Source organism: Streptomyces sp. BE20 (assembly GCF_036322525.1).
Taxonomy (GTDB): domain Bacteria; phylum Actinomycetota; class Actinomycetes; order Streptomycetales; family Streptomycetaceae; genus Kitasatospora.
Genome location: NZ_JAQYWW010000857.1, coordinates 1 through 44885 on the forward strand (window position 1 = coordinate 1; position 44885 = coordinate 44885).

A 44885-nucleotide genomic window follows, 5' to 3' on the forward strand; every position below is an offset into this window, starting at 1 on the left:
CACGACCCCGTCGCCGCCGCCTACGCCGACCGCGTCGTCTTCCTCGCCGACGGCCGCATCGTCGACGAACTCCACCAGCCCACCGCCGACACCGTCCTGGACCGCATGCGCCGCTTCGACGCCAAGGGCCGCACCAGCTGACACCGCGACAGCCGACCGCCCCCTCACCGACCCCAGGACACCCGGGAAACCCCATGTATCGCACCGCACTGCGCAACGTGCTGGCCCACAAGGGCCGACTGCTGATGACGGCGCTCGCCGTCATGCTCGGCACCGCCTTCGTCGCCGGCACCATGGTCTTCTCCGACACCTTCGGCAAGGCCATGCGGGACAGCAACTCCAAGAGCTACTCGGACGTGGCGGTCCAGGTCGTCGACAACTCCGCCGGAGCCACCGCCAGCGCCCGGGAGAAGAGCGAGAAGAGCCCGGCGACCCTGACCGACGCGACCGTCCAGCAGCTCGCCGCGCTGCCCGGCGCCGCCTCGGCCCGCGGCGTGGTGAGCGGCTTCACCGGCGTCGCCGACAAGGACGGCACCCTGATCGGCCAGGCCTGGTCGGCCAAGGGCGGCAACTTCGCGCCCGGTCCGGACGGCAAGGACACCCGGTACCCGATGGTCGAGGGCCAGGGCCCGAAGACGGCCAAGGAGATCGCCCTCGACCGGAAGACCGCCGACAAGGCCGGCTACAAGGTCGGCGACACCGTCCGGGTCGGCTCCAACGGCCCGGTCGTCGAGGCGAAGCTCACCGGCGTCTTCACCACCGACGACCCGGTGGTCAACACCGGCGGCACGCTCACCCTGTTCGACCGCGCCACCGCCCAGCAGCTGCTGCTGGAGCCCGGCCGCTACAGCGGCATCGTGCTCACCGCGAAGCCCGGCACCACCCAGGACGCCCTGCTCTCCCAGGTCGACGAGAAGCTCAAGCCCGGCCAGCAGATCGAGGTCCGCACCGGCGAGCAGCTCAAGGCCGAGGAGGAGCGGATGATCGCCCGCGGCACGGACAGCATGCGCACGATGCTGCTGGCGTTCGCCGCGATCTCGCTCTTCGTCGGCATCTTCATCATCGCCAACACCTTCACCATGCTGGTCGCCCAGCGCACCAAGGAGCTGGCCCTGCTCCGCGCGATCGGCGCCAGCCGCAAGCAGGTCACCCGGTCCGTCCTGGTCGAGGCCCTGGCGATCGGCACCGTGTCGGCGCTGGCCGGCCTGGTCGCCGGTGTCGGCATCGGCGCCGGGATGCAGTCCCTGATCGCCTCGCTGGACGACGGCATGCCGACCGGTTCGCTGGTCGTCAAGCCGCTGACCGTCGCGGTCACCCTGGTCGTCGGCGTCCTGGTCACGGTGCTCTCCGCCCTGATGCCCGCCATGCGCGCCTCCCGGATCGCCCCGGTCGCCGCGATGAGCAGCGGCGACCAGCCGGCCTCCCAGAAGTCGCTGGTGGTCCGGAACGTGATCGGCTCGCTGCTGGCCGCCGGTGGCATGGCGCTGGTCGCCTTCGGCGCGGCCAAGGGCAACTCCGACGGCCGGATCCCGGTCGCGATCGGCGCCGTGCTCGCCGTCCTCGGCGTCTTCATCCTGCTGCCGCTGCTCTCCCGCCCGGTGATCGCGCTGGTCGGCCCGGTCCTCGGCCGGCTGTTCGGCATGCCGGGCAAGCTGGCCCGGCAGAACGCGGTGCGCAACCCGCGCCGCACCGCGGCCACCGCGGCCGCGCTCACCATCGGCATGACCCTGGTCACCGGGCTGACGGTGATCGGCGCCTCGGTCTCCGACACGCTCGACAGGGCCGTCACCAGCTCGATGAAGGCCGACTTCCTGGTCTCGGCCGCCAACGGCATGAGCCTGTCCGACAAGGTCCCGGGCGAGATCGCCAAGGCCCCGGGCGTGACCGCCTCCTCGCCGCTGACCACCGTCTACTGGGAGCTCAACGGCACCTCCAAGGCGATCACCGGCCTGAACGCGGACACCTTCGACAAGCTGGTGTCCGTCGAGCTGAAGAGCGGCTCCGTCGCGGCCGTCGGCAAGGGACAGCTGCTGGTCGACGAGGACGTCGCGAAGAAGCTCGGCGTCACCACCGGCTCGACGATGAACGTCACCTTCCCCGACGAGACCACCGGCACCCTGACCGTCGGCGGCGTCTACACCAAGGGCGGCCTGCTGGGCCCGGTCATGCTGGCCAACAGCGAGATCGTCAAGCACGAGCCGCAGCCGTACCTGAACAACGTCCTGGTCAAGGGCGCCGACGGGGAGAGCGACAGCCTCAAGCAGTCGCTGAAGAGCGCCACCGGCGCCAACCCGGTGATCGAGGTCAAGTCCAAGCAGGACGTCCGTGACGACTTCAGCCAGATCATCACCTTCGCGCTGAACATGATGTACGGCCTGCTGGCGATGTCCGTGATCGTCGCGATCCTCGGGGTCATCAACACCCTCGCGATGTCGGTCTTCGAGCGGAAGCGCGAGATCGGCATGCTGCGGGCGATCGGCCTGGACCGCGGCGGCATCAAGCGGATGGTCCGCCTGGAGTCCGTGGTGATCTCGGTCTTCGGCGCCGGCATCGGCGTCCTGCTCGGCGCCTTCATGGCCTGGGCGATCAACGGCACGCTGAAGTCCAACCTGCAGGGCCTGACCACGGTCCTCCCGTTCGGCCAGCTGCTGATCTTCCTGGTGCTGGCCGGCCTGGTCGGCCTGGTCGCCGCCTTCTGGCCCGCCCGCCGGGCGTCCAAGCTGGACATCCTCGCCAGCATCAAGACGGACTGACCCCGGGCCGGTTCGGCACCGGACACGGAAAGGCCCCCGCCAGAGGGTTCGGCGGGGGCCTTCTCGTACTTCTCGTACTCCGCCCGACTCGCACAGCCGGCTGAGCACCACGGAGGTCGTGGTCCGGCAACGCTGCCGGGCGGAGGGCCTCCGACTCATACCCCGGTGCTCCCACACCGGGGTCCGCAGTCGCCTACTTGCTGCCGGCGAGCTCCTTGTCGGCAGCAGGCTTGGCAGCCTCGGCGGGCTTGGCGGCCTCGACCGGCTTGGGCGCGGGCGCCGCGGCCTCCTGGAACGCCTCGAACGGCTTCTCCATCTGCGACAGGCCGACGGCCTCGCGCTTCAGGAAGACGGCCAGGGTCCAGTCGGTGAAGACGCGGACCTTGCGGTTCATGGTGGGGACCATGGCGCCGTGGTACAGGCGGTGGAACCACCAGGCCGGACGGCCCTTCAGCTTGTACTTGCCGAAGAGGATCGCCACGCCCTTGTGCAGGCCGAGACCGGCGACCGCACCCAGGTTCTTGTGCTTGTACTCCTGCTGCGGGAACCCACGCATGCCGGAGATGACGTTGTCACCGAGGACGGCGGCCTGGCGGACGGCGTGCTGCGCGTTCGGCGGGCACCAGGCACCCTCGCCGGCGGCGAGGTCCGGCACCTGGGCGTTGTCGCCGGCGGCCCAGACGTAGTCGAAGCCCTGGACCTGCAGGGTCGGCGCGGTGTCGACGTGGCCGCGGGGGCCCAGCGGCAGACCGAACTCGGCCAGCACCGGGTTCGGCTTCACGCCGGCGGTCCACACGATGGTGGAGGCGTCCGCCTCGACGCCGTTCTTCAGCACGACGTGCTGGTCGACGCAGGAGTCCATCGAGGTCTCGATGTAGATCTCGATCTGACGCTCTTCGAGCTTCTCCTTGGTCCACAGACCGAGGTCCGGGCCCATCTCCGGGAGGATGCGGTTGGCCGCCTCCACCAGGATGAAGCGCATGTCGTCGCGGCTGACCGTCTTGTAGATCTTGGCGGCGTCGCGCGCCATGTCCTCGATCTCGGCGATCGTCTCGACGCCGGCGAAGCCGCCGCCGACGACGACGAAGGTCAGCGCCTTGCGGCGGATCGCCTCGTCGGTGGTGGACTCGGCCTTGTCCAGCTGCGCCATGACGTGGTTGCGGAGGCTGATGGCCTCCTCCACGGTCTTCATGCCGATGCCGTGCTCCGCCAGACCCGGGATCGGGAAGGTGCGGGAGACCGAGCCGGTCGCGACGACCAGGTACTCGAAGGGCAGCTCGTACGAGTCGCCGGCCGCGGGCTGGATGGTGGCGACCTTACGGGCGTGGTCCACACCGGTGACCGCACCGGTGAGCACCTCCGCCTGCTTGAGGGCGCTGCGCAGCGGCGCGACGAGGTTGCGGGGCGCGACGTTGCCGCCGGCCGCCTCGGGGAGGAAGGGCAGGTACGTCATGTACGACCGCGGGTCGACGACCGTGACGGTCGCTTCGCCGTAACGCATCTTCTTGAGGATGCGCATCGCGGCATACAGGCCGACGTAACCACCGCCGACAATGAGGATGCGAGGACGCTCCGTGGTGCTCATATCCGAAAGTATCCAGCACCGTTCGGAGCAGCCTTCGTGAGCCCGCTCACAAGCTTCTGGACACCCCGTGCTACACTTCGCGCCCCCAAAATCGCTTCCCGGTCGACTCCTCGCGGCCCGTCCGGCCCCCCCGTGAGCACGTCCGTTCGAACGGCCCCGCTGAGCAGCAACGATCCGTACGGGGCCCGGGTTCCCCCACAGGATTTCGATTTTCAAACCTCTGGCGGGACGGGACCTGCGATCCAGCGGCTGTCATGCCGGGCGGGCCTTCGGTCCCACATATCGGACGGACCGGGCCCGTCCCCGGGGCGAATGACGGGATCTCCATGTGAAGAAATTCACGAACTTTCCCGCACGGCCCCGGGCGCGCCCCGGCCCCGGCACCCGCAACGGGGTGCCGGGGCCGGGAAAACGGCGTGGCAGGGGGGGCGGGGCCCGGTCAGGAAACGATGCTCCAGGCGATCCCGTCCAGGATGTCGTGCTCGCTGACGACCACCTCGGCGGCGCCGGTCCGCTCCATGATCTCCAGCAGTTCCAGCGCTCCGGCGGCGATCACGTCCACCCGGCCCGGATGCATCGACGGGATGGCCGCCCGCTCCGCGTGGGTGGCGTGCAGCAGCCGCTCGGCGATCGCGGCCACCTCGGCGCGGCTCATCCGCGAGTGGTGGATCGCCTCGGAGTCGTACCGGGGGAGGTCCTGGGCGATGGCCGAGAGGGTGGTCACCGTGCCCGCCAGGCCGACCAGGGTGGCCGCACCGGTCAGCGGGACGCTCTCCGCCGCCCGGTCCAGCTCGGCCCGGACGTGCGCCCGCGCCTCCTCGACCTGCTCCGCCGAGGGCAGCTCGGCGCCGCCGAAGTGCCGCTCGGTCAGCCGGACGCAGCCGATGTCCACCGAACGCGCGGCCCGCACGTCCTCGTCCCCGAGCACGAACTCGGTCGAGCCGCCCCCCAGGTCGAAGACCAGGTACGGCGCCGGGAACTGACCGCCGGTGAACTCCTTGGTGGCGCCGACGAACGAGAGGTGCGCCTCCTCCTCGCCGCTGACGACCTCGGGCTCCACGCCCAGGACGGCACGCACACCCTCGATGTACTCGGCGCTGTTCTCGGCGTCCCGGGAGGCGCTGGTCGCCACGAAGCGGATCCGCCCGGGGTCCACCCCGAAGCCGGACACGATCTCCGCGTACTCCCGGCAGGCCGCGAAGGTGCGGGCCAGCGCGTCCGGGTGCAGTCGGCCGGTCCGGTCCACGCCCTGGCCCAGCCGGTTGATCACCATCCGCCGGTCGAGGTCGGTGATCGCGCCGGTCTCCGGGTCGAGGTCGGCGACGAGCAGCCGGATCGAGTTGGTGCCGCAGTCGATCGCGGCGACCCTGGTGACGGTCACGCGCCGTCCTCCCCGGCCTCCTGGGAGGCCCGCTTGGCGGCGCGCTCGGCGGTCTTCTGCTCCTTGGCCGCGATCACGGCCGCGTCGTCCTTCGCCTTGGCCCGGTTGCGGGCCACCCGCTCACCGGCTGCGGTGACCTCGGCGGGGGAGACGCACGGGCCCTTGGCCCACCAGTCCTCCAGCAGGCCGATCGCCTCGTCGCCGAGCGGGTTGACGCCCTCGCCGGCCGCCAGCGAGTGGCCGACCAGGACGTGCAGGCACTTGACCCGGTCCGGCATGCCGCCGGCGCTGGGGAAGCCCTCCAGCACCTCGATGGCGTCGCGCCGGGCGATGTAGTCCTCGTGCGCCTTCCGGTAGGCGGCGGCCAGCTCCGGGTTCTCGGCCAGCCGGGCGCTCTGCTCCTTCATCACGCCGTCCGCCTCCAGGGTGCCGATCAGCGAGGCGGCCTTGGGGCAGGTCAGGTAGTACAGGGTCGGGAACGGCGTGCCGTCCGGCAACCGGGGGGCCGTCTCCACGACGTCCGGGTTGCCGCAGGGACAGCGGTGGGCCACGCCGCGCAGGCCGCGCGGGACCCGGCCGAGCTGCGCGGCGATGGCCGCGACGTCCTCGTCGGAGACGGTGGGGTGGTTCTCAGTGGTCATGGGAGGAGCTGTCTCCAGCGGGGGCGGGGGCGGGTGGTGAGGGAGGGGCGGAGGCGGCGGCCGGGGCGGCGGCAGGGGCTGCGGCGGCGTCCACCGAGTCCCAGATGCCGGCGTACCAGGGCCTGGCCGCCTTGGCCGGCCCGGTGGCCGGGCCCTGTGCGGGCGGCGGCGCGCCGACGGACGACCTGGTCGCCTCCCCGGCGGCCGGGTCCACCGCGATGTACGGGGTCTCCCCCGGCATCGCGTAGTGCAGCCGGGCGCGGGCCTGCACCTTGACGTACTCGGGGTCCTGCCAGCGGGCCTTCTCCCGGCGGAGCTGCTCGACCTGCTGCCGGGCGTGCTCGGCCTTGGCCCGCTGGGAGGAGATCTCGGAACGCTGCGAGATGAACTGCCGCGTCGGGTACGCCAGGATCGCCACCAGCGAGCAGAGCACCAGCACGAGGACGGTCGCCCGGCTCGTGAACCGAGGCCGGGCCGCCAAGCCCGGGATCCTCCAGCCTGCCATCTCCGGTGTCCCCTCCTGGTCGCGACGGTGCCCCGCCGTCCACCCTACGGGGTGAACAGGCGGGGCACCGGCGGGAGCTGTGTGTGTCAGCCCTCGTACTTGAACCGCGGGAAGGCGCCGCGGCCGGCGTACTCGGCGGCGTCGTCGAGGATCTCCTCGATGCGCAGCAGCTGGTTGTACTTGGCGACGCGCTCGGAGCGGGCCGGGGCACCGGTCTTGATCTGGCCGCAGTTGGTCGCGACGGCCAGGTCGGCGATGGTGACGTCCTCGGTCTCGCCGGAGCGGTGCGACATCATGCAGCGGTAGCCGTTGCGCTGGGCCAGCTCGACGGCGTCCAGGGTCTCGGTCAGCGAGCCGATCTGGTTCACCTTCACCAGCAGCGCGTTGGCGGTGCCGGTCTCGATGCCACGGGCCAGGCGGGCCGGGTTGGTGACGAACAGGTCGTCGCCGACGATCTGGACCTTGTCGCCCAGCTTGTCGGTCATGGCCTTCCAGCCGTCCCAGTCCGACTCGTCCAGCGGGTCCTCGATGGAGACCAGCGGGTAGGCGGCGACCAGGCCGGCGTAGTACTCGATGAGCTCGGCGGAGGTGAGCGCCTTGCCCTCGAACTGGTAGGCGCCGTCCTCGTAGAACTCGGAGGAGGCGACGTCCAGCGCCAGCGCGACGTCCTTGCCCGGCACGTAGCCGGCCTTCTGGATCGCCTCGACGATGAGGTCCAGGGCCTCGCGGTTGGAGTCCAGGTTCGGGGCGAAGCCGCCCTCGTCGCCCAGGCCGGTGGAGAGGCCGCGCTCCTTCAGCACACCCTTGAGGGTGTGGTAGACCTCGACGCCCCAGCGGACGGCCTCGGAGAAGGACTCCGCGCCGATCGGAGCGATCATGAACTCCTGGATGTCGACGTTGGAGTCCGCGTGCGAGCCGCCGTTGAGGATGTTCATCATCGGGACCGGCAGGACGTGCGCGTTCGGGCCGCCCAGGTAGCGGAACAGCGGCAGGTCGCTGGCCTCGGAGGCGGCGTGCGCGACGGCCAGCGAGACGCCCAGGATGGCGTTGGCGCCGAGCGAGGACTTGTCCGGGGTGGCGTCCAGGTCGAGCATGGCCTGGTCGATCAGGCGCTGCTCGGTGGCGTCGTAGCCGACGAGCTCCGGGCCGATCTGCTCGATGACGGCCAGGACGGCCTTCTCCACGCCCTTGCCGAAGTAGCGGTTCTTGTCACCGTCGCGGAGCTCCAGCGCCTCGAAGGCGCCGGTGGAGGCACCCGACGGGACAGCGGCGCGGCCGGTGCTGCCGTCGTCGAGGCCCACCTCGACCTCGACCGTGGGGTTGCCACGCGAGTCGAGAATCTCACGGGCTACGACGACATCGATGGACGGCACGAGGCATCTCCTAGCGGAAACAGGTTCGGCTGACGGTGGGTGCTGTCGGCCGGACGATTGCGGAGTCGTTACGACCAGAGCCTAACCGCACGGGCTCTCCGGGCCACGTCGGCCCGGGTCCCGTCTCAGCGTGTGGCACGGCTACCCGCCGGTAGTTCACCTGGTTGCCCCACGGAAGGGGGCCGGATCGGGACGAAGGGGCCGGACCCGGTCGAACCCGGCCCCCCTCGCGATCCACCGGCGAAACGGCATCAGCCGAGGGTGAGCACCTGGCCGGGGACGATCAGGTCGGGGTCGCCGCCGACGGTGCCGCGGTTGCCGTCGTAGAGCGCCTGCCAGCCGCCGGAGACACCCTGGCCGGCGGCGATGCCGGCGAGCGTGTCGCCCGCCCGGACGGTGTAGCCGTGGCCCGCGGCCTGCTGGGCGGCCGGGGCGCTCTGGGCGGCGGCCGGACGGGCGTCCTGGACCGCGGCCTGACCGGCGTACTGCTGGTAGACGCTCTGGTGGCTGGTCCAGTACCAGCCGCCGTTGTTCTCGTACCAGAACACCTTCGCGTCGGCGTCCCAGCCGGACGTGCCGGAGAAGGACGGGGCCTGCCCGTACTGCTGCACCTGCGGCCGGTCCTGCTGGGCCTGCGACGTCGGCGCGGCGTGCTTCGGGGCCTGCTTGGCCGCCTGGGCCGGCTTCTCCTGCTGGGCCGACTTCGGCGCGGCGTGCTTCGGCGCGTTGGTCTGCGGGGCGGTGGTCTGCGGCTCGCTCGGCTGGGTGGCGGCCTGCGGGACGGCCGGCTTGGCGTCCGCCGAGGTGTCGACCGCCGCCGGGGCGCCGCCCTTGCTCAGGCCCGCCTTCTTGGAGCAGACCGGCCAGGCGCCCGGCCCCTGCGAGGCGAGGACCTTCTCGGCCACCGAGATCTGCTGCGCCTTGGAGGCCTGGTTGGCCTGCGGCGCGTACGAGGTGCCGCCGAACGCCTTCCAGGTGCTGGGCGTGAACTGCAGGCCGCCGTAGAAGCCGTTGCCGGTGTTGATGCTCCAGTTGCCGCCGGCCTCGCACTGGGCGACCGCGTCCCAGGTGGAGACCGGGGCGGCGGAGGCACCGGTGGCGCTGAGGATCGGCAGGGCCAGCCCGACACCGGCGACGCCGGCGACGGCGATGGCCTTCTCGGTCTGGGTACGACGACGATGACGGCCGGTTCCGACGAACAGCATGAAGAGGTCCCTCTCCGCACGCCTGCGAGGTGAGCTGTCGGGTTCGGACCGGGAGGTGGCCCGGCCGCGCGAGGCGGCTTCACCCCAAGCCGTGGGGGACGGCAACAAACCTGGTTCCCCCGCCCCTGCCCAGGGTCTGGTCGGTTTCCCGGGGCACGACGGGCAGGACTCGGCGTTCCGTGCTCGGGGCTCGCAGCTGCGAACTCCACGGAGAGTAGACAGATCTGTAGAGCAATCACAAGCTCATATCGTCGGTATCACACGGAAATCACGTCAGGTGATGGATCGCCCACCAACGGGGGCGCTATGTCCGGGTTGGTGACGGTTCAATTCGCCGTCCCGCCTGGTCGGAGACCTTCCGTCAGCGTGTCGCGGGTCGCCTCACCCATCGGACGGAGCACCGGACGACTGCCCGGAAGAGGCCCTTTCGGGCATCTTCTCGGGGGTGAATTCCACGGGAAGTTCACGAAGTCCACGCATGATCAGACCACCGCGCCACCGCAGGTTCTCCGGGCTCTCGGCGAGCCGCAGGTCGGGCAGCCGGGAGAGCAGCGTGGTCAGCGCGGACCGCCCCTCCAACCGGGCCAGCGGGGCGCCGATGCAGTAGTGGATGCCATGCCCGAAGCCCAGGTGCGGGTTGTCCGCGCGGGCCAGGTCGAGGGTGTTCTCGTCGGCGAACCGCGCCGGGTCCCGGTCCGCCGCCGCGAGCACGACCAGCACCGGGTCCCCGGCCGGGATCAGCACCCCGCCGATGGTCAGCGGGCTGGTCGCGAACCGCCACGTCGCCAGCTCCACCGGCCCGTCGTAGCGCAGGAGTTCCTCGATCCCGGTCTCCAACAGACCGCTCTCGCCACGGGCGATCGACTCCTGGAGCAGGGCGCGCTGGCCGGGATTGCGCAGCAGCGCGTACGTGCCATTGCCGATCAGGTTCACGGTCGTCTCGAACCCGGCGAAGAGCAGGATGAAGGCCATCGCCGCGGCCTCGTTCTCGGTGAGGTGCTCGCCGTGGTCACCGGCCCGGATCAGGCCGGAGATCAGGTCGTCCCCGAGGTCCGCCCGCTTGCGGTGGATCAGCTCCGCCAGGTACTCGCGCATCCGCTTCACCGCGCGCCCCACACCGCCGCGCCGGCCACCGCCGTGCCGGATCATCATCCCGGCCCAGTCCCGGAAGTCGTCCTGGTCCTCGGCGGGCACCCCGAGCATGTCGCAGATCGCGTAGATGGGGAGCGGGAAGGCGAACTCGTGGATCAGGTCGGCGCTCCCGCGCTCCGCGAACCCGTCGATCAGCCGGTCGGTCAGCTGCTGCACCCGGGGCTCGAAGGCCGCCACCCGGCGCGGCGTGAACGCCTTCGACACCAGACGGCGGAGCCGGGTGTGGTCCGGCGGATCGATGTTCAGCAGGTGCGTCATCAGGTCGGCCTGGCGCTCGCCCGGGATGCCGACCCGGCCGGTGCGGTGCGCCTGCTCGCTGTGGTTCGCCGGGTTCTTGGAGAGCCGGCCGTCCGCCAGCGCCTGCCGGGCGTCCGCGTACCGCGTCACCAGCCACGCCTCCACGCCGCTCGGCAGGGTGGTGCGGTGCACCGGCTCGTGCTCGCGCAGCCACGCGTACGCCGGGTACGGGTCGGCGGCGAAGTCCCAGGTGAAGAGCGGAGGGCGGGCGGAGGCGGGCTGGACTGGCATGGAACGACGGTATCCCGGGTGCAAGTCGGACACGACAGGCGTGAGTCTGGTCACCTGAGGGGTATTCCCTGTTGCGGAGGGTCAGGACGTGCCTACGATCCTCCGCAAGATGTCCGTGGGCGCCGGTGCGGGGCCGCCCACAGGGAGGAGCAACACCATGCGGGACACCGGTTCGGTCGTCGTGATCGCGGTACTCCACGGCGGGTCGGGGGCCGACCTCGCCCGCAGGTTCACCGCCGCCGGAGCAGCCGGGATCCTCATCGCCGACCAGCAGGTCGGCATCGCCGAGGACCTCGCCACCGAGCTCGACCGGCCGGGCTGCCCGGTCGTCGGCGTCTGCGGCGACATCCGCCGCCCCAGCGACGTCGCCGCCCTCGTCGACACCGCCGAGAAGCACCTCGGCCCGATCGACCTGTTCTGCGTGGCCGGACCGGACGGCGAGCGGATCGTGTCGCTCGCCGACCTGCCCGACCACCTCGACCTGGAGCGGCTCGCCGAACTGGTCGCGCTGGTCGGCGAGGCGATCGGCGAGGTCGTCCCGGCGCAGCGGCGGCCGGCGAAGGACGTCGCGCGGGTCTGACCCGCGGTGGCGGGCCGGGCGCCCCGGTCCGCCGCGCGGGTGGCCCGGGCGGCTCCGACTACTCCGGCTGCTCCGGCTGCTCGGGCTGCTCCGACTGCTCGGGCTTGAGGCCCTCGGCCGCGCGGACCGCGTCCCGGTAGCCGCGTGCCGCCGCCCGCAGCGCGGCGTCCACGTCCACCCCCGCGTCGTGCGCGCGCTGCGCCACCGCGAGCAGCAGTCCGCCCGCCGATTCCGGCGTGAGCTCCGCGGGCAGCTCGTACGGCTCGTCCGACACGCCCGCGAACCCGGACCGGCGCACCCGCGACACCAGCTTCGCCGCGTACGCCAGCGACGGCAGCCCGGCCGGCACGCCGTCCAGCACCGACTCGCGCTCCGACTTCTCGGCGGCCTTCAGCGTCTCCCAGTTCGCCTCCACCTCGGCGGCGCCCGTCGCCTCGGCGTCCCCGAACACGTGCGGGTGCCGGTACATCAGCTTCTCGACGATGTCGCCCGCCACGTCGTCCACCGAGAAGGGGTCGGTGGGGTGCTCCTCGGCGATGCGGGAGTGGAAGAACACCTGGAGCAGGACGTCTCCGAGCTCCTCGCGGAGCGTGTCGCGGTCCCCCTCCTCGATCGCCTCGACCAGCTCGTAGGCCTCCTCGACCAGGTACTTCACCAGGCTGGCGTGGGTCTGCTCGGCGTCCCACGGGCAGCCGCCCGGCGAGCGGAGGCGGTCCATCACGGAGGCCAGGTCCAGCAGGCGGGCGCCCGGCAGGTCGTACGAGCCCGGCAGCACCTCGATCTCCGGCACCTCGCCCGCGTGCTCCACCGCGAGGCGCGCCAGCGCGTCGGTCAGCCCCGGGTCCCCGTCCGGACCACCCAGCCAGACCGTCGGGCCCTCCCCGGCCGGCTGCCCGGTCAGGAGCCTGGCCAGCGACGGCGCGGAGCCGGCCGGCACGACCTCCACCTCGACGCCGGCCTGTCGTACGGGGGCGAGCTGCGGATGCCCGGCGTCCCCCGCCAGCACCCGCCCCGCCGACCGCAGGGCCTCCCACGCGGACCAGGACAGCAGCCCGGGGGCCACCCGGTGGGTGGTGGTGAGGAGGATCAGCTTCGCGCCCGGAGGATTCGTCGTCACATCCCCGAACCTACCCGGCGCCGTCGTCTCCCCGCTCGCGGGTTTCGGCGCCCGGCCGCCCGGGAGTGCCTGCCGCCGTCCGCCGCTCCGCACCCCGCCCGCGCCGCCCGGAGCGGTCAGCGCGCGAGCCAGGGGTGGGCGGCGGGGGCGAGGCCGACGCGGTCCGGGTCCCAGGTGCCGTACCGGGGGTTGACCCGCAGGTGGAGGGCGACGGCGGCGGCGGCCAGGGCCCGGCGGACCGCCCTGTCTCCCGTCGGGGTGCCGGCGTCCTGGCCGGCGGCCGCGGCGAGGCGGTGGATCCCCAGCCGGCGGCGGAGGTGGTCGTCGATCGCCCCGCCCGGCACGCCCAGCCCGGCGAGCGCCCCGGCCAGCGGTTCCGCGCCGCCGTGACGCACCTCCTCCGCCGCGCGGGCCGCCGCCACCTCGGCCGCACCGACCGCCGGCCCCCGGTCGGCCACCGCCCGGGCCACCACCGCGTCGAGCACCAGATCGGTGACGGCCCGCCTGACCAGTCCGTCCGACTCCTGCCGGGCATCGGCCGACGCGCCGCCGGACACGTGCCGCAGTGCGGCCACCCGCGCCTCCACCGCCCCGACCGGGATCCGCCGGCCGTCCAGCACCGCCGCGGTGCCCGCCGTCAGCCCGGCGTTCCCGCACGCGGACAGGCCCGCAACGGCCAGCAGGGCACCGGCGACGGCGGTCCGACGACGGTGCATGGCGATCTCCGGGAGGCTTCCGTGGCTACGGGGGAAGGCGCGCGGCGGGGTCGGGGCTGGGCGGCGAGGGGGCGGCCGGGCGTTCCTCCCGAGCCTAGGCCGGGGCGGGCGGCCAGGCGCGGACCGTGGCCCGAACGGGTCACACGGGGCGGCGCGGGCTTCGGTCCTCGTGTCTCGGGCCTCGGCCTCGGCTTCGGGCGTAAACCCTGACGATCGTCCAGGTCGCCGTCTGCCTTTCGGGTCAGGTCGTGGCCCACCTGCTGCTCCTACCGTCCCGATCATGTCGAAAACGGTCAGGAACAACGCTGCCGGGAGGCGGGCGGCCGAGCGCCGGGCAACCGGGAGCGGTCGGGCATCGGGCGGTCGGGCATCGGGCGGGCGGACGAGGAACGGACGGAGGGCGGGAGCACGGACAGCAGGACGGACGACGGGTCTGCGGGTGACCCTCGCCGTGGCGCTTCCGGCGGCAGGGGCCTGTCTGGTCGGCCTGCTGGCCCCCGCGCACGGGGGTGGGGAAGGACCGGTCCGGGTGGTCGCCGGCGCGTCCGCCACCGGCTACCGGCGGGTGGTGGAGGCCGTCGCCGACGCGCCGCGCCCGGCGGCCGAGCTGGTGGAGCCCGCGACCGAGGCCGGACTGCTGGTGCTGGGCCTGTTGCTGGCGCTCGGCTGGTGGACGGCGCGGGGGCGACGGGACGCCCGCACGGTCGCGGGGGTGGTGCTCACCGGCCTCGGGACGGTGCTCGCATACGGGGCGAGCGAGGTGCTGAAGACCGTGATCGACGAGGAGCGGCCCTGCCGCGCGCTGGTCGGGCTCCCGGCCACCGTGCTCGCGGACTGCCCTCCGCCCGGCGACTGGTCGTTCCCCAGCAACCACGCGACCCTGGCCGTCTCGCTGGCCACCGGCCTCGTGCTGCTGAGCCCGCGCCGGGCCTGGTTGGTCGTCCCGGTCGGCCTCGGGACGGCGGCGCTGCGGGTGGCGGCCGGCGTGCACTACCCGCACGACGTGGTCGCGGGGGCCGCTCTCGGCGGAACGGTCACGGCCGCGCTGGTCGTCGCGCTGCTGCCCTCGGCGACGGCGCTGGTCGAGTCGCAGAACGGCGTCCGGCCGCTCGGGCCGCTGCTGCTGGCCCGGGCCGCGACGCCGGCCGCCGCGCCGGGTCCGGACACGGGCCCGGCGGCGGGGTCAGGCTCCGGAGGCCGCGGTCAGGCCGGCCTCGTGGGCGAGGACGGCCGCGGCCGCCCGGTTGGCCACCCCCAGCCGCGCCAGGACGGAGCTCACGTGGGCCTTCACCGTCCCCTCCACCACACCGATCCGGCGGGCGATCTGGCCGTTCGACAACCCGGCCGCGACCAGCGCCAGGACGTCCCGCTCCCGGGCCGTGAGTCCGGCCACCTGTTCACGGGCGGCGGCACGCCGGTCGGCAGGCCCGCCGGACCCGGCGGCGGCGAGGTGGGCCACGACCCGGGCGGCCACCCGGGGTGAGAGGTAGGCCGCGCCGTCCGCCACCGCCCGGACGCCGGCGATCAGCTCCTCCGGTTCGCCCGACTTGATCAGGAACCCGTTGGCGCCGCTGCCGAGGGCCCGCAGGATGTAGTCGTCCTCGCCGAAGGTCGTCAGCATGACGATCCCGGTCGCGGACCCGGTCCGGGTGGTCACGGCCGTCCGGCGGATCTCGGCGGCGGCGGTGATGCCGTCGGTACCGGGCATCCGGATGTCCAGCACGGCGACGTCCGGCCGGTGCCGCCGCACCAGCTCGACCACCTCCCGGCCGTCCCCGGTCTCGGCGACGATCTCGATCCCCGGGTCGGTCGTGAGCACCGCCCGCACACCGGCCCGCACCATCGGCTCGTCGTCCGCGATCACCACCCGGATCGGCAGACCGGTCGTGGCCGGCTCCGGGCCGCTCATCCGGCGCTCACGAGACGAGGGCGTCCAGGGAGATCAGCACGTCCCCCCGGAAGCAGAGCCGGTACGCGTCCCCGGAGCGGTCGTTGTTGAACGGCTCGGCCGTGATCGCGTAGTACTCGCACGTCACTCCTTCTCCCCGGGGCGGAGGATCGCCCACGGACGGATGGTACGGAACCTGACGGTCCGGCAGAAACCGCTGCACGGTCGCGCGGTCCTGGCCGACCCGGAGCGACGCGTAGTCCGCCGGGTCCAGCACGGCGCGGCCGGTGGAGTGGATCGTCCACGCGCGCAGGCCCGCGGTCAGCACCAGCGCGGTCGCCAGCGGCGCCAGGACGACCGCCGCCATCATCCGGCCCACCCGCCGGCGGGCGTGCCGCAGTTCGCGGGCCGGCGACACGACGACCGGCCCGGGTGGCGGAACGGCCGGGGCACCGGACCGCGGCAGGGAGGCGGACACCTCGAAGCCCCCGCCCCCGCTCCCGCCCCCGGTGCACGGCCCGTGGTCGAAGGTGCCGCCCGCCAGCCGGACCCGCTCGGCCAGGCCGATCAGACCCCGGCCACCGCTCCCGGGCACGGCCCCCGGTGCCGACGACGGACGTGTTGACGACGGCAGGGTCGAGGACCGGAGGGGCGAGGACCGGAGGGGCGACGGCGCGAGGGCCGACGGTGACGGGCCGTTGGCCACCAGGACGCGGGCGCCGTCCGCCGAGTACGCGACCCGCACCTCCACCGGCGCCCCCGGCGCGTGCTTGGCAGCATTGGTCAGCGCCTCCTGGACCACCCGGTAAGCGGCGTGCTCGGCCGCCCGCGACAGGCCGTCCGGCTCGCCGGTCACGGTCAGCCGGACCTCCAGACCGGCCGCCGCCGCCTCGGCCACCAGCTGCGGGACACCCGCGTCGGCGGGACCCCGGGCGTCGTGCTCGTCGGCCTCGTCCCGCAGGATCCCGATCACCTCGCCGAGGCGCTCGACCGCTGCCGCCGCACCCGCCCTGATCTCCTGGGCCGTCTCGCGGTGCGGCCCGGCCAGGTCCGGCGCCAGCTTCAGGGCGCCGGCCCGCAGGGCGATCAGACTCAGGTCGTGGCCGAGGGCGTCGTGCATGTCCTGGGCGATCCGAGCCCGTTCGCGCATCCGGGCCTGCTCGGCCACCAGCCGCTGCTCACGTTCCAGGCGCTCCGCCCGCTCCCAGCCGGCCCGCACCAGCTCCTGCGACTGCCGCCAGAACCGGCCCACCATCCAGGGCGCCATCCCGGCGCAGACCAGCAGCGACACGAACGACGTCCCCGCCACCATCCACGCCGGTACCGCCACCGCGGCCAGCACCCCGGCGGCGACCAGGACGGCCAGCACCACCACCGCCGGGCGCGCCCGGTCCGTCCGCCGGCCGGCCAGGAAGGCCGCCCCGATCGCCGGCACCACCCACCAGAGGGCCACCGGGCTCAGCCCGATCCCGGCCGCCGCCACCGCCAGCAACCCCCGGTCCGCCCATCGCGCGCTCGTCCACATCCGCACGACCCTACGGAAAACGCGGGGGCTGCGAATCTGTCGAAAGTCATGCCCGCACGCAGGAAGTCGGACCGGCGGACGCCCCCGGAGGCGATCAGGGACGGTGCGACGGAGGCCAGGGCGTGGCGCGGGGATCGGTGGTGGTGACGTGGCGGGGCTGCAGCGAGTCGAGGGTCCGGCGGAGCCTGCGCACGGCCGGGTGGTGCGGGCCTTCGCGGCGCTCACGGTCGAAGAGCAGCTGGAGCAGCCACGACCAGGCCGCCTCGGCCTCACCGAGCGCCGCGAGCAGTCCGCCGATCCGCTCGCGCAGGTCCAGCCCCCGCTCCTGGTCGGTGTCCGGCCAGTCGGCGAGCAGCGCCCGGTACTCGGCGAGTGCCTCGGCCCCCCGGCCGAGCTGTTCGAGGCACTCGGCGGCCCGGTACCGGTACTCCACGGCCGCCCGGCCGTGCGGACCGCCCTCGGCGGTGGCGGCGAGCTGCCGGTACTCCGGGAGCGCCTCGCGGTGGCGCCGCTCCTGCAGGAGGGTGCGGGCGTAGATGGCCCGGACGGTGCCGGCCAGCCCGGAGCCGTCGCCGAGCTCGGCCCGGACCCGGGGCAGCAGCCGGGCGGCGAGGTCGATCACCTCGGCACGCCGTCCGGCGTCGACCAGGTCGGAGAGCCGGGCGCAGGCTGCCGCGAGGTCGCCCTCCACCGGGGAGACCGGACCGGGCGGGGCGACCGGGCCGGCCGGCGGCGGGCCCTGCGAGGTGGGCGGCATCGGCACGGCGGCCATCAGGAACGGCGGCGGCTCGGCACGCGGCGGAGCGGGCGGCGCCGCCGGCACCGCCGCCCGACCCGGCTGCGGCGCGGGTTCCACCGCCCGGGGCTGCGGCTGGAGCGGGTGCCGGTAGGGCCGGGACGGGTCGGGCAGCGGTCCGTACCGGGGCTGCGGCACCGGGACGGCGGCGGGAACCAGCGGGAGCAGCCGCCCGTAGACCTCCTGCGCGTCGGCCGGACGCTCCTCGGGCCGCTTGGCGAGCAGGTCGAGGACCAGCCGCTCCAACGGCGCCGGCACCTCGGGGCGCAGCTCACGCAACGGCACCGGCGGGTCGTCGACGTGACGGCGCAGCAGGCCCAGCGCGGTGGGTGCGCGGAACGGCCCCTCGCCGGCGAGCATCTCGTGCAGCAGGCAGCCGAGCGCGTACAGGTCGCTGCGCGGGTCGACGGTCGCGGCCAGGGCCTGCTCGGGAGCCATGTACGACGGGCTGCCGATCGGGACACCGGTGAGGGTGAGGCGGGTGGCCTCGGGGTCGAGTGCGGTGGCGATGCCGAGGTCGAGCAGGACGGTCCGGCCGTCCTCACGGACCATCACGTTGCTGGGTTTCAGGTCGCGGTGGACGACCGGCACCGCGTGGACGGCGGCCAGCGCGGTGCAGAGCTGCGCGGCCACGGCGACCGCACGCTCGACCGGGAACGGCGCGTCCTCGGCGATCAGGTCGGCCAGGCTGACGCCGGTGACCCGCTGCATGACGAGGTACAGCTCGCCGCCGTCCTCGCCGGCGTCGAAGACGGTGACGAGGCCCGGGTGGTCGAGGGCCGCGGTGGTGCGGCACTCGCGGAGGAAGCGGCGGCGGAGGTCGTCGCCGGGCGCGCGGTGGTCCCCGCCGCGCCCGGCGTCGGCCCCCGTGGCGGCGAGGAGCCGGTCGGGGCGGAGCAGTTTGACGGCGACCGGGCGGAAGAGCCGTTCGTCGTGGCCCGCCCAGACCTGGCCCATGCCGCCGTGGCCGATCTTCTCGGTGAGGCGGTAGCGGCCCCCGATCACCCGGGCCACCGTCACGGCCGGCCCTCGCGGGCCTGGCGGCGCAGCAGTTCGCCCAGCTCGCGCAGCTCGTCGGAGGTCGCGGGGCCGGCGTCCGGGGCCGGCGCGGGCGGGTACGGCGCGGCGGCGGCGAACGGCTGGGCCTGGGCAGCGAACGGCTGGGCGGGGGTGCCGAACGGCTGGGCCGGAGTCCCGAACGGCGCCGGAGTGCCGAAGGGCTGGGCGCCGAAGGACTGGGCGCCGAAGGACTGGGCAGGGGCGGTGAAGGGCCGGGCGGCCGTGGGCGCGGCGGGGGCCGGGTAGCCGTACGCCGGCTGGGCCGGGTAGGGGGCGGTGACGGCCTGCGGGGCGTAGTGACCGCCCGGCGCCGCCGGGTGCGGGCGGCCCGCCTCCCAGACCGCACGCCGGTCCATCACCAGGAAGTGCGCCGGCGGGACGAACCACATCAGCACCATCATCACCATGCCGACCGTGTCGGCGGTGGGGGCGCTGCCCTTGGGGCCGTTGCCGGCGACCCCGATCGCGACGATGTAGGCGAGGAAGAGCCCGGCGAAGGCGACCGCACCGACGATGTCGTACGCCCGGCGCCGACGGACCGCCAGCAGCAGGGACGGCACCATGCCGAGCAGGCCGATCGAGAGCAGCGGGGCGAGCACCACCAGCACCCGGCCGAGCACCCCGTACGGGCCGGCGGGCCGCGGGCCGGACGGCACCGGGCCCATGACGGTCGGCGGCCCGGGGTAGGGCACCGCGCCCGGTATGCCCCCGGCGGGCCCACCGCCCGGGAAGGCGCCGCCGGGCGGTGGGCCGAACTGCCCGGGGTACTGCCCTGACATGCGCGCTCCTGAGCGGGTGAGTACGGCGGCCGTCCGGGTCACGGAGCGACCCCGCACACCGTACCGCCCCCACCCGACGGGCCGGGATCCCTCGGACCGCCTCCGCCGCCCGGGCAGTGGACCTCCCACCCGCCCCGGTCTGCCGCGGCCGGTCCGCCGGACGGCACGTCAGGAGGTGTGCGGCGGCGCGGCCGTCCCGGTGGCGAGGGCGTCGGTGAGGGCCTGGGTGAGGACGCGGCCGAGCGCGGCGGCCTGCTGCAGGGTGGTGTCGAACGCGGCGAGGCGGGCGAACGCCTCGCCGAGGCGCCGCTGTTCGGCGATCGGGAGGCGGGGCAGCTCGACGCGCCGGATGTCGAGGCGGGTCGTGGTGGAGGCGTGGCTGGCGGCCCGCCGGGTGGCCGCGGTGGAGCGGAGGTGGCCGGCCAGGAAGTGCGGGTCGAGGGCGTCCGGGTCGGGCCGGAGCAGGTGGAGCTGGCGGCCCAGGGCCGCGCCGGCCGGCGGTCCCGCCGGGCCGACGACCCGGGCGACGGCCCCGCCGAGGGCCGGCACGACGACGTCGCCGGGCCTGGTCAGCGGCGGGCCGTCGGCGGTCGCGGCCGACCGGTCGAGAACGGCACCGGGCGGGGTACCGGCGGCGAGGTCCTGGTCGGTGAGCACGGGCGTGCCGGCCGGGTCGGCGTCGACCGGCCGGCCGGGTGCGCCGCTGCCGGAGGAGTACACCTCCAGGACGCCGGCCCGGACCAGCTCCCCCAGCGTGACGACCGCGCCGGTGCCCACGCCTGCGCCCGCCCCGGAACCGGCCCCGAAACCCGCCTCGGAGCCCGTCCCGAAGCCCGTCCCGAAGCCCGAGCCGGTCGGCTCCGGGAGCAGCGCGCCGGGGTCGCCCAGGGCGTCGAGCATCTCGGTCAGCCGGCCGCTGAGGTGGGACAGTTCGGCCGCGCCGCCGAGCGGGGCGGCGGGCGGGACGTGGCGGGTGGGCGAGAGGTCGGTCTCGTCGTCGAGCAGGTCGATCGCCGCCATGGTCCGGTACGCGCCGGGGCGGTCCGGGGGGAGCGGCAGGCTCTCACGGGCGGCGAGGTCGAAGGCGCGCCAGGCGTCCAGGACGATCCGGTGCAGGTCCGGCCAGCGGACCTTGTCCCGGCCGCCCTCCGCGGTATCGGCCGGGGAGGCCGGGGCGGAGGTCGCGTCCAGCAGAAGTACCTGCCGGAAGTCGTCCCCCGGGCGCGGGGCGCGCAGCACCCAGAGGTGCAGCGGCACGCCGTACGGGGGTGCGGCGCCGGCGGGGAGCGCGACGACGGCGCGCAGGGCGCCGCTGCGCAACAGTTCGGCCCGGACCCGGCGGCCCGCCCGGCGGGTCGCGACGGTCGGGGGGAGGAGGAGGGCGGCGAGGCCGCCCGGGCGGGTGTGGGCGAGACAGTGCAGCACCCAGGCGAGTTCGGACTCGCCGCGCGGCGGCACGAGACCGCCGGGCCACCGGTGGTCGAACTGCAGCTCGTCGTGGCCCCAGTCCCGCTCGTTGTACGGGGGCTGGCAGAGCACCGCGTCGAAGGTGCGGCCGGGGTGGGCGTCGGCGCGCAGGGCGTCGCCGGCACGCAGGTCGAGCGGGAGCGGCCCGGGGTCGGCGGCGGGCGCGTGCAGGGCGAGCCGGAGCCGGGCGAGCGCGGCGGTGACCGGGTCGGCGTCCTGGCCGTACCGTCCGGTGGTCGGGGGCAGCGCGAGCAGCATCGCGCCGAGGCCGGTGGCCGGGTCGAGCACGGTGGCGGGCACACCGGCGACGGCGGCGAGCAGGCCGGCGGCCTCCGGCGGGGTCGGGCTGAGCTGCCGGGTGTTGGCCTCGGCGTAGCGGGTGAGCAGTTGCTCGAAGGCGGCGGGCGGTCCGGCCGCGGCGGAGAGTTCGGCGAGCAGGCGGGCGAGGTCCAGCTGGGTGGAGCCGAGCAGCCCGGGCAGGTGGAGGTCGGCGGCGCCGTGGGGGCCGAGGGCGGTGTCGGCCGCGTCGGCCAGCGCGCGGGGCAGTCCGGTGGCGAGCCGGGCCTCGGACTGGGCGGCGAGTGCGGTCCAGCGACCCGGTTCGCGGTGGTGCAGCAGGAGGACGGCGCCGGCCTGGACCAGCGGGGCGGCGGGGTGGCCGGCGGGGTCGCGGAGGGTCTCGACCAGCCGCCAGACGCGTTCGAGCAGGGGCAGTTCGGCGATCTTGCCCTGGGCGCGGAGCCAGGTCTCGACGTCGGCGAGGGCGAAGGCCGGGCTGCTGTCGGTGCCGCCGACCGGTCGCGGGAAGTCGGGGTGCCGGCGGCGCCAGTTGCTGACGGCGGCCCGGCCCACCCCGGCCAGCCGGGCGATCTCGACCGCGGTCACCTCGGGACGGTCCGGCATGGGGGCTCCTTCGGCGACGGTTACGACTACGGCTACTACGGCCACGGCGGCGCCGGGGCTGCGACGCGCGCGGGGGGCGGGCTGGGCGGGGCACCGGGCCGGCCGGTGTGATCACACAGCATAGCCAGCACCGACCTCCGGGCCGTTCACACGTGAACAGAGGTGTTTCGTGAATCGTCATTGACATCGTTCACAGGCCGTGGTGTGATTTCTCCTGTCACCGCCGCACCGGGCGGCACACCGGAAGACCAGGAGAGCCTCATGTCCACCACCCGTCGCACCGCCGCCCTGCTGCTCGGCGCCGCGCTCGTCACCCTCACCGCGACCGCCTGCGACGCCGGCGGCGCCTCCGTCTCCACCGAGGCCAAGCAGACCGCCGCCGCGACGCCGGCCGCCGAGGGAGGCTCCGCCCCGGCCAAGCCGGCCGACGGTCAGCCCGCCGCCGAGAGCAAGCCGGCCGAGGCCGCCAAGGCGCCCGACGCGGCCAAGGCCCCCGCCAAGATCGGCGACACGATCGGGCTCAAGGGCAGCCTCGACAAGGGCAACACCGCCGACGTCACCGCGGTGAAGGTGGTCGACCCTGCCGAGAGCGCCAACGCGTACCTCAAGGCCGAGGACGGCAAGCACTACGTGGCCGTGCAGTTCCAGATCAAGCCGACCGGCTCGAAGGCCTACAGCGAGGCGCCGTGGAGCAGCGCCAAGGTGGTCGACGCCCAGGGCCAGTCCTACGGCCCGACGCTCGCCGAGACCAAGGCCGGCCAGTCCTTCCAGACCCCGACCAACATCGCCGGCGGCGAGACGGGCAAGGGCTTCGTCGTCTTCGAGGTCCCGAACGGCACCAAGCTGGACAAGGTCCAGTTCTCCCTCGACAACGGCTTCGCCCAGCAGGTCGGCCAGTGGAAGATCGGCTGACGGCCCTGTGCACAGCCCCGCCGCAGCATCGGTCCGGGCCCGGCGGGCACGGCACGAACGCGAACGGCGCAAACGGCGGGCACGACGCGAACGGCGGCCCCGGGCGTCACCGCCCGAGACCGCCGCCCACCGGGGATCCCCGGCTACTGCTTCTTCGCCCCCGCCAGGTCGTCGAACATCGCCGACAGGAACTCCCGGCACCACGCCAGCAGCTCCCGCCCGACCAGCGGCTTGCCGCCGATCCGGCCCGTGGCCGGCCGCGGCACCAGCAGCAGCCGGGTGGACGCCTTCACCTGGCTCCGCGGGTAGAGCCGGTTCAGCCGCAGCTGCTGCGACTCCCTCAGCTCCACCGGACCGAACCGCACGTTGGAGCCCTGCAACGTGATGTCCGAGATCCCGCAACGCCGGGCGTACAGCCGCAGCGCCGCCACCATCAGCAGGTTCTCCACCGCGTCGGGCAGCTTGCCGTACCGGTCGACCAGCTCGTCCCGGACCTGCGTGATGTCCTCCTCCGAGTTGACCGCCGCGATCGAGCGGTACGCCTGGAGCCGCAGGCGCTCGCCGGGCGCGTAGTCGTGCGGCACGTGGGCGTCGACCGGAAGCTCGATCTTCACCTCCAGCGGCTCCTCCTCCGGCTCGCCGCCGTTGGTCAGCGACTCCCGGAACTCGGCCACAGCCTCGCCGACCATCCGCATGTAGAGGTCGAAGCCGACACCCGCGATGTGCCCGGACTGCTCACCGCCGAGCAGGTTGCCCGCCCCGCGGATCTCCAGGTCCTTCATCGCGACGTACATGCCCGCACCCATCTCGGTGTGCTGGGCGATGGTCGCCAACCGCTCGTGGGCGGTCTCGGTCAGCGGCTTCTCCGGCGGGTACAGCATGTACGCGTACCCGCGCTCCCGCCCACGGCCCACCCGGCCGCGCAGCTGGTGCAACTGGGAGAGGCCGAAGGTGTCGCCGCGCTCGACGATCAGGGTGTTGGCGTTGGAGATGTCGATGCCCGACTCCACGATCGTGGTCGACACCAGGACGTCGAACTCCTTCTCCCAGAAGTCGACGACCACCTTCTCCAGCTGGGTCTCCCCCATCTGCCCGTGCGCGGTGGCGACCCGCGCCTCGGGCACGAGGTCCTTCAGCCGGGCCGCCGCCTTGTCGATCGACTCCACCCGGTTGTGGATGTAGAACACCTGGCCCTCGCGCAGGAGTTCACGCCGGATGGCGGCCGAGATCTGCTTCTCGTCGTACGGGCCGACGAACGTCAGCACCGGGTGCCGTTCCTCCGGCGGGGTGGTGATGGTGGACATCTCGCGAATCCCGGTGACGGCCATCTCCAGGGTTCGCGGGATCGGGGTGGCGGACATCGTCAGCACGTCCACGTTGGCCCGCAGCTTCTTCAGCTGCTCCTTGTGCTCGACACCGAACCGCTGCTCCTCGTCGACGATGACCAGTCCGAGGTCCTTGAAGCGGGTCTCCGAGGAGAACAGCCGGTGGGTCCCGATGACCACGTCCACCGACCCCTCGAACAGGCCCTCCAGCACGGCCTTCGCCTCGGAGTCGCTCTGGAAGCGGGACAGCGCCTTCACCGTGACCGGGAAGTTGGCGTACCGCTCCGCGAAGGTCGAGAAGTGCTGCTGCACCAGCAGCGTGGTCGGCACCAGCACCGCCACCTGCTTGCCGTCCTGCACCGCCTTGAAGGCGGCCCGCACCGCGATCTCCGTCTTGCCGTAACCGACGTCGCCGCAGATCAGCCGGTCCATCGGGACGGACTTCTCCATGTCCGCCTTGACCTCGGCGATGGTGGTCAGCTGGTCGGGCGTCTCCGCATACGGGAAGGCGTCCTCCAGCTCGCGCTGCCACGGGGTGTCCGGCCCGAAGGTGTGGCCGGGCGCGGCCATCCGGGCCGAGTACAGCTTGATCAGGTCCGCGGCGATCTCCTTGACCGCCTTCTTGGCGCGCTGCTTGGTCTTCGCCCAGTCCGCGCCGCCGAGCCGGTGCAGCGTCGGGGCCTCGCCGCCGACGTACTTGGTGACCTGGTCCAGCTGGTCGGTGGGCACGAAGAGCCGGTCTCCGGGGTGGCCCCGCTTGGCCGGCGCATACTCCAGCACCAGGTACTCGCGGGTCGCGCCCTGCACGGTGCGCTGCACCATCTCGACGTACCGGCCGACGCCGTGCGCCTCGTGGACGACGTAGTCGCCGGCGGCCAGCGCCAGCGGGTCGATCGCGTTCCGGCGCCGGGACGGCATCCGCCGCATGTCCTTGGTCGAGGACTTCTGGCCGGACAGGTCGGTCTCGGTGATCACGGTCAGCTTGAGCGTCTCGTCGACGAAACCGTGCTCGATCGAGCCGCAGGCGACGTAGACCACGTCCCGGGTCGGCGCCTCCGCGAGGTCGGCGACCAGCCGGGCCGGGATGCCCTCGTTGCCGAGCACCTCGGCGAGGCGGCTCGCCGGTCCGTGCCCCTCCGTCACCATGACGACCCGCCAGTCGGCGGCCAGCCGCTCCTTGGCGTCGGCGATCGCCCGGGCGGTGTCGCCCCGGTACGCCTCGACCGCGTGCATGCCCAGCGTCAGGGTGTTGGCGTCGAACTCCAGCACCTCGTGCACCGAGGACTCGCTGGTGGCGAACGGGCTGACCGACCACCAGGGCAGCCCGATCTCGGCGGCGTGCTCGCGCACCTCGGCGAGTGAGCGCAGCGAGGCGGCCGAGACGTCGATCGCCTCCAGGTCGATCGGCCGGTCCCCGCCGGCCGCGGCCGCCACCCAGGAGGCGTGCAGGAACTCCTGACTGGTCGCCACCAGGTCGGCGGCCCGGGTGCGGACCCGCTCCGGGTCGCAGACCACCGCGACCGAGCCGAGCGGCAGCACGTCCAGCAGCAGCTCCATGTCGTCCACCAGGACGGGCGCCAGCGACTCCATGCCCTCGACCGCGATGCCCTCGGCGATCTTGTCCAGGATCTCGGCCAGCCTGGGGTGGTCGGCCGCCAGCGCGGCGGCCCGGGCCCGGACCTCGTCGGTCAGCAGCAGCTCGCGGCAGGGCGGCGCCCAGAGGCCGTGCTCGGCGATCTCCAGCGACCGCTGGTCGGCCACCTTGAAGTAGCGGACCTCCTCGACGTCGTCGCCCCAGAACTCCACCCGCAGCGGGTGCTCCTCGGTCGGCGGGAAGACGTCCAGGATGCCGCCGCGCACCGCGAACTCGCCGCGCTTCTCGACCAGTTCGACCCGGGAGTAGGCGGCGCCGGCGAGCTTGCGGGCCACCTCCTCCAGGTCGTGCGACTCGCCCCGCAGGACGGCCACCGGCTCCAGTTCGGCCAGCCCCTTCACCTGGGGCTGGAGCACCGAACGGACCGGCGCCACGATCACCTGCACCGGACCGGCCGCCGGGTCGTCCGCGCGGGGGTGCACGATCCGGCGGAGCACCGCCAGCCGGCGGCCCACGGTGTCCGAACGGGGCGAGAGCCGCTCGTGCGGCAGTGTCTCCCAGGCGGGGTATTCGGCGACCGCGTCCGGCGGCAGCAGCGAACGCAGCGAGGCGGCGAGGTCCTCGGCCTCCCGGCCGGTGGCGGTGACGGCCAGCACCGGGCGGCCCCGCTCCCCCGCGGCCTGCCCGGCGAGCGCGCGGGCCAGCGCGGCGATCGCGAACGGCCGGGCGGCGGGCGGCCCGACCAGGTCGAGGTGGCGGCGGCCTCCGGCCGCGGTGCCGGTGGCGGTCGCGGCCTCGATCGCCTCGGCGAGCGCCGCGTCCCGCGCGACGACATCGAGCAGTCCGGTCAGGCTCATCTGGAGTCTCTTCTTCGTCCCGTGGCTGGTGCTGCCCCGGGGCCTCGAAGGCCCGCCCGGGCAACGCGAACGGCCCGGCGCGCCGAGCGGCCGGGGGTCTCCAGACTACGCCGCGAGGCAGACGCGCACGCGGCGCACGGCCGGGGGTCGCGACCGGCCCTCACCGGACGCCGTCCGGACGGCGTCCGGACGGCGCCGGGGGCGCCGACGGGGACGTCGACGGTCCGGATCCGGAACGAGGGCCGCCCGCCGGCCGGGCGCGGACGAACCACCGGCCGCACGCTGCCGCTCCGGCTGTTTCGCCGCATTGTTCCCTCGCCGTCGCGATCTGCCACGAACTGGACATACTCCTGTCACTGCCCGTCCATGGAGATCGCGCACCATGGTGAATGTGCCCGCCGCACCCAACCGTGGGGGATGGCTGCGGAAGGCACGGTCGCACACCCGATGGGGGTCGGGAGTGCGAGGCCGGGCGACCCTGGGTGGGGGCGCCCGCCCAAGCGCCGGGAACCGTGGCGCCCTTTCCTGGAGGGCGCCACGGGTCTCGGCCTCCTGCGTTTCCGGGGGCCGCGACCGTCTGCGAGTCCGCTCCCCGGCTCCGCTCCCCGTGGCCGCTCCCCGCGTCCTCTCCCCGGAACCGTTCACCAGCCGCTTCCGGGCCGCTGCGAGCGACGTGCGGCGCCTCCTCCCGGCGGGACCGCTCCGCGATCCGCCCCGGAGGGCCACCTTCCGTACCTCCCGGCGCGATGCCGGGAAAACCCACGCGGTCCGGCGCCGCTCCCTACCCTGTGGTGAAGACCGTGTGGGGACGCCCGGAGGGGCCGAGGGGCGTCGCGTGGAGGGGGATCTTCGTCATGCGCGTTGTCATCGCAGGCCAGGGCTACGTGGGACTGCCACTGGCGGTCCGCGCCGCCGAGGTCGGGCACCGGGTGGTCGGCTACGACGTGGACGAGCGCCGGATCAAGCGGCTGGCCGTCGGCGAGTCGTACGTCGAGGACATCCCCGCCGCGCGGCTGCGGCCGCTGCTGGAGAACGGAAGCTACCTGCCCTCCGCCGATCCGTCCGACGTGGCGGGCTTCGACATCGCGGTGATCACCGTGCCGACACCGCTGCGCGACGGCGCGCCCGACCTCTCCTACATCGAGGCCTCGGCCGCCCTGCTCGCCCAGCACCTGAAGCCGGGGGCGACCGTCGTCCTGGAGTCGACCACCTACCCCGGCACCACCGAGGAACTGCTCGCGCCGCTGCTGGAGGAGGGCTCCGGGCTGACCGCGGGCCGGGACTTCCACCTCGGCTACAGCCCCGAGCGGATCGACCCGGGCAACCCGACCTGGCGGCTGGAGAACACCCCGAAGGTGGTCTCCGGGATCGACCCGGCGGCGCTGGCCGCGGTCGAGGGCTTCTACGGCGAGCTGGTCGACCGGACGGTGCCGGTCTCCTCCTGCAAGGAGGCCGAACTGACCAAGCTGCTGGAGAACACCTTCCGGCACGTGAACATCGCGCTCGTCAACGAGTTGGCGATGTTCGCGCACGACCTCGGGATCGACGTCTGGGAGGCCATCGACGCGGCCTCCACCAAGCCATTCGGCTACCTGCGCTTCACTCCCGGGCCCGGCGTGGGCGGACACTGCCTGCCGATCGACCCGTCCTACCTGTCCTGGCGGGTGGAACGGGCGCTCGGCCAGTCGTTCCGGTTCGTCGAGCTGGCCAACGACGTCAACAGCCACATGCCCGACTACGTGGTCCGGCGGCTCGCCGAGGCACTCAACGAGCGACAGCGTTCCGTCAAGGGCTCCCGGGTGCTGCTGCTCGGGCTCGCCTACAAGAAGAACACCGGCGACGCCCGGGAGACCCCGGCCGCCAGGGTCGCCGAGCTGCTGGTCCGGATGGGCGCCGAGGTCCGGGCCGCCGACCCCCACGTGGTGGTCGGGGTGCACGTGCCCGAGCCGGTGATCCCCGGCCAGCGCGCGGCCGAGCACGACCGGCACGGCGACCCGTTCGCCGCCGTCCACCGGGTGGAGGCGAGCCCGGAGGAGCTGGCGGCGGCGGACGCGGTGGTCCTGCTCGCCGACCACGACGAGTTCGACTACGAGGCGGTCGCCACGCACGCCCGGTACGTCCTGGACTGCCGGCGCCGGCTGACCGGCGCCACGGTCGAGGTGCTCTGACGCCGACCCGTCGCGGCGGGCACCGCCCTGCTCACGGTCGTCCGCGGCTCGGCGGGGAGCTCCGATCGCGTACGGGCCGACGGACCGCAGGCCCCGGCACCCGGTGGGGCGCTCGGGGCCTGCGGTCCGTCGTGGCCGGGGCCGGGGCGGGGCCGGGGCCCCGGGGAAGCCTCCCCCGACCGGTGTCGCACCAGAGTCAGCGGCGACGGTAGGAGACGGTGTTGGGCGTGGCGTAGCCGCTGCCGTCGTCGACGATCACGATCTTGGGGATGATCCGCGTCTCGTCCTCGACCGGCTGCCCGGCGCCCGCCACCGCGTCCTCGACCGCCGACGCCTCCGGGGGCGAGGCCGGCCGGGGAGGCACCGGACCGGTGGCCACCGGCGCGTCCACCGGTCCCGGGGTGACCCGGAGCACCGCCGTCGCCTCGCCGACGGCCGGTGCCGTGACGGGGACGGGCTCGGGCTCGGTCGACGCCGCCGGGACCACCGGGGCGTCGTCCTTGCGCAGGTCGGCGACCGGCAGCGGGATCTCACCGGTGTCCGCGTCCGGGTCCACCACCGGGGCGTCCGCGGGGACGTCCGCAGGGGCGTCCGCCAGGACGACGGCCGCGCCGTCGGCCGGAGCGCCGAAGCGGCCGTCGTCGGCACCGCCGTCCGCCCGGACGCCCGCGGCCAGGGCCGCACCCGCCAGGGCCCTGGCCCCGGGCTCGATCGCCCCGACCGCCGCGCCGGTGAGCGAGGCCAGGGTCCCCTTGATGTGGTCGAGGTGCTGCTGCACCGTCTCCAGCCTGGTCGCGAACTCGCGCTGCTCGCGCTCGCTCGCCGCGTTGATGCGCTCGGCCTCGCGCCGGGCCTGCTCGATCAGCTGGTCCGCCCGGGCCTGGGCCTCGGCGTCGGCCTGCTTGATCTGGCCGAGCACGGTCTCCCGGTGCTGCTCGGCCTCCTTGAGCCGCCGCTCGGCGGTGGCCGAGACGGCCGCGTCCTCGGTGTCGGCCTTGGCCTGGGCCTCGGCGAACGTCTCGTCGGCCTTGCGGCGCAGCTCGGCCAGCTTGGCCTCGGCCCGCTCGGAGGCCTCCGCCGCCGCGACCCGGACCTTGGCCGCATGGGCGGTGGCGGAGTCGCGGACGGACCGGACCTCGCGGTCGGTGTCGGCCCGGATCGCCTCGGCCTCGGCCCGGGTGCGCTCGTCGGTGCGCCGGGCGGCCCCGTCGGCGTCGGTCCGGGTGGTGGTGGCGTACTCCTTGGCGGCGCGGTCGAGCACCTGACCGGCCTCGTAGACCTCGTCGCGGAGGTCCTCGGCGTGGCGCTCGGCCTTCTCGCGGACGGCCAGGGCCTCGTTCTCGGCGGTCCTGGCCAGACCGGCGGCCTGGTCGCTGAGCACCTGGTAGTCCGGCTCCGGGGCGTCGGCGGCGGCCTGCTGGATCTCGGCCAGGCGGCGTTCCATCTCCCGGATCCCGGCCCCGAGCACGCTCAGCCGTTCCCACGACTCGTCTCGCCGGGCGGTGAGTGCGGTCAGGGCGCGGTCGACCTGCTCGGGCGCGTAACCGCGCCGGGCAACGGTGAAGCCGTACTGGGGGACGGCGTCGCTCATGGGCTCTTCCCCTCGTGTCGCGGGCTGCGGAGCCCATGATCGGACGGATCGGCCTGTTCCGGAACCGGGTCGGGAGATCCGGTCAGGAATCAGGCATCGAACGGATCGAAACGTACCGAGGGTGGCCGGTTGCGACCATCCTCTTGACCTATTTTGCGCAGATCGTGGCGAAACCCCAACGAAGCAGAGCCGCACCAGCACGCCGAAGGGGTCGTTCCGAACACCGGAACGACCCCTCCATCTGCACGGATCCGCGACGACCCGCTAGAGCAGGCCGTCCCAGAACTGCTCCAGCAGCACGGCCCACCAGGTGTCCGCGGACTGGAGCGCAGCCGGGTCGATCGCGGCGAGCTGAGCCTGGAAGTCGGTGGTCCAGCGACCGGCCTGATCCGGGGTCAGCCCGTACCGCAGCCGCCACATCCGGCCCAGCAGGGCCATCGAGCGGACGAACTCCGGTACACCCGTGTTGACGAATCGGGGCGGCTCCCCGGTTCCTTCGAGATCCACCGCGACCACGTGCGCTGTGCCGTATTGCACACAGAGCTGGCGGCCGTAGTCGTTGCCGAGCACCAGGTAGCCGCCGAAGTCGGGGCCGCCCGGCAGGCCGCGTTCGGCGGCCAGCTCGGAGAGCGTCGGGATCGGGCGGCCCTCCTGGGCCTGCGCCCAGAAGAACGGACCGAACTCCCGCGGCAGGCCCGCCCACATCAGGGTCTGCGCCACCGGCTCGGGGACGCCCTGGCGGGCCACCGCGCGCTGCTCGAAGTGGAACACGTTCGGACCGAAGGCCTGGCCGAGTTCCTGTCCGAGCTGCTGCGGCGGGAGCGGCGGCAGCACCGGGACGGTGCCCGGGGCGGGCAGCGGCACCCGGAACGGCCGGACCCGCTGCGGACCGGAGGCCAGCTGGTGCAGCTCGTCCAGGTGGTCCAGCAGCTGGGCCATCCCGGCCTGCCGGGAGTGGTGGTCACGGCCGTAGTCGGCGGTGTGGGTGAGCCGGACGTTCGGCCAGGAGGCCGCGATCATCCGGTTGCAGTACCCGCCGGGCAGGTCGCACGCCTCCAGCTCGGTGTAGAGCTCCAGCACCTGCTCCGGCGGCACGTTCAGCCGGCGGAGGTCCTGGAGGATCTTCCACTCGGGGTGCGGGGTGCCGGGCTCGCTGCGGTGCAGCAGCTTCTGCTCCGAGCCGTCCGGGCCCCGGTAGCTGAGCGCGGCGAAGTAGCCGGGGCCGACCGCCGGCACCCCGGGCGGCACCGGGGCCCCCGGCGGCGGTCCGGGCACCGCGGCGGGCGGGACGGGAGCCGGCGGCACCGGCGGCCCGGCCGGGGCCGGTGCGGGCGCCTGCGCGGCGGGGGCGGGCGCGCCGGGGTAGCCGTACCCGGCTCCGGCCGGGCCACCCGGACCGGGCGGCGGCGGGACGGCGGGGCCGCCGGACGGCGGGGTTCCCGGGTCGGCGGGGGGCCCGCCGAGCAGTGCGGGGTCGATCGCGCCCGCCAGCTGGGTGCGCTCGTACGCCACGCCGCCGGCCGGCTGGGCGGGGGCGCCGGGCGGCCCGGCCGGGGCGTCGCCGCCGCGCAGGGCCCCCGGGGGCGGGGGCGGCGGGGTGCTGCCCGCACCTCGGCCGCCGGGGCCGGCTCCGGGGCCGGACGCGGCCGGGCCGGAACCGCCGCGGAGCCCCGCGGGCGGGGGCGGCGGCGGGGCCGACGCCGGGTTGCGGCCGACGGCGCCGGGGGCGGGAGCGCCGGGCGCCGGGGCACCGGGTGCGCCGGAAGCGCCCGGGCCGCCGCGCAGCCCCACGGGCGGGGGCGGCGGCGGGGCCGAGGCCGGGTTGCGGCCGCGGGCGCCCTGCGGCCCGTCGGCGGCGGGGCCTGCGGGCGGCGGTACGGGAGCGCCGGGCCCGGGCGCACCCGGCAGGCCGGCCAGACCCGGGACACCGTCGGGCGAGGCCAGCATCGTCGGGGCGTGCTCGACGGTGGGGCCGGCCCCCGGACCGGAGTACGGAGGCACCGGGGCACCGGGGGCGCCCGGCGCGGGCGCGCCGGGCAGGCCGCCCAGACCGGGGAGGCCCCCGGGCGGGGCGAGCACCGTCGGCGCCGGCTCCACGGCCGGACCGGACGGCGGCACCGCGGCACCGGGCCCGGGCGCGCCGGGCAGGCCGCCCAGACCGGGCAGGCCGCCCAGACCGGGGAGGCCCCCGGGCGGGGCGAGCACCGTCGGCGCCGGCTCCACGGCCGGACCGGACGGCGGCACCACCACCTGCAGGCCGCCCTCGGGCAGCAGCACGGTGGCCGCCTCCGAACCGGCGCTGGGCGCGCCGGGCAGGCCCGCGCCGTTGGTGCGCAGCCCCTCGGGCAGCAGCACGGTGGCCGCCTCGGCCCCCGCGGCGGACACCGGCGCGTCGGCCGGGTCGTCGAATACGGGCGGCGGGGCGAGCATGGTCGGGGCGTCCCCGGCGGGCCGCTCGGAGACCGGCGGCGTGGTCAGGACGGCGGGCGCCGGCCCGTGCTCGGCGCCCACCGGAGCCGACGGCGCGGGCAGCACCGGCGGCGCGACGGGCGCGGCGGGCGGCACCGGCTCGGCGGGCGTACCCAGCCGCTCCGCCTCGGCGGCGAGCGCCGCAGCACCGGCTTCCTGCAGCCACTGCGGCGGGCTGAGCAGGAAGGACGTCGCCTCGACCGGCCCCGGCGTCGGCCGGGCCGCCCCGGCCGGGTTGGCCGCGACCGGCCGGCCGTAGGCCTCCTCGTACTGCCGGACGACCTCGTTGACCGGCAGCGCGGGCCAGAGCGTGCTGGCGCCGGAGTCCCGGGCGATCACCAGCCGTGCCTCGCCCTCGGATCCGGTCGCACCGGCCCCGGACCGGCCCGCGGAGTCCGCGCCCCCGCCGGGCTGGACCGCCCAGCAGACGAAGCCCAGGTCGAACTCCCGGACCCGCACCTCGCGCTGCCGCTCCTGCGGCACCCCGCCGTTGATCCACTCCTCGGCGAGCTCCTGCGCCTGCGCGTACGTCACCACGCCCGGTTCACCCCTGTCCCCTTCGTCCCCGCTTGTTCCGCACCTTCGACCACCGGTACCGGGGCCGGCCCCGGCCGCGCCACCGCCGCCACGTCAGCCCACCGGGACGGCGCGCGCGAACCCGCCGTCCACCATGAGCTCGGCGACCGTCTCCAGCTCCGGCGGGCTCCCGGCCAGCCGGAGCAGGAAGGCGTCGAAGTCTTCGCCGCAGGGCAGCAGCAGCCGGCCGGCCCGGTCCTCCGGCGACTCGGCGGCGCCGTTGTCGCGGGCGTCGTCGTAGAGGCAGAACCAGACCGAGCCGGTCCGCTCGCCGCGCACCTTGAGCGCCACGATGCCACCCTGCGCGTAGGCGATGCCCAGGTAGTCCTTGGTGAGGTGGTCACGCAGGCACTTGTTGGCGTAGACGACGTCCTCGGTGCCGTACTCCTCGCTGAGCGTCAGGAACGGCTGGTCGAGCAGCAGCCCCAGCTCCGGGTCGAGCGCCACCCCGACCGGGGCGTGGCCGCCGCCGAGCTTGAGGAAGGTCCGGTAGGCGCCGGGCAGCCGGTAGCCGAGGCGCTCCTCGGCGCGCTGCACCAGGTCCTCGGTGACGCCGATCGGGTCGCCGCCGTCCTTGGCGAGCGAGAAGTGCACCGGCCGCTTCTCCTGGAGCGGCCGGGTGCCGCGCCGGAAGTGGTCGGCGGAGGAGGTGGCCAGGCCGCCGTGGTGCCGCAGCAGGGCCTTGACCTCGACCGGAACCAGTTCCATCCGGCGCCAGCCGGGGGCCGCCCGGCCGACCGCGTGGTGCCAGGTCCAGCCGGGCGGAGTGGCGACGGCGGTCTCCAGGTCGGCCCAGAGCGGGTGGCCCTGGGTGAACAGCGCGGCGTTGGCCGACACGTAGTCGGTCAGCCTCAGCTCGTCGACGCCGAAGCCGACGGGCGGGTCGGCGACCTCGGCCGCCGCGGCGGCGTACGGGCCGAAGTCCGGGTAGCCGTACTCGTCCACCTGGACCCCGGCGGGGTGCCGCTCCGCGCGGACCGGATCCGGGAACTGCACCACCTGACCTGCGTACGCCGCGTTCGGTGCGGCGGCGACGCCGGGCCGACCTGTCGTCATCTGGGAGCCCCCACTGGCTGCTGCAAATTCTCGGTGCGCTTGTTGGACACCAGGGTAGGGGGTGCGTCCCGGCCGCGGTCCCCCGCCCGGGGAGACCGGGACGGGACCAGGACAGGACGGGGGGCCGGACCGGGTTCAGGCCGCCAGTGCCTTGGCCAGCGCCTCCACCACGCGTTCCTGCTGCGCCTCGCCGATCTGCGGGTAGAGCGGCAGCGTCAGCAGTTCACGCGCGGCCCGCTCGGCGACCGGGAACGCCCCCTCGCCGTGGCCGAGGTGCCGGAACGCGGGCTGGAGGTGGACCGGGACGGGGTAGTGGACGCCGGCGCCGATGCCGGCCGCGTTCAGGGCGCCGAGCAGCGCGTCGCGGTCCCGGCCGGCGCCGACCCGCACCGCGTACAGGTGCCAGACGTGCTCGTTGCCGGGGGCGGTACGCGGCGGGGTGATCCCGTCCAGGCCGGCCAGCAGCCGGTCGTACCGCTCGGCTGCGGCCCGGCGGGCCTCGTTCCAGGCGGGCAGCCGGCGCAGTTTGGCCCGGAGCACGACGGCCTGCAGCGCGTCCATCCGGGAGTTGAAGCCGAAGCGCTCGTGCACGTACTTGCGCGCGGAGCCGTGGTCGCCGATCAGCCGGACCGCGGCGGCCAGTCCGTCGTCATCGGTGACGACGCCGCCCGCGTCGCCGTACGCGCCCAGGTTCTTGCCGGGGTAGAAGCTGGTCGCGGAGATCCGGCCGTGGAACGCCCGGCCGTGCTGCCGGGCGCCCTGGGACTGCGCGGCGTCCTCCACGACCGGCCGGTCTCCGGCCAGGTCGAGCAGCGGCGCCATCGGGGCGAGCTGGCCGTTGAGGTGGACGGGCAGCAGCGCGACCGCGTCCGGCAGGACGTCGGCGACCCGCGCCGGGTCGATCAGCAGGTGGTCGGGGTCGGCGTCGACCAGGACCGGGCGCAGTCCGGCCCGCTGGACGGCCTCGGCGGTGGCCACGAACGTGTTGGCGGGCAGCACCACACCGCCGCCGGGCGGGAGGTCGAGGGCGCGCAGGGCCAGTTCGAGGGCGTCGGTGCCGTTGGCGGCGCCGACGCAGTGCCGGGTACCGGAGAAGGCGGCGTACTCCTCCTCGAAGCCGGTCACCTCGGGGCCCTTGACGTAGCCGCCGCCGGCGAGCACCCGGTCGAAGCCGGCCCGGACCTCGGCTTCGACCTCGGCGTGCGCGGCCCTGAGGTCGACGAGCGGTACGGGCTGGTCGGTGGTCATCGTGGTCTCCCCTGGGCCGGTCGGACATGGGAACGGTCGGAACGCGGGAACGGGCCTGGACGGAGCGGGCCTGGACGGAGCGGGCGCCGTCGGGCGGGCGCCGTGGAACCGGCCCGGTGGAGCGGCGGGTGGGCGCCCGGGCCCGCGAGCCGCTCGCCCGGCCCGCTCAGCCGAGCGCGGTCCGCAGGGCCCCGACCACCCGGTCCTGCTGCTCCTCGGTCAGCGCGTGGTAGAGCGGCAGGATCAGCGAGCGCCGGGTGAGCAGTTCGGTGGCGGGCAGCGGCACCCGGGCGGTGCTCTTGTACGGGGCCTCCAGGTGGGCCGCCATGATGCCGCGCCGGGCGGAGACGCCGGCCTCGGCGAGCCGGGCGAGCAGCTCGGCACGGTCGGGGGCGCCGTCCGGCGGCAGCACCCAGCAGGACTGGTAGTTGGTGGTGCCGTGCGGCGGGTCGTCGACCAGCCGGAGTCCGGTCCCGGCCAGCAGCTCCCGGTAGCGCCCGGCGAGTTCGCGCCGCCGCGCGACCATGGCCGGCAGCTTGCGCAGCTGCACCAGGCCGACGGCGGCCTGGATGTCGGTCATCCGGTAGTTGAAGCCGATCTCGTCGTAGGTCTCCAGCAGGTTCGCCCCGCCGGCCGCCGCGTGCCGGTCCGCGGCGGAGACGCTCATCCCGTGCTCGCGCAGCCGCCGCAGCCGGGCGGCCAGTTCGCCGTCCCGGCAGGTGACCATGCCGCCCTCGCCGGTGGTGAGCAGCTTGCGCGGGTGGAACGAGTACGCGGCGATCGCGGCCGTGCTGCCGACGGGCCGGTCCCGGTACACCGAGCCGGCCCCGCAGGCGGCGTCCTCGACCACGGTGATGCCGCGCGGTCCGGCGACGGCCCGGACGGCGTCCAGGTCGACCGGGACGCCGCCCTGGTCGACCACGACCACTGCCCTGGTCCGCGGGGTGAGCAACGGTTCGACGGTGGCGGCGGTGAGGTTGCCGGTGGCCGGGTCGACGTCGGCGAAGACCGGCACCGCACCGACGTAGGTGACGGCGTTGGCGGTGGCGACGAAGGAGAGCGACGGAACGACCACCTCGTCCCCCGGCCCGACGCCGGCGCCGATCAGCGCCAGGTGGAGGGCGGTGGTGCAGGACGAGACCGCGACGGCGTGCTCGACCCCGAGGTGCTCCGCGAAGGCCCGCTCGAACTCGGCGACCCGGGGGCCCTGGGCCACCCAGCCGGAGCGGACGGCCTCGGCGGCGGCCTCGGCCTCCTCCTCGCCGAGCCAGGGGATCATGACGGGGATGGTGGACACAGGTGTACTCCGAACTGCCGTGCGGTCACGGCGGGGAGGAGCCCGCAGGAGCGGTGGAGCGGCCCCGGCGGCGGGCCCCGGCGGGCGGCGGGCGGGCCTCGGCGTAGCGGCCCGGTGACGCGACGGCCCGGTGGCTACTGCTCGCGCCACCAGGCGACCAGCCGGCGCAGGCCCTCGTCGAGGCCCAGCTCGGGCTTCCACCCGAGGTCGCGTTCGGCGGCGGCGATGTCCGCGAGCCGCCGGACCACGCCGCCGGCGGTGTCCCGCGCCGGGCCGTGCTCGACGCCCAGGTCGGTCCGGTCCATCGCGGCGAGCAGCGCGTCGGCGAGGCCGCGCAGCGAGACCTCACCGGCGCTGGCGATGTTGTAGACCCGGTCGGTGACGGGCGCCGCGGCGGCCAGCAGGTTGGCCCGGGCGATGTCCTCGGTGTAGACGAAGTCCATGGTCTGCGCGCCGTCACCGAAGATCAGCGGCTGCTGTCCGGCGACGATCCGCTCCATCCAGCGGATGAACACCTCGGTGTACCGGCCGTGCACGTCCATCCGGGGGCCGTACACGTTGAAGTAGCGCAGCGCCACGTAGTCCAGGCCGTACATGGCGTGGAAGGAACGGAGCAGGCCCTCGTTGAAGACCTTGGCGGCCCCGTACAGCGTGTCGTTGTTGTAGGGGTGCTGGGTCTCGGGCGTCGGGAAGACGTCGGCGAGGCCGTAGACGGAGGCGGTGGAGGAGGCGACCACCTTGCCGACGCCCACCTCGGCGGCGGCCTCGACCACGTCGAAGGTGCCGTCCACCATGACCTCCAGGGCCAGCCTGGGTTCGGTGGCGCACTGGGTGATCCGGATCGCGGCCAGGTGGAAGAGCAGGTCGGTGCCGGGGCGGAGCAGCTCGCGCAGCAGGGCACGGTCGCGGATGTCGCCGTCCACCACCCGCAGCCGGCCGGGCGCGGCCGCCTCCCGGGCGTACGCGAGGTTGGCCTTCCGGCCGCGGACGAAGTTGTCGAGCACCACGACCTCGCGGGCACCCGCCTCGATCAGCTGGTCGACCACGGTGGAGCCGATGGTGCCGGCTCCACCGGTGACGAGGCAGCGGGAGCCCTCGATCTCTACAGCGTTCACCGCGTGGCGGCCCTTTCCTGAGCTTCGGACAGTACGTCGTCTTGGGGCAGTGCGCCGTCTTCGGGCAGTGCACCGTCTTCGGGCAGTGCGCCGTCGAGGCCGGCGCCCACCGGGACGGTGGCACCGCCGAGTTCGAGGCTGAGCGAGGCCGCCTCCAGCAGCTGGAGCACCCGCAGGCCGGACCGGCCGTCGGTGAGCGGGTCCCGGCCCTCGGTGATGGCGGCGGCGAACTCGGCCATCACGTTGCGCAGCGCCTCCTGCTCGACCAGCGCGGGGGCGACCATCGAGCCGACCCGGTAGGAGATCTGCGTCTGGTGCCGGATCGCGTCGGTCAGCTCGTCGGGCGGGGTGAGGTCGACGCCGCGGTCGTGCACCGCGAGTCGGGCCTGCGGGTTGAGGTCGTCCCAGACCAAGGTGCGCCGCGACCCGCCGATCAGCGTGGTGCGGACCTTGGTCGGCGAGAGCCAGTTGACGTGGCAGTGGGCGAGCGCGCCGTTGCTCAGCCGGACGGTCAGGTACGCGACGCAGGCCCGTCCGGCACCGATCGGGTCGGCGCCCTGGGCGGAGACGCCGACCGGTTCGACGCCCGGCGGCAGGACGAAGTCGAGGATGGACAGGTCGTGCGGGGCGAGGTCCCAGAGCACGTCGACGTCCGGCTGGACGAGCCCGAGGTTGATCCGTACCGAGTCGAAGAACTGGACGTCGCCGATCTCCCCGCCGTGCACGAGTTCGCGAATCCGGCGCACCACGGGGGTGTAGCAGAAGGTGTGGTCGCACATCAGCACCAGCCCGCGTTCCTCGGCGAGCGCCACCAGTTCGGCGGCCTCCGCGGCGGAGGTGGTGATGGGCTTCTCCACCAGGACGTGCTTGCCCGCCTCCAGCGCGGCCCGGACCAGCCGGTAGTGGGCGGCGGCCGGAGTGGCCACCGCCACCGCGGCGACCCGTTCGTCGGCCAGCACCTCCTCGAACGAGGCGGTGGACCGGACGGTGCTGTACTCGCCCAGCACCCGGCGGGACTTCGCCTCGTCCAGGTCGCAGAGCCAGTGCAGTCTCAGTGCCGGCGTCTGCTGTGCGTTGCGGACGAGGTTCGGTCCCCAGTAGCCGGCCCCGACCACCGCGATCCCGATCCGGTTCGCCGGCACGGTCTCCGGCGGCGCGCCCGGTGTGGGCACGTGTTCGCCGGGCGCCTCGCTGGCGGATTCCGTCGTCATCGCAGGACCCCCCTTGCTCGGCGCCGCGACTCCCCCGCCCCGGCGCCCTCAACGTTCATGGCAAGCAAAGGAGTTGCCAGTACCCCACGGGGTTCCCCACCGGCCGAACGACCCCTCGGCTCGCTGCTGGAACGCTACCGGCCGCCACCACCGCCCGGGGGTGGATTCGGGAAACCCGGGGACGAGTCGTGACGATGCCGTGCGGATCCGGCCAACGTCGCGTGTCCGTCCGCCCGGGCGCGGGGCCCTGCCGGAGGGTCGACGGGCCGGCCCGGCCCGGCGCCGCACCCCGGTTGTGCGGTTGTCAGTGCCATTTGACAGGCTTGCTCCGGGCCGGCCCCGCCAGCCCCACTGGTACCGACAGCACCGGGGAGCGAGAGGGAGGACGACGCCATGACCACCGGGGAACCGGCCGGCACGCCGCCGCTGCGCCATCACCGCGACAGCCTGCTGCCCGCCGTCGCCGCCGCCCTGTCGCTGAAGGGCGGCGAGGTGCACACCCTGGCGGGCGACAAGTCCGCCCGCCGGCCCGTGCTGCACCCGCTGGTCGGCGACTTCCTGGACGCGCTGCCGACGGAGCACCGGGAGCGGTTCACCGGACGCTGCCCGGAGGCGGTCCTGCTGTCCCAGTACCTGGTGGCGGTGGACGGCAGGCGCTCCAAGCGCGCCTCCCGGAAGCCGATGAGCCTGCCCGAGGCCCGCAAGGCGCTCAAGGGCGCGCGGCTGACGACCGTACGGATCCGGGAGGAGCACGACCCGGCGCACGGCACCCACGCCCCGCCGTGCCGCTCCTGCTCGCCGCTGCTGGAGCACTTCACCGTGCAGAGCGTCGCCGTCGGCCCGGCCGCCGGCCGCTGACCGGCCACCGCCCGGTCCCCGACCGCGCACCCGCACCGTCCCCCGTCCCCGACCCGCCGGAGCCCGTCCTGAATCCGCCCAGTCCGCCCCCGCCCCCGCCGTCCACCCTCACCGGACCGCCCCTGCGGACGCGTCCGCGCTTCCCCGCCGACGTCGCCGCCGAGCTCAAGACGGCCGGCTGGCACCCCGGCCGCTGGCAGATCCGGCAGGCCGAGGAGTGGGCCGACGCCCTGGTCGGGTACGGCAGCCCGGCCGGCGTCCAGCACTCGGTGTTCCCGGCAGCGGTGGAGGCCTGGGCCGAGTTCGGCGGCCTCGCCTTCGACCTCGCCGGCCCCGGACGGCAGCTGGCCCGGACCCCGTTCCTGGTCGACCCCCTGTGCGGGCTGCACCAGCCGCGCACCCTGGCCGACCTCGGCCGCGCCCTGGACACCCGGCTCGCCCCGCTCGGAGAGGAGGCGTACGGACAGGCGCTGCTGGCGGTCGACGAGGAGGGCCGGGTCTACAGCCTGGACCACACCGGCGAGTGGTTCCTCGGTCACGGCGTCGACCAGGCGATCACCGCGCTGGTACTCGGCACCGCCCCCGAGCGGCTGCGCGCGCCCGACGAGCCGTAGACCGGGGCCGGTCCCGGCCGCCTCCCCGGACCGCAACCCACCGCGCCCGGCCGGGACCGGCAGCGGGAAGGCGGACGGGCGTCGGGGCTCAGACCAGCCGGTCGGTCCGGACCGCCAGCCGCGACGGCAGCACCGCCTCCACCCGGAACCCGCCGTCCCGCTCCGGTCCCGACGAGAAGGTGCCGCCCAGCGCGACCACCCGCTCCCGCATCCCGACCAGCCCGTTGCCGCCGCTGGGCAGCGCGGCCGCGGCCCGCTCGCCCCCAGGACAGGCGTTCACCACGCTGACCCGCACCCCGTTCGGCGCGTACGCGAGCAGCACCGAGACCTGCGCCCCGCCGGCGTGCTTGTGCGCGTTGGTCAGCCCCTCCTGGACCACCCGGTACGCGGTCTGCTCGGCCTCGGCGGTGAACTCCTGCCGGCCGCCGCTGACCGTGAGGGTGACGGCCATCCCGGCCGCGCGCGACTGGTCGACCAGCCGGGGCAGCGCGGCCAGCGAGTCGGGCTCGATCGCCGCCTCGTCGGACATCCGCAGCACCCCGAGGATCTCGCGCAGCTCGTTGAGCGCCTGCCGGCCGACCTCGCCCATCAGCTTGGCGCTCTGCGCCGCCCGGTCCGGGTCCTTGGCCACGATCCGCTCCAGGGCCCCGGCGTGCACCACCATCAGCGACACGCGGTGCGCCACCACGTCGTGCATCTCGCGGGCGATCCGGGTCCGTTCCTCCAGCCGGGCCCGGCGGGCCCGCTCCCGGGCCTGTTCGGCCAGCAGGTCCAGCTCGGTCTCCAGGCCGTGCGCGCGGTCCTTGAGCGACTCGATCAGCCGCCGGCGCGCCCCCACGTAGAGGCCGGTCACCACCGGGGCCACGGTCAGGCCGACGGACACCAGCAGCGCCAGCACCAGCTGGCCCCAGAACGGCGGCTGCTCGACGTCGCCGGGGGTCAGCATCGACAGCAGGATCACCCCGGCGACCTCGGCGTAGGCGAGCGCGGAGAGCGCCACCACCCGCCGCCGGCGCGAGGGCCACTCCCACGTCTCGGCCAGCGTGTACAGCGCCACCATCAGCAGCACCATGCCGGGGATCCCGGGCATCACCATCAGGGCGACCAGCACCGGTACGGCCGGCCAGCGGCGGCGCAGCACCAGGGTGGCGCCGGCCAGCGCGCCGAACAGCGCGACCCCGAACATCGTCGCGGTTCCCAGGTGGAACCGGGCGCCCAGGAAGGCGACCGAACTGGCCGCACACTCCAGCGCCGCGAGGGCGGCCAGCCCGGCGTCCAGGAGGGCGCTGCGCCGACGCCGCCACCACAAGAACGACCGGTCCCGCGCGCGCTCCCCAGGCGACTTGCTCATGGCTCACAGACTACGGCGCATCACCGCCCCTTCCCCACCCGGTTCCGCCCCGACACCTCGACCGCGCCCCAAGTGGTCCAGACCACATACGGGCCCGGGGCATCCGTGTCCGCCATCCGGCCACCTCGCGGACAGCGACCCTCCCGACACCTATGCTGGTCGCGTCGGACAGCGCGGTCCGCACGCGTCACACCCGCCACACGCGGGCGGACCTGTGACGATGAGCCGTTGCCGAACACCCCACCACCCCGAGGGAGCCAGCCGTGACCGCTCCGGTCCCCACCCCGGCGGACAGCCAAACCGCAGTCGGCGCAGCCGGCCCGGTCGCCGACAACTCAGCCCTGCGCGCGGACATCCGCCGCCTCGGCGACCTGCTCGGCGAGACTCTGGTCCGCCAGGAGGGCCCCCAGCTGCTGGGCCTGGTCGAACAGGTCCGTCTGCTGAGCCGCACCAACGGCGAGGCCACCGCCGAACTGCTCTCCGACATCGACCTGGAGACCGCCGCCAAGCTGGTGCGCGCCTTCTCCACCTACTTCCACCTCGCCAACGTCACCGAGCAGGTGCACCGCGGCCGCGAGCTGGCCACCCGGCGCGCCCGCGAGGGCTCGCTGCTGGAGCAGACCGCCGACCAGCTCGCCGAGGCGGACCCCAAGCACCTCCAGAACACCCTGGCCCACCTCGCGGTCCGCCCGGTCTTCACCGCGCACCCCACCGAGGCGGCCCGCCGCAGCGTTCTCAACAAGCTCCGCCGGATCGGCGAACTGCTCGACCGGATCCACCGCGAGGAGATCGCCGCCGGCCTCTCGCACGCCGACCCGGCGCGCACCTCCTCGGCCCGGCGCCAGGCCGACCGCCGCCTCGCCGAGGTCATCGACCTGCTCTGGCAGACCGACGAGCTGCGGATCGCCCGCCCCGAGCCCACCGACGAGGCCCGCAACGCCGTCTACTACCTGGACGAGCTGTACCGCGAAGCCGTCCCCGCGGTCCTGGAGGAGCTGCACGAGGAGCTGGCCCGGGTCGGCCTCGCCCTCCCCGACGGCGTCCGTCCGCTGACCTTCGGCAGCTGGATCGGCGGCGACCGCGACGGCAACCCCAACGTCACCCCGCAGGTCACCTGGGACGTCCTCAACCTCCAGCACGAGTACGGCATCAAGGACGCCCTCGCCGCCGTCGACGACCTGCGCAACTCGCTCTCCACCTCCGAGCGGCTGGCCGGCGCCTCGGTCGAGCTGCTCGCCTCGCTCAACGCCGATCTGCAGCTGCTCCCCGAACTGAGCCCGCGCTACAAGCGGATGAACGCCGAGGAGCCGTACCGCCTCAAGGCCACCTGTGTCCGGCTCAAGCTGGAGAACACCCGCGAGCGGCTCGCCAACGGCACCCCGCACGTCAAGGGCCGCGACTACCTCGGCACCCGCGAGCTGATCGCCGACCTCCGGCTGATCCAGGACTCGCTGCGCGCCCACCGCGGCGAGCTGATCGCCGACGGCAGGCTCGCCCGCGCCATCCGCACCGTCGAGGCCTTCGGCCTCCAGCTCGCCACCATGGACGTCCGCGAGCACGCCGAGGCCCACCACCACGCGCTCGGCCAGCTCTTCGACCGGCTCGGCGAGGAGGCCTGGCGCTACGCCGACATGCCGCGGGAGTACCGCCAGCGGCTGCTCGCCAAGGAGCTGCGCTCGCGGCGCCCGCTCGCCCCGACGCCGGCCCCGCTGGACCCCGCCGGCGCCAAGACCCTGGGCGTCTTCACCACCATCCGCGAGGGCTTCGAGCGCTTCGGCGACGAGATCGTCGAGTCCTACATCATCTCGATGTGCCAGGGCGCCGACGACGTCTTCGCCGCCACCGTGCTCGCCCGCGAGGCCGGTCTGATCGACCTGCACGCCGGGATCGCCAAGATCGGCATCGTGCCGCTGCTGGAGACCACCGACGAGCTCCAGCAGGCCGACCGGATCCTCGACGAGATGCTCTCCGACCCCTCCTACCGGCTGCTCGTCTCGCTGCGCGGCGACGTCCAGGAGGTCATGCTCGGCTACTCCGACTCCTCCAAGTTCGGCGGCATCACCACCTCCCAGTGGGAGATCCACCGCGCCCAGCGCCGGCTGCGCGACGTCGCGCACCGGTACGGCATCCGGCTGCGGCTCTTCCACGGCCGCGGCGGCACCGTCGGCCGCGGCGGCGGCCCCTCGCACGAGGCGATCCTCGCGCAGCCGTGGGGCACCCTGGAGGGCGAGATCAAGGTCACCGAGCAGGGCGAGGTGATCTCCGACAAGTACCTGCTGCCCTCGCTGGCCCGGGAGAACCTCGAACTGACCATCTCCGCCACCCTGGCCGCCTCCGCGCTGCACACCGCCCCGCGCCAGGCCCCCGAGGAACTGGCCCGCTGGGACGCCGCCATGGACCGCGTCTCCGAGGCCGCGCACACCTCCTACCGGGCCCTGGTCGAGCAGGAGGACCTGCCGAAGTACTTCTTCGCCGCGACCCCGGTCGACCAGCTCGCCTCGCTGCACCTGGGCTCCCGGCCGTCCCGCCGCCCCGACTCGGGCGCCGGGCTGGACGGCCTGCGCGCCATCCCGTGGGTGTTCGGCTGGACCCAGTCCCGCCAGATCGTCCCCGGCTGGTACGGCGTCGGCGCCGGCCTCGCCGCCGCCCGCGAGGCCGGTCTCGGCGACGTGCTCGACGAGATGTACGGC

Annotated in this window: 30 protein-coding genes, 2 pseudogenes and 1 riboswitch; of the genes and pseudogenes, 9 read left to right on the forward strand and 23 right to left on the reverse strand. The window is 74.6% G+C overall.

The genetic code is table 11. The annotated features are described in order from the left end of the window. Both PUR61_RS18390 and PUR61_RS18395 read left to right on the forward strand, forming a co-directional pair. Positions 1–141, forward strand: a pseudogene (locus PUR61_RS18390) (ABC transporter ATP-binding protein); the annotation flags it as partial. Between the two features lie 53 nt (positions 142–194). Continuing rightward, a complete protein-coding gene (locus PUR61_RS18395; RefSeq protein ID WP_329879989.1) occupies positions 195–2753 on the forward strand; it encodes an ABC transporter permease in 2559 nt (852 codons plus the stop codon). Between the two features lie 193 nt (positions 2754–2946). Here the strand turns inward: PUR61_RS18395 and PUR61_RS18400 are convergent, their stop codons facing one another. From PUR61_RS18400 to PUR61_RS18430, 7 genes are all read right to left on the reverse strand, one after another. Further along, a complete protein-coding gene (locus tag PUR61_RS18400; protein ID WP_329879990.1) occupies positions 2947–4338 on the reverse strand; it encodes an NAD(P)/FAD-dependent oxidoreductase in 1392 nt (463 codons plus the stop codon). Between the two features lie 439 nt (positions 4339–4777). Next, positions 4778–5719 (reverse strand): Ppx/GppA phosphatase family protein, encoded by a 942-nt coding sequence (locus tag PUR61_RS18405; RefSeq protein ID WP_329879991.1) that lies wholly within the window; start codon positions 5717–5719, stop codon positions 4778–4780. Beyond that, positions 5716–6378, reverse strand: coding sequence for a DUF501 domain-containing protein (locus PUR61_RS18410; RefSeq protein WP_443035194.1), 663 nt, complete (start codon positions 6376–6378; stop codon positions 5716–5718). Before PUR61_RS18410 ends, PUR61_RS18405 begins: the two co-directional genes overlap by 4 nt. After that, complete coding sequence (locus tag PUR61_RS18415; RefSeq protein WP_329879993.1) at positions 6350–6841, reverse strand: FtsB family cell division protein; 492 nt, start codon at positions 6839–6841, stop codon at positions 6350–6352. The genes PUR61_RS18410 and PUR61_RS18415 overlap by 29 nt, the downstream gene beginning before the upstream one ends. Positions 6842–6951: 110 nt before the next feature. Further along, the gene (gene eno / locus PUR61_RS18420; RefSeq protein WP_329879994.1) at positions 6952–8238 is read right to left on the reverse strand and encodes a phosphopyruvate hydratase; all 1287 of its coding nucleotides are present in this window, start codon (positions 8236–8238) and stop codon (positions 6952–6954) included. Between the two features lie 251 nt (positions 8239–8489). Next, positions 8490–9443 (reverse strand): LysM peptidoglycan-binding domain-containing protein, encoded by a 954-nt coding sequence (locus PUR61_RS18425; protein ID WP_329879995.1) that lies wholly within the window; start codon positions 9441–9443, stop codon positions 8490–8492. A 5-nt stretch (positions 9444–9448) separates the two neighbouring features. Beyond that, a riboswitch (cyclic di-AMP (ydaO/yuaA leader) is annotated at positions 9449–9595 on the reverse strand. Positions 9596–9824: 229 nt separating this feature from the next. Next, a complete protein-coding gene (locus PUR61_RS18430; protein WP_329879997.1) occupies positions 9825–11123 on the reverse strand; it encodes a cytochrome P450 family protein in 1299 nt (432 codons plus the stop codon). Positions 11124–11280: 157 nt separating this feature from the next. On the opposite strand from PUR61_RS18430, the gene PUR61_RS18435 reads away from it, so the two are divergent. Continuing rightward, positions 11281–11703 (forward strand): SDR family NAD(P)-dependent oxidoreductase, encoded by a 423-nt coding sequence (locus PUR61_RS18435; protein ID WP_329879998.1) that lies wholly within the window; start codon positions 11281–11283, stop codon positions 11701–11703. A 58-nt stretch (positions 11704–11761) separates the two neighbouring features. Here PUR61_RS18435 and PUR61_RS18440 read toward each other — a convergent pair whose 3' ends face one another. Together PUR61_RS18440 and PUR61_RS18445 are read right to left on the reverse strand one after the other, a co-directional pair. Next, positions 11762–12820 (reverse strand): MazG family protein, encoded by a 1059-nt coding sequence (locus PUR61_RS18440; RefSeq protein WP_329879999.1) that lies wholly within the window; start codon positions 12818–12820, stop codon positions 11762–11764. 116 nt (positions 12821–12936) lie between these two features. Further along, positions 12937–13536 (reverse strand): hypothetical protein, encoded by a 600-nt coding sequence (locus tag PUR61_RS18445; RefSeq protein ID WP_329880001.1) that lies wholly within the window; start codon positions 13534–13536, stop codon positions 12937–12939. Between the two features lie 280 nt (positions 13537–13816). On the opposite strand from PUR61_RS18445, the pseudogene PUR61_RS18450 reads away from it, so the two are divergent. Continuing rightward, positions 13817–14530 (forward strand): annotated as a pseudogene (locus PUR61_RS18450) (phosphatase PAP2 family protein); the annotation flags it as partial. Between the two features lie 189 nt (positions 14531–14719). Here PUR61_RS18450 and PUR61_RS18455 read toward each other — a convergent pair. The 5 genes from PUR61_RS18455 to PUR61_RS18475 all read right to left on the reverse strand — a co-directional run bounded on the left by PUR61_RS18455 (position 14720) and on the right by PUR61_RS18475 (position 21953). Continuing rightward, entirely contained in the window at positions 14720–15445 is a 726-nt protein-coding gene (locus PUR61_RS18455) for a response regulator transcription factor (RefSeq protein WP_329880002.1), read from the reverse strand. Between the two features lie 7 nt (positions 15446–15452). Next, complete coding sequence (locus PUR61_RS18460) at positions 15453–16949, reverse strand: sensor histidine kinase (RefSeq protein WP_329880003.1); 1497 nt, start codon at positions 16947–16949, stop codon at positions 15453–15455. A gap of 94 nt (positions 16950–17043) precedes the next feature. Continuing rightward, positions 17044–18765: a protein kinase domain-containing protein gene (locus PUR61_RS18465; protein WP_329880004.1), complete on the reverse strand. Its 1722-nt coding sequence runs from the start codon at positions 18763–18765 to the stop codon at positions 17044–17046. Further along, positions 18762–19583: a hypothetical protein gene (locus PUR61_RS18470; protein WP_329880005.1), complete on the reverse strand. Its 822-nt coding sequence runs from the start codon at positions 19581–19583 to the stop codon at positions 18762–18764. The genes PUR61_RS18465 and PUR61_RS18470 overlap by 4 nt, the downstream gene beginning before the upstream one ends. 168 nt (positions 19584–19751) lie before the next feature. Next, a complete protein-coding gene (locus PUR61_RS18475) occupies positions 19752–21953 on the reverse strand; it encodes an N-6 DNA methylase (RefSeq protein ID WP_329880006.1) in 2202 nt (733 codons plus the stop codon). A gap of 261 nt (positions 21954–22214) precedes the next feature. Here PUR61_RS18475 and PUR61_RS18480 point away from each other — a divergent pair, with 261 nt between their 5' ends. After that, complete coding sequence (locus PUR61_RS18480; RefSeq protein WP_329880007.1) at positions 22215–22865, forward strand: DUF4352 domain-containing protein; 651 nt, start codon at positions 22215–22217, stop codon at positions 22863–22865. 143 nt (positions 22866–23008) lie between these two features. Here the strand turns inward: PUR61_RS18480 and mfd are convergent, their stop codons facing one another. After that, complete coding sequence (gene mfd, locus PUR61_RS18485; RefSeq protein WP_329880008.1) at positions 23009–26641, reverse strand: transcription-repair coupling factor; 3633 nt, start codon at positions 26639–26641, stop codon at positions 23009–23011. An 854-nt stretch (positions 26642–27495) separates the two neighbouring features. On the opposite strand from mfd, the gene PUR61_RS18490 reads away from it, so the two are divergent. Then, the gene (locus PUR61_RS18490) at positions 27496–28809 is read left to right on the forward strand and encodes a nucleotide sugar dehydrogenase (protein WP_329880009.1); all 1314 of its coding nucleotides are present in this window, start codon (positions 27496–27498) and stop codon (positions 28807–28809) included. Between the two features lie 196 nt (positions 28810–29005). Here PUR61_RS18490 and PUR61_RS18495 read toward each other — a convergent pair whose 3' ends face one another. From PUR61_RS18495 to PUR61_RS18525, 7 genes are all read right to left on the reverse strand, one after another. Further along, entirely contained in the window at positions 29006–30400 is a 1395-nt protein-coding gene (locus PUR61_RS18495) for a hypothetical protein (RefSeq protein ID WP_329880010.1), read from the reverse strand. A gap of 264 nt (positions 30401–30664) precedes the next feature. Next, positions 30665–33406 carry an SUKH-4 family immunity protein gene (locus PUR61_RS18500; RefSeq protein ID WP_329880011.1) on the reverse strand — a complete coding sequence of 914 codons (2742 nt, stop codon included), beginning with the start codon at positions 33404–33406 and terminating at the stop codon, positions 30665–30667. Positions 33407–33499: 93 nt separating this feature from the next. After that, a complete protein-coding gene (locus PUR61_RS18505) occupies positions 33500–34501 on the reverse strand; it encodes an SMI1/KNR4 family protein (protein ID WP_329880013.1) in 1002 nt (333 codons plus the stop codon). 135 nt (positions 34502–34636) lie between these two features. Then, on the reverse strand, positions 34637–35749 hold the full coding sequence (locus tag PUR61_RS18510) for a DegT/DnrJ/EryC1/StrS family aminotransferase (protein WP_329880014.1): 1113 nt from the start codon (positions 35747–35749) through the stop codon (positions 34637–34639). Positions 35750–35915: 166 nt separating this feature from the next. After that, positions 35916–37028, reverse strand: a complete 1113-nt coding sequence (locus PUR61_RS18515) for a DegT/DnrJ/EryC1/StrS family aminotransferase (protein WP_329880015.1) — start codon at positions 37026–37028, stop codon at positions 35916–35918. Between the two features lie 152 nt (positions 37029–37180). Then, a complete protein-coding gene (locus PUR61_RS18520; protein ID WP_329880016.1) occupies positions 37181–38161 on the reverse strand; it encodes an NAD-dependent epimerase/dehydratase family protein in 981 nt (326 codons plus the stop codon). Next, positions 38158–39372, reverse strand: a complete 1215-nt coding sequence (locus PUR61_RS18525) for a Gfo/Idh/MocA family protein (protein WP_329880017.1) — start codon at positions 39370–39372, stop codon at positions 38158–38160. The genes PUR61_RS18520 and PUR61_RS18525 overlap by 4 nt, the downstream gene beginning before the upstream one ends. A 393-nt stretch (positions 39373–39765) precedes the next feature. Here PUR61_RS18525 and PUR61_RS18530 point away from each other — a divergent pair, with 393 nt between their 5' ends. Both PUR61_RS18530 and PUR61_RS18535 read left to right on the forward strand, forming a co-directional pair. After that, entirely contained in the window at positions 39766–40230 is a 465-nt protein-coding gene (locus tag PUR61_RS18530) for a YwqJ-related putative deaminase (protein ID WP_329880018.1), read from the forward strand. Positions 40231–40352: 122 nt separating this feature from the next. After that, the gene (locus PUR61_RS18535; RefSeq protein ID WP_329880020.1) at positions 40353–40844 is read left to right on the forward strand and encodes an SUKH-3 domain-containing protein; all 492 of its coding nucleotides are present in this window, start codon (positions 40353–40355) and stop codon (positions 40842–40844) included. Between the two features lie 88 nt (positions 40845–40932). Here PUR61_RS18535 and PUR61_RS18540 read toward each other — a convergent pair whose 3' ends face one another. Continuing rightward, a complete protein-coding gene (locus PUR61_RS18540; protein WP_329880019.1) occupies positions 40933–42195 on the reverse strand; it encodes a sensor histidine kinase in 1263 nt (420 codons plus the stop codon). A gap of 263 nt (positions 42196–42458) precedes the next feature. Here PUR61_RS18540 and PUR61_RS18545 point away from each other — a divergent pair. Continuing rightward, a partial coding sequence (locus tag PUR61_RS18545) for a phosphoenolpyruvate carboxylase (protein ID WP_443034434.1) occupies positions 42459–44885 on the forward strand: 2427 nt, incomplete at its 3' end.

Excerpts from the sequence above, each read along its gene's own strand:
- PUR61_RS18395 (WP_329879989.1), top strand. The coding sequence starts at position 195 with ATGTATCGCACCGCACTGCGCAACGTGCTGGCCCACAAGGGCCGACTG.
- PUR61_RS18400 (WP_329879990.1), bottom strand. The coding sequence starts at position 4,338 with ATGAGCACCACGGAGCGTCCTCGCATCCTCATTGTCGGCGGTGGTTAC.
- PUR61_RS18425 (WP_329879995.1), bottom strand. The coding sequence starts at position 9,443 with ATGCTGTTCGTCGGAACCGGCCGTCATCGTCGTCGTACCCAGACCGAG.
- PUR61_RS18430 (WP_329879997.1), bottom strand. The coding sequence starts at position 11,123 with ATGCCAGTCCAGCCCGCCTCCGCCCGCCCTCCGCTCTTCACCTGGGAC.
- PUR61_RS18435 (WP_329879998.1), top strand. The coding sequence starts at position 11,281 with ATGCGGGACACCGGTTCGGTCGTCGTGATCGCGGTACTCCACGGCGGG.
- PUR61_RS18445 (WP_329880001.1), bottom strand. The coding sequence starts at position 13,536 with ATGCACCGTCGTCGGACCGCCGTCGCCGGTGCCCTGCTGGCCGTTGCG.
- PUR61_RS18455 (WP_329880002.1), bottom strand. The coding sequence starts at position 15,445 with ATGAGCGGCCCGGAGCCGGCCACGACCGGTCTGCCGATCCGGGTGGTG.
- PUR61_RS18460 (WP_329880003.1), bottom strand. The coding sequence starts at position 16,949 with ATGTGGACGAGCGCGCGATGGGCGGACCGGGGGTTGCTGGCGGTGGCG.
- PUR61_RS18470 (WP_329880005.1), bottom strand. The coding sequence starts at position 19,583 with ATGTCAGGGCAGTACCCCGGGCAGTTCGGCCCACCGCCCGGCGGCGCC.
- PUR61_RS18475 (WP_329880006.1), bottom strand. The coding sequence starts at position 21,953 with ATGCCGGACCGTCCCGAGGTGACCGCGGTCGAGATCGCCCGGCTGGCC.
- PUR61_RS18480 (WP_329880007.1), top strand. The coding sequence starts at position 22,215 with ATGTCCACCACCCGTCGCACCGCCGCCCTGCTGCTCGGCGCCGCGCTC.
- mfd (WP_329880008.1), bottom strand. The coding sequence starts at position 26,641 with ATGAGCCTGACCGGACTGCTCGATGTCGTCGCGCGGGACGCGGCGCTC.
- PUR61_RS18490 (WP_329880009.1), top strand. The coding sequence starts at position 27,496 with ATGCGCGTTGTCATCGCAGGCCAGGGCTACGTGGGACTGCCACTGGCG.
- PUR61_RS18495 (WP_329880010.1), bottom strand. The coding sequence starts at position 30,400 with ATGAGCGACGCCGTCCCCCAGTACGGCTTCACCGTTGCCCGGCGCGGT.
- PUR61_RS18505 (WP_329880013.1), bottom strand. The coding sequence starts at position 34,501 with ATGACGACAGGTCGGCCCGGCGTCGCCGCCGCACCGAACGCGGCGTAC.
- PUR61_RS18510 (WP_329880014.1), bottom strand. The coding sequence starts at position 35,749 with ATGACCACCGACCAGCCCGTACCGCTCGTCGACCTCAGGGCCGCGCAC.
- PUR61_RS18515 (WP_329880015.1), bottom strand. The coding sequence starts at position 37,028 with ATGATCCCCTGGCTCGGCGAGGAGGAGGCCGAGGCCGCCGCCGAGGCC.
- PUR61_RS18525 (WP_329880017.1), bottom strand. The coding sequence starts at position 39,372 with ATGACGACGGAATCCGCCAGCGAGGCGCCCGGCGAACACGTGCCCACA.
- PUR61_RS18530 (WP_329880018.1), top strand. The coding sequence starts at position 39,766 with ATGACCACCGGGGAACCGGCCGGCACGCCGCCGCTGCGCCATCACCGC.
- PUR61_RS18540 (WP_329880019.1), bottom strand. The coding sequence starts at position 42,195 with ATGAGCAAGTCGCCTGGGGAGCGCGCGCGGGACCGGTCGTTCTTGTGG.